52 protein-coding genes, 5 tRNA genes and 1 pseudogene (1 of these 58 running past the window's edge) are annotated in these 57,671 nt (G+C 46.4%); 32 read left to right on the forward strand and 26 right to left on the reverse strand.

The genetic code is table 11. The annotated features are described in order from the left end of the window. The 3 genes in view from ybeY to miaB are tightly spaced (at most 14 nt apart) and all read right to left on the reverse strand, a layout consistent with a single transcriptional unit that may run on beyond the window. Positions 1–515, reverse strand: partial view of an rRNA maturation RNase YbeY gene (gene ybeY, locus AC0J20_RS02570; RefSeq protein WP_473020491.1) — the 5' portion only. It extends 7 nt beyond the left edge of the window; 515 of the gene's 522 nt are visible here — the first part of the coding sequence; its start codon is at positions 513–515; its stop codon lies beyond the left edge, outside the window. Beyond that, positions 512–1,579 carry a PhoH family protein gene (locus tag AC0J20_RS02575; protein ID WP_229527700.1) on the reverse strand — a complete coding sequence of 356 codons (1,068 nt, stop codon included), beginning with the start codon at positions 1,577–1,579 and terminating at the stop codon, positions 512–514. The genes ybeY and AC0J20_RS02575 overlap by 4 nt, the downstream gene beginning before the upstream one ends. A gap of 14 nt (positions 1,580–1,593) precedes the next feature. Beyond that, entirely contained in the window at positions 1,594–3,024 is a 1,431-nt protein-coding gene (gene miaB, locus AC0J20_RS02580; protein ID WP_229527699.1) for a tRNA (N6-isopentenyl adenosine(37)-C2)-methylthiotransferase MiaB, read from the reverse strand. Between the two features lie 599 nt (positions 3,025–3,623). Here miaB and AC0J20_RS02585 point away from each other — a divergent pair. The 9 genes from AC0J20_RS02585 (at position 3,624) to AC0J20_RS02625 (ending at position 15,080) form a co-directional block, all read left to right on the forward strand. Further along, positions 3,624–6,851: a hypothetical protein gene (locus AC0J20_RS02585; RefSeq protein ID WP_473020492.1), complete on the forward strand. Its 3,228-nt coding sequence runs from the start codon at positions 3,624–3,626 to the stop codon at positions 6,849–6,851. 33 nt (positions 6,852–6,884) lie between these two features. Then, positions 6,885–7,013, forward strand: a complete 129-nt coding sequence (locus AC0J20_RS02590; protein WP_267498129.1) for a hypothetical protein — start codon at positions 6,885–6,887, stop codon at positions 7,011–7,013. Between the two features lie 204 nt (positions 7,014–7,217). Next, positions 7,218–9,212: a GAF domain-containing protein gene (locus AC0J20_RS02595; RefSeq protein WP_473020493.1), complete on the forward strand. Its 1,995-nt coding sequence runs from the start codon at positions 7,218–7,220 to the stop codon at positions 9,210–9,212. Positions 9,213–9,215: 3 nt separating this feature from the next. Next, positions 9,216–11,288, forward strand: coding sequence for a M50 family metallopeptidase (locus AC0J20_RS02600; protein ID WP_229527696.1), 2,073 nt, complete (start codon positions 9,216–9,218; stop codon positions 11,286–11,288). Further along, positions 11,279–12,046, forward strand: a complete 768-nt coding sequence (locus AC0J20_RS02605; protein WP_473020494.1) for an efflux RND transporter periplasmic adaptor subunit — start codon at positions 11,279–11,281, stop codon at positions 12,044–12,046. The genes AC0J20_RS02600 and AC0J20_RS02605 overlap by 10 nt, the downstream gene beginning before the upstream one ends. Next, positions 12,037–13,290 carry a TolC family protein gene (locus AC0J20_RS02610; protein ID WP_473020495.1) on the forward strand — a complete coding sequence of 418 codons (1,254 nt, stop codon included), beginning with the start codon at positions 12,037–12,039 and terminating at the stop codon, positions 13,288–13,290. The genes AC0J20_RS02605 and AC0J20_RS02610 overlap by 10 nt, the downstream gene beginning before the upstream one ends. 78 nt (positions 13,291–13,368) lie before the next feature. Continuing rightward, entirely contained in the window at positions 13,369–13,755 is a 387-nt protein-coding gene (locus AC0J20_RS02615) for a cupin domain-containing protein (RefSeq protein WP_473020496.1), read from the forward strand. A gap of 3 nt (positions 13,756–13,758) precedes the next feature. Then, positions 13,759–14,904, forward strand: coding sequence for an FAD-dependent monooxygenase (locus AC0J20_RS02620; protein ID WP_473020497.1), 1,146 nt, complete (start codon positions 13,759–13,761; stop codon positions 14,902–14,904). Then, on the forward strand, positions 14,904–15,080 hold the full coding sequence (locus tag AC0J20_RS02625; protein ID WP_229527691.1) for a hypothetical protein: 177 nt from the start codon (positions 14,904–14,906) through the stop codon (positions 15,078–15,080). The genes AC0J20_RS02620 and AC0J20_RS02625 overlap by 1 nt, the downstream gene beginning before the upstream one ends. Positions 15,081–15,126: 46 nt before the next feature. Here the strand turns inward: AC0J20_RS02625 and AC0J20_RS02630 are convergent, their stop codons facing one another. From AC0J20_RS02630 to AC0J20_RS02650, 5 genes are all read right to left on the reverse strand, one after another. Continuing rightward, positions 15,127–16,557 carry an alanine/glycine:cation symporter family protein gene (locus AC0J20_RS02630; protein ID WP_473020498.1) on the reverse strand — a complete coding sequence of 477 codons (1,431 nt, stop codon included), beginning with the start codon at positions 16,555–16,557 and terminating at the stop codon, positions 15,127–15,129. 128 nt (positions 16,558–16,685) lie between these two features. Further along, positions 16,686–16,760 (reverse strand) — tRNA-Gln (locus AC0J20_RS02635). A gap of 36 nt (positions 16,761–16,796) precedes the next feature. Next, positions 16,797–16,871, reverse strand: a tRNA-Gln gene (locus AC0J20_RS02640). Positions 16,872–16,879: 8 nt separating this feature from the next. Next, positions 16,880–16,964, reverse strand: a tRNA-Leu gene (locus AC0J20_RS02645). A gap of 9 nt (positions 16,965–16,973) precedes the next feature. After that, positions 16,974–17,050 (reverse strand) — tRNA-Met (locus AC0J20_RS02650). A 334-nt stretch (positions 17,051–17,384) separates the two neighbouring features. On the opposite strand from AC0J20_RS02650, the gene AC0J20_RS02655 reads away from it, so the two are divergent. Continuing rightward, positions 17,385–17,996, forward strand: coding sequence for an FMN-dependent NADH-azoreductase (locus AC0J20_RS02655; RefSeq protein ID WP_473020499.1), 612 nt, complete (start codon positions 17,385–17,387; stop codon positions 17,994–17,996). A 151-nt stretch (positions 17,997–18,147) separates the two neighbouring features. Here AC0J20_RS02655 and AC0J20_RS02660 read toward each other — a convergent pair whose 3' ends face one another. Further along, positions 18,148–18,693, reverse strand: a complete 546-nt coding sequence (locus AC0J20_RS02660; protein ID WP_229527688.1) for a glutathione peroxidase — start codon at positions 18,691–18,693, stop codon at positions 18,148–18,150. A 155-nt stretch (positions 18,694–18,848) separates the two neighbouring features. Here AC0J20_RS02660 and AC0J20_RS02665 point away from each other — a divergent pair, with 155 nt between their 5' ends. Next, a complete protein-coding gene (locus AC0J20_RS02665) occupies positions 18,849–21,347 on the forward strand; it encodes a S9 family peptidase (protein ID WP_473020500.1) in 2,499 nt (832 codons plus the stop codon). A 15-nt stretch (positions 21,348–21,362) separates the two neighbouring features. Here AC0J20_RS02665 and rrtA read toward each other — a convergent pair whose 3' ends face one another. Continuing rightward, the gene (rrtA, locus tag AC0J20_RS02670) at positions 21,363–21,998 is read right to left on the reverse strand and encodes a rhombosortase (RefSeq protein WP_473020501.1); all 636 of its coding nucleotides are present in this window, start codon (positions 21,996–21,998) and stop codon (positions 21,363–21,365) included. A 95-nt stretch (positions 21,999–22,093) separates the two neighbouring features. Here rrtA and AC0J20_RS02675 point away from each other — a divergent pair, with 95 nt between their 5' ends. Then, positions 22,094–22,858 carry an enoyl-CoA hydratase gene (locus tag AC0J20_RS02675; RefSeq protein WP_473020502.1) on the forward strand — a complete coding sequence of 255 codons (765 nt, stop codon included), beginning with the start codon at positions 22,094–22,096 and terminating at the stop codon, positions 22,856–22,858. A gap of 58 nt (positions 22,859–22,916) precedes the next feature. Further along, a complete protein-coding gene (gene ggt / locus AC0J20_RS02680) occupies positions 22,917–24,665 on the forward strand; it encodes a gamma-glutamyltransferase (protein WP_473020503.1) in 1,749 nt (582 codons plus the stop codon). 12 nt (positions 24,666–24,677) lie between these two features. Here ggt and AC0J20_RS02685 read toward each other — a convergent pair whose 3' ends face one another. Both AC0J20_RS02685 and cysK read right to left on the reverse strand, forming a co-directional pair. Next, complete coding sequence (locus AC0J20_RS02685) at positions 24,678–25,118, reverse strand: hypothetical protein (protein ID WP_229527684.1); 441 nt, start codon at positions 25,116–25,118, stop codon at positions 24,678–24,680. Positions 25,119–25,236: 118 nt separating this feature from the next. Further along, a complete protein-coding gene (gene cysK, locus AC0J20_RS02690; protein WP_229527683.1) occupies positions 25,237–26,202 on the reverse strand; it encodes a cysteine synthase A in 966 nt (321 codons plus the stop codon). A gap of 187 nt (positions 26,203–26,389) precedes the next feature. On the opposite strand from cysK, the gene AC0J20_RS02695 reads away from it, so the two are divergent. From AC0J20_RS02695 to AC0J20_RS02710, 4 genes and pseudogenes are all read left to right on the forward strand, one after another. Further along, positions 26,390–27,226, forward strand: a complete 837-nt coding sequence (locus AC0J20_RS02695; RefSeq protein ID WP_229527682.1) for an AAA family ATPase — start codon at positions 26,390–26,392, stop codon at positions 27,224–27,226. Beyond that, positions 27,226–28,398, forward strand: a complete 1,173-nt coding sequence (locus AC0J20_RS02700) for a vWA domain-containing protein (protein ID WP_473020504.1) — start codon at positions 27,226–27,228, stop codon at positions 28,396–28,398. The genes AC0J20_RS02695 and AC0J20_RS02700 overlap by 1 nt, the downstream gene beginning before the upstream one ends. Positions 28,399–28,941: 543 nt before the next feature. Then, positions 28,942–29,244 (forward strand): annotated as a pseudogene (locus tag AC0J20_RS02705) (RDD family protein); the annotation flags it as partial. A gap of 35 nt (positions 29,245–29,279) precedes the next feature. After that, the gene (locus tag AC0J20_RS02710) at positions 29,280–30,011 is read left to right on the forward strand and encodes a glucose 1-dehydrogenase (RefSeq protein WP_229527679.1); all 732 of its coding nucleotides are present in this window, start codon (positions 29,280–29,282) and stop codon (positions 30,009–30,011) included. 9 nt (positions 30,012–30,020) lie between these two features. Here AC0J20_RS02710 and AC0J20_RS02715 read toward each other — a convergent pair whose 3' ends face one another. From AC0J20_RS02715 to AC0J20_RS02735, 5 genes are read right to left on the reverse strand one after another with little or no spacing between them, the layout of a single operon-like run. Beyond that, positions 30,021–30,665, reverse strand: coding sequence for a M15 family metallopeptidase (locus AC0J20_RS02715; protein WP_229527678.1), 645 nt, complete (start codon positions 30,663–30,665; stop codon positions 30,021–30,023). A 6-nt stretch (positions 30,666–30,671) separates the two neighbouring features. Continuing rightward, a complete protein-coding gene (gene dapE, locus AC0J20_RS02720) occupies positions 30,672–31,802 on the reverse strand; it encodes a succinyl-diaminopimelate desuccinylase (protein ID WP_473020505.1) in 1,131 nt (376 codons plus the stop codon). After that, positions 31,802–32,146, reverse strand: coding sequence for an ArsC family reductase (locus AC0J20_RS02725; RefSeq protein ID WP_229527676.1), 345 nt, complete (start codon positions 32,144–32,146; stop codon positions 31,802–31,804). Before AC0J20_RS02725 ends, dapE begins: the two co-directional genes overlap by 1 nt. Positions 32,147–32,173: 27 nt before the next feature. Beyond that, positions 32,174–32,683, reverse strand: coding sequence for a PTS sugar transporter subunit IIA (locus AC0J20_RS02730; protein ID WP_473020506.1), 510 nt, complete (start codon positions 32,681–32,683; stop codon positions 32,174–32,176). Further along, positions 32,680–33,063 carry an ACT domain-containing protein gene (locus AC0J20_RS02735; RefSeq protein WP_229527674.1) on the reverse strand — a complete coding sequence of 128 codons (384 nt, stop codon included), beginning with the start codon at positions 33,061–33,063 and terminating at the stop codon, positions 32,680–32,682. Before AC0J20_RS02735 ends, AC0J20_RS02730 begins: the two co-directional genes overlap by 4 nt. A 289-nt stretch (positions 33,064–33,352) precedes the next feature. Here AC0J20_RS02735 and AC0J20_RS02740 point away from each other — a divergent pair, with 289 nt between their 5' ends. After that, positions 33,353–34,453, forward strand: a complete 1,101-nt coding sequence (locus tag AC0J20_RS02740) for a patatin-like phospholipase family protein (protein WP_473020507.1) — start codon at positions 33,353–33,355, stop codon at positions 34,451–34,453. A gap of 3 nt (positions 34,454–34,456) precedes the next feature. Here the strand turns inward: AC0J20_RS02740 and glsB are convergent, their stop codons facing one another. Continuing rightward, positions 34,457–35,386 (reverse strand): glutaminase B, encoded by a 930-nt coding sequence (gene glsB, locus AC0J20_RS02745; RefSeq protein ID WP_473020508.1) that lies wholly within the window; start codon positions 35,384–35,386, stop codon positions 34,457–34,459. Between the two features lie 227 nt (positions 35,387–35,613). Here glsB and AC0J20_RS02750 point away from each other — a divergent pair. Then, positions 35,614–35,690 (forward strand) — tRNA-Val (locus AC0J20_RS02750). A 56-nt stretch (positions 35,691–35,746) separates the two neighbouring features. On the opposite strand, the gene AC0J20_RS02755 is transcribed toward AC0J20_RS02750, so the two are convergent. Both AC0J20_RS02755 and AC0J20_RS02760 read right to left on the reverse strand, forming a co-directional pair. Then, complete coding sequence (locus AC0J20_RS02755; protein WP_473020509.1) at positions 35,747–37,066, reverse strand: hypothetical protein; 1,320 nt, start codon at positions 37,064–37,066, stop codon at positions 35,747–35,749. Positions 37,067–37,474: 408 nt separating this feature from the next. Further along, positions 37,475–38,821: a DEAD/DEAH box helicase gene (locus AC0J20_RS02760; protein ID WP_473020510.1), complete on the reverse strand. Its 1,347-nt coding sequence runs from the start codon at positions 38,819–38,821 to the stop codon at positions 37,475–37,477. A gap of 210 nt (positions 38,822–39,031) precedes the next feature. On the opposite strand from AC0J20_RS02760, the gene AC0J20_RS02765 reads away from it, so the two are divergent. The 6 genes from AC0J20_RS02765 to AC0J20_RS02790 all read left to right on the forward strand — a co-directional run bounded on the left by AC0J20_RS02765 (position 39,032) and on the right by AC0J20_RS02790 (position 46,890). Then, complete coding sequence (locus AC0J20_RS02765) at positions 39,032–39,355, forward strand: RNA recognition motif domain-containing protein (RefSeq protein ID WP_473020511.1); 324 nt, start codon at positions 39,032–39,034, stop codon at positions 39,353–39,355. Then, positions 39,348–39,638 (forward strand): VF530 family protein, encoded by a 291-nt coding sequence (locus tag AC0J20_RS02770; RefSeq protein ID WP_473020512.1) that lies wholly within the window; start codon positions 39,348–39,350, stop codon positions 39,636–39,638. The genes AC0J20_RS02765 and AC0J20_RS02770 overlap by 8 nt, the downstream gene beginning before the upstream one ends. 295 nt (positions 39,639–39,933) lie before the next feature. Continuing rightward, on the forward strand, positions 39,934–41,154 hold the full coding sequence (locus AC0J20_RS02775; protein WP_473020513.1) for an HD-GYP domain-containing protein: 1,221 nt from the start codon (positions 39,934–39,936) through the stop codon (positions 41,152–41,154). Between the two features lie 240 nt (positions 41,155–41,394). Continuing rightward, positions 41,395–41,682 carry a hypothetical protein gene (locus AC0J20_RS02780; RefSeq protein ID WP_229527666.1) on the forward strand — a complete coding sequence of 96 codons (288 nt, stop codon included), beginning with the start codon at positions 41,395–41,397 and terminating at the stop codon, positions 41,680–41,682. Positions 41,683–42,323: 641 nt separating this feature from the next. Continuing rightward, entirely contained in the window at positions 42,324–43,535 is a 1,212-nt protein-coding gene (locus tag AC0J20_RS02785) for an iron-containing alcohol dehydrogenase (RefSeq protein WP_473020514.1), read from the forward strand. 121 nt (positions 43,536–43,656) lie between these two features. Then, positions 43,657–46,890, forward strand: coding sequence for an ATP-binding protein (locus AC0J20_RS02790; RefSeq protein WP_473020515.1), 3,234 nt, complete (start codon positions 43,657–43,659; stop codon positions 46,888–46,890). A gap of 13 nt (positions 46,891–46,903) precedes the next feature. Here AC0J20_RS02790 and AC0J20_RS02795 read toward each other — a convergent pair whose 3' ends face one another. From AC0J20_RS02795 to AC0J20_RS02810, 4 genes are all read right to left on the reverse strand, one after another. Continuing rightward, positions 46,904–47,935, reverse strand: coding sequence for a DUF3080 family protein (locus AC0J20_RS02795; RefSeq protein ID WP_473020516.1), 1,032 nt, complete (start codon positions 47,933–47,935; stop codon positions 46,904–46,906). Then, on the reverse strand, positions 47,916–48,128 hold the full coding sequence (locus tag AC0J20_RS02800; RefSeq protein ID WP_229528036.1) for a CPXCG motif-containing cysteine-rich protein: 213 nt from the start codon (positions 48,126–48,128) through the stop codon (positions 47,916–47,918). The genes AC0J20_RS02795 and AC0J20_RS02800 overlap by 20 nt, the downstream gene beginning before the upstream one ends. 46 nt (positions 48,129–48,174) lie before the next feature. After that, positions 48,175–49,035 (reverse strand): fructosamine kinase family protein, encoded by an 861-nt coding sequence (locus AC0J20_RS02805; protein ID WP_473020517.1) that lies wholly within the window; start codon positions 49,033–49,035, stop codon positions 48,175–48,177. Between the two features lie 152 nt (positions 49,036–49,187). Further along, positions 49,188–49,784 (reverse strand): SRPBCC family protein, encoded by a 597-nt coding sequence (locus tag AC0J20_RS02810; protein ID WP_473020518.1) that lies wholly within the window; start codon positions 49,782–49,784, stop codon positions 49,188–49,190. Between the two features lie 272 nt (positions 49,785–50,056). Between AC0J20_RS02810 and thrS the strand changes: the two genes are divergently transcribed. The 7 genes from thrS to AC0J20_RS02845 all read left to right on the forward strand — a co-directional run bounded on the left by thrS (position 50,057) and on the right by AC0J20_RS02845 (position 55,382). After that, a complete protein-coding gene (gene thrS / locus AC0J20_RS02815; RefSeq protein WP_229527660.1) occupies positions 50,057–51,973 on the forward strand; it encodes a threonine--tRNA ligase in 1,917 nt (638 codons plus the stop codon). A gap of 20 nt (positions 51,974–51,993) precedes the next feature. After that, the gene (gene infC / locus AC0J20_RS02820) at positions 51,994–52,533 is read left to right on the forward strand and encodes a translation initiation factor IF-3 (RefSeq protein ID WP_229528035.1); all 540 of its coding nucleotides are present in this window, start codon (positions 51,994–51,996) and stop codon (positions 52,531–52,533) included. 129 nt (positions 52,534–52,662) lie between these two features. After that, positions 52,663–52,860, forward strand: coding sequence for a 50S ribosomal protein L35 (gene rpmI / locus AC0J20_RS02825; RefSeq protein WP_229527659.1), 198 nt, complete (start codon positions 52,663–52,665; stop codon positions 52,858–52,860). A gap of 16 nt (positions 52,861–52,876) precedes the next feature. Continuing rightward, a complete protein-coding gene (rplT, locus tag AC0J20_RS02830) occupies positions 52,877–53,233 on the forward strand; it encodes a 50S ribosomal protein L20 (RefSeq protein WP_229527658.1) in 357 nt (118 codons plus the stop codon). 174 nt (positions 53,234–53,407) lie between these two features. Continuing rightward, positions 53,408–54,256, forward strand: coding sequence for a substrate-binding periplasmic protein (locus AC0J20_RS02835; protein WP_473020519.1), 849 nt, complete (start codon positions 53,408–53,410; stop codon positions 54,254–54,256). A gap of 110 nt (positions 54,257–54,366) precedes the next feature. Further along, a complete protein-coding gene (locus AC0J20_RS02840) occupies positions 54,367–54,705 on the forward strand; it encodes a PadR family transcriptional regulator (protein ID WP_229527651.1) in 339 nt (112 codons plus the stop codon). Continuing rightward, on the forward strand, positions 54,702–55,382 hold the full coding sequence (locus AC0J20_RS02845; RefSeq protein ID WP_473020520.1) for a hypothetical protein: 681 nt from the start codon (positions 54,702–54,704) through the stop codon (positions 55,380–55,382). The genes AC0J20_RS02840 and AC0J20_RS02845 overlap by 4 nt, the downstream gene beginning before the upstream one ends. A 91-nt stretch (positions 55,383–55,473) precedes the next feature. On the opposite strand, the gene AC0J20_RS02850 is transcribed toward AC0J20_RS02845, so the two are convergent. Next, a complete protein-coding gene (locus AC0J20_RS02850) occupies positions 55,474–56,634 on the reverse strand; it encodes a DUF4785 domain-containing protein (RefSeq protein WP_473020521.1) in 1,161 nt (386 codons plus the stop codon). A gap of 9 nt (positions 56,635–56,643) precedes the next feature. Further along, positions 56,644–57,501 carry a hypothetical protein gene (locus tag AC0J20_RS02855; RefSeq protein ID WP_229527648.1) on the reverse strand — a complete coding sequence of 286 codons (858 nt, stop codon included), beginning with the start codon at positions 57,499–57,501 and terminating at the stop codon, positions 56,644–56,646. Between the last annotated feature and the right edge of the window lie 170 nt (positions 57,502–57,671).

The raw sequence follows: 57,671 nt of genomic DNA on the forward strand, positions 1-57,671 counted from the left end.
TCATGATCAATATAGGGGTCGTCAATACCTAAACTGTTTAAAATTTGAACTTCAAGGCTTTCCATCTGTTCCGCCTCTTCGTCGTTTATATGGTCATAGCCCAATAAATGCAAGGTGCCATGCACCAACATATGTGCCCAATGAGCGGTTAAGGTTTTATTTTGTTGTTCGGCCTCTGTTGCGACGACCGACTGACATACCACTAAATCCCCCAGAAGCGGCAAATTTAATCCCGGGGGTTGTTCAAATGGAAAGGACAATACATTGGTGGGTTTGTCTTTGCCTCTGTAAGCACTGTTTAGTTCCTGGCTTTCCGTTTCATCCACCACCCGAATGGTGATTTCCAGTGCTTCACCGGCTGGAAAGTCGGCGAGTATTTGGGCTGGCACGGCTGCAAGGGCCCGGTTAACCCAGGATTCAAATTGACTAATGATATCTTCAGACAGGGGGGTTGTGGTGGCCAGCTGAATATCAATCTCTGTGCTCAACCGGCCGTTATCCGCGTTTGCGGTCATGACTGTTCGCCTGTTTGATTATCCACCGAATTCAGGCGTTCCAGTCTGGCCAATTCTTTCTTTTCTTTTTGTATCCGCGCTTCTTCCTGCTCGAATTTGTCATAGGCCTGCACAATTCTGGCCACTACCGGGTGACGCACCACGTCGCTGGCCGTGAAGAAGTTTAGCGAAATGTCGTCGACTTCTTTAAGCACTTCGATAGCATGGCGCAAGCCGGAACGCACGCCGCGGGGCAGATCGATTTGAGTAATGTCTCCGGTAACCACGGCTTTGGAATTGAACCCGATACGGGTCAAAAACATTTTCATTTGCTCTACGGTGGTGTTTTGGCTTTCGTCCAAAATGATAAACGCATCGTTGAGCGTGCGGCCGCGCATGTAGGCCAGTGGTGCCACTTCTATGACATTGCGTTCAATTAACTTTTCGACTTTTTCAAAACCCAGCATTTCAAACAAGGCGTCGTATAAGGGGCGTAAATAGGGGTCCACTTTCTGTGACAGATCCCCGGGTAAAAATCCCAGCTTTTCTCCCGCTTCAACCGCCGGACGTGTCAGCAATATGCGGCGCACTTCTTGTCTTTCCAGGGCTTCAACTGCACAAGCCACCGCAAGATAGGTTTTACCTGTACCGGCCGGACCAATACCAAAAGTGATGTCGTGTTGAAATACGTTCATCAGGTATTGTGACTGATTGGGATTGCGCGGTTTTATAACGCCACGTTTGGTTTTAATATGAACTTCTTTACCCCAGCCGGCATCGCTTTTTTGTTCCATGATGCCGCAGGCCTGAATGGCGAGGTGCACCTGTTCAGGTTCTATCTCCGGCAACTCGCCTTTGACAGGTTGGGTTTCGACGTACAAATTTTTCAGCAGCGTCAGAGTGGCTTCTACAATGCTGTCTTTTCCAACGACTTTAAAACTGGTGTTGTTGTAGCTGATTTCCACGCCCAGGCGCTTTTCAATTTGTTTGATGTTGTCATCAAAAGGGCCACATAAACTGGACAAACGTCGGTTGTCTATGGGCTCCAGGGTAATACTTTTAGTAACTAGTAATGAACTACTCAATGGCTTATCTGTGATTAATGTGGTTGAAATTGGGTAACACCCAGATTGTCTGTCTTATCCTGTCGAGTTTCCAGGATACTTTCGGGCGTTGTGGCAATTCTCAGGTTCATTTGATTTTCAGTGCGGATAACGTTGCCGCGTAGCGAGTTTGCGAAGACGTCGGTGATATCGATATCAACAAATTTGCCCACCATATCCGGTGTTCCTTCGAAGTTAACAACCCGGTTGTTTTCGGTACGACCTGAGAGCTCCATGATATTCTTTTTAGAGGGGCCTTCGACTAATACCCGCTGTACCGTGCCCACCATATTTCTGGCGATGCGCTGTGCCTGTTGGCTGATGCGTTGTTGCAACAAGTGCAAACGCTGTTTTTTCACTTCTTCACTGACGTCATCTGGAACGTCGGCTGCCGGTGTACCCGGTCTGGCACTGTAGATAAAACTGAAACTCAAATCAAAATCAATGGCCTGAATCAGGTTCATAGTATCTTCAAAATCTTTGTCACTTTCGCCAGGAAATCCGATGATAAAATCTGATGACATACTCAGATTAGGACGGATTTTCTTAAGACGTCTGATTTTAGATTTGTATTCAATGGCCGTATGGCCGCGCTTCATCATTGCGAGGATGTGATCTGAACCGCTTTGTACCGGCAAATGCAGATGATCCACTAATTCCGGGATAGTTTCGTAAGCATCAATGATGTCGTCTGTAAACTCCACCGGATGCGACGTGGTGTAGCGGATACGGTCGATTCCATCGATAGCAGCCACTAAATGCAGTAATTCTGCAAACCGGCAAATGCTGCCATCGTAATGTTCACCGCGAAAGGCATTCACGTTTTGTCCTAACAAATTGACTTCACGTACGCCTTGCTCGGCCAGTTGCGCAATTTCAAAAATTACATCGTCGACCGGGCGTGAAACTTCTTCGCCGCGGGTATAGGGCACAACGCAGAAACTGCAATACTTTGAGCAGCCTTCCATGATGGAAACAAACGCCGTAGGGCCTTCAGCCCGGGGTTCAGGTAACCGGTCAAATTTTTCTATTTCAGGAAAGCTGATGTCAACCACGGCTTTTTCACCGGCCTGAATTTGCGAAATCATTTCCGGTAAACGGTGCAAGGTTTGTGGACCAAAGACAATGTCTACATAAGGCGCGCGTTGGCGAATGGCATCGCCTTCCTGAGAAGCTACACAGCCACCAACACCGATAACCAGTTCTGGCTTTTTGGTCTTAAGGTTTTTCCAGCGGCCCAACTGATGAAATACCTTTTCCTGCGCTTTTTCGCGAATCGAACAGGTATTCAGCAAAATGACGTCAGCGTCCTCTGCTTCTTCAGCAAGGGAATAACCATGGGTGCTATCCAGTAAGTCAGCCATTTTTTCCGAATCATATTCGTTCATTTGGCAGCCCCATGTTTTGATAAACAGCTTTTTACTCATGCACTCTTACTCAATTCTTAAACTTGTTCGAAAAATTCGCTCTTTTGGGCAAGTATACCCGAAAAAAGGGCGCGTATTTTATAGCCTATTGACGTCAGTTTCCAGATATTTAATAACAATGCTCATCCCGTTGAATATTTAATGCAATGGGTATATCGCCATTTAAGTCTACGCGAGGGTCAGCGGGTTGAGAACCTTCGATTGAATAGCCCGTCTATTTGCTGATTTGGCAACAAAATATTCAGCGATCCTGGCTTTGTATCCTGGAAGTGAAAGCCCGGGTATATTTTTACATACTCAGTTATTGATAGTGTGAAGTAATTCCCAAAACCACCAAAGAACTTTAAATGTGCAGTTGAAATGTTCGATATCTGTTCTAAATTTGGAATTATTGCAGAGCAGATAAAAGCGTGTTTTAACCTTTGCAAAAAATCTACCCCGCAAAGGTAAATATACGCCAATCAAGGTTGCGATTTAACCAGGCTGTTTGATGGCTCTGTCCCGGTGTCAAAGGAATTTTCAGCGACTGATAGCATGACCCAGTCCTTCGGGAAACTTGTGTAGTTTCGTACAGAACCCTGTCTGAGGAGCAATTAGTAATGACAGACGACAAAGGCCCCAAAAAGCAAAAAGTTGAATCAAAAATTGAAAAACTGGAAGACCGTATCGCCCCGGGTGGTATCGGTGGTTTAGTTGGTGATCTGGGTATTGAATCTAATGATGCACCACCACCTGGCGATGAAGGGGGACCCCATTCCGGTGGCGAAGAACATCCCCCAGGCGGTGAAGAAGGCGGACCGCCCCCCGGTGATGAAAGCGGTGGTAATACAGTTACTCATCCTGATGGCACCGTTGAAACCTACAATGACGATGGCTCAGGTAGCGTTGTATATCCTGATGGTGCCACTGAAACCTGGGATGGCCAGGGTGGTGGTAGCTGGGATGATGGACAAGGCAATACCAGTCAGTGGAGTGCCGATGGCTCGGGTAGTTGGTCATCTGCGGATGGTAGTAGTGGCTATCACAACGCTGATGGTTCCGGTGGCTATTCTAATTCTGATGGTAGTTATGGCGCTTACAGTGCGGATGGCTCCTTCAGCCATACCGAAGCAGACGGCACTACGTATCAGGGTAACGCCGACGGTTCAGGTTCAATTACCTATCCTGACGGCACATCAGAAGCCTGGGATGCTCAGGGTAATCCGGTAGGAGAGAGCCCCGACGGTGGTGGTGAAGAGCCGCCACATGATGGCGGTGCGGAGCAACCGCAGGAAGGCAGCGAAAGTGGTACGGTTACTCATCCGGATGGCACAGTGGAAACCTGGAATGAAGATGGTTCAGGTAGCACAGTGTATCCCGATGGTGCCACCGAAACCTGGGATGGCCAGGGGGGTGGTAGCTGGGATGATGGTCAGGGCAATACCAGTCAGTGGAGTGCCGATGGCTCGGGTAGCTGGTCATCTGCAGATGGCAGCAGTGGTTATTACAATGCCGATGGCTCAGGCGGCTACACCAATGCCGATGGCAGTTCCGGATCCTACAATGCTGATGGTTCCGGCAATCACACTGAAGCAGATGGGACAGCCTACACCTGGAACGCCGACGGTTCAGGTGGCGTAGAATACGCGGACGGCTCTTCTGAGTTCTGGGATGGTCAGGGCGGCGGTAGCTGGGACGATGGTCAGGGTAATTCATCAACCTGGGCGGCTGACGGCTCAGGCTCCTGGACTTCAGCAGATGGCAGCAGCGGTTATCACAATGCTGATGGTTCCGGTGGTTATTCTAATTCTGATGGCAGTTACGGTAATTATGGTGCCGATGGTTCATACAGCCATACTGAAGCAGATGGCACCAGTTACCAACAAAATGCCGATGGTTCTGGCAGCATTACCTATCCCGATGGTTCCGTGGATGAGTGGGATTCTCAAGGTAATCCGGTAGGTGAACCAGCAGGTGGAGAGCAACCGCAAGACGGTGGTGAGTATCCTGAAGGTGGCGGTGAAACTGGCGAATCCGGAACGGTAACGCATCCGGATGGCACAGTTGAAACCTGGAATGAAGATGGCTCAGGTAGCATGGTTTACCCCGATGGCTCCAGCGAAACCTGGGATGGTCTGGGCGGAGGTACCTGGGATGATGGCCAGGGGAATACCTGTCAGTGGAGTGCTGACGGTGCCGGAAGTTGGACGTCTTCGGATGGCAGCAGTGGTTACTACAATGCTGATGGTTCTGGTGGCTACTCAAATTCTGACGGTAGCTATGGCAACTGGAATGCGGACGGTTCCGGAAATCACGTCGAAGCCGATGGGACTTCTTACCAGTACAATGCCGATGGTTCCGGCTCAGTGACCTATCCTGATGGTACTGTTGACGCGTGGGACTCGCAGGGTAATCCGGTAGGAGAAAGCGGTGATCAAACCCAGGGTAGTGGCTCTGGAGGTGAACATGACGGCACTGCCGGAGAAGGCGGCCATGATGGTACCGCAGGTGAGCATGGTGATGATGGCTCTCACCCAAATCCTGATGTGGTAGACGAGCAGGTGCTTGACGATGGCACAACCGTATTAACTTATGCCGATGGTACTGTTGAGACTTTCAATCCTGATGGCTCCGGTAGCATGGTGTTCCCCGATGGTTCTACCGAAACCTGGGATGGTCAGGGCGGCGGAACCTGGGATGACGGACAAGGCAATTCCTATACCTGGAGTGCCGATGGCTCTGGCTCCTGGACAGCATCCGACGGTAGCAGTGGCTACTGCAACGCCGATGGCTCCGGAGGTTATACCAACAGTGACGGCAGTCATGGTAGCTATGCTTCTGATGGGTCTTATACCCATACAGAGAGTGATGGCACCGTGTACCAACAAAACGCCGATGGCTCAGGCAGTATCACCTATCCTGATGGTACAACTGAATCCTGGGGCAGTGACGGCACGACCAGCGGCGGTCATGAGCCTGGTGGACCGGAAGATGATGGTGATGACGAATGGATGGAACCCGGCAGTGAAATGGAAGACCACGGCGAAGTGGTGGATGAGCAATTCAACGAAGATGGCTCAGGAACAGTAACCTATGCCGATGGTACGGTGGAAACCTGGAATGCCGATGGCTCCGGTAGTATCAACTACGCTGATGGCGGCACGGAAACCTGGGATGGTCAGGGTGGCGGTAGCTACGATGATGGCCAGGGTAACAGTTGTCAATGGAGCGCAGATGGTTCCGGTAGCTGGACCTCAGCTGACGGAAGCAGTGGTTATTTTAATGCTGACGGGTCGGGCGGTTACAGCAATGCCGACGGTAGTTATGGTAACTGGAATGCCGATGGCTCGGGTACTCATACCGATGCTGATGGTACTGTCTGGACGATGAACAGTGATGGCTCTGGCAGTGTCATTTATCCGGATGGAACATCAGAAACCTGGGATGCCGGAGAAGCACCCTACCCGGATGAGGGCGGGGATGGTGAACCTATGGATGACGGCGGAATACACGGAACTGTACCTCCGGACCCCAATGGCTATGTCAATGAGTTTATCTTGCCATTGTTCGAAGGAGGGAGTGATCCGGCTGAGTGGGGACTTGACTACGATGCGGACGGCCCAACCAGTTGGACCCTGCCGATTGACATGGGCGATGTAGACCTTGCCAGTAGCACCTTTGTTATCTCTGGTGAGATGGTAGGTGAATGGGAAGGTGGTATTCCACCGGAAGCAACGGGTCCTGATGCGGATGGTAATTACATCATTCAAAGCTGGCCTCTAGCAGAAGTAATAGATAACGGTGATGGTACTGTCACCTTAGTTTTTGACCTTGATGAAACGCCTTAACCGGCAAATTATTAACTATCGGAGAATATAATTATGGCAACAGTAACTAAAGCTGATCGTGTAAAGCAAAGAGCCCTCGCCGCCGTTGCAGGTGCGAAAGTGCAAGGCTATAAATTGGCTGCCAAAGCGCAGACAGCAAAAGCCAGAGCACGCTCTAACTAATATTTGTTGGGTTTCGGGGCGGGCACATTGCCCGCCTTTTTTGTTTCAGCTACCGGGATGTTGGTCATTGTCTGCAATCAAAACACAGACTTTGCGTAATCTCAGCGAACAAAAGGAAACTAATACTATTTTATTAGTCTTTTTATGGTTATATCGTTCTATACTTAAACGGCGATAACAGAAGAGGTGTGACGGGAACTATTGATGGTGAACCGGACTGTAAGGCAAACTGCAAACACAGCCAGCAAAGAAGTCGGCGAATTAAAACGAAAAATTAAAATACTTTCCACGTCCCGGAAATTGACTCACGAGTTCATCGGACAGGCTCATGGGGTCAAACACCTGATGCAAATTGTGTTTGATCGCATTCTCAATGCCCTGGATGCCGAAGCCGGCTCCCTGTGGATCAAAGACGAGACCATTAAAAAAAATGTCTGTCACCTGGCTGAAGGGCCGGTTAAAGATGAAGTGATTGGCTTAAAGTTAGATTTTGGTTTGGGCATTGTCGGAACCGTTATTGAAACACAAAAATCCAAAATCATTCTCAATTGTGCCAAAAGCAAAGAGTTCACCCAAACTGTTGATCAAAAAACCGGATTTGTTACCCGCTCCATGATTTGCGTTCCCTTGATCATTGATGATGAAGCTTATGGAGCCATTCAAATCGTGAATAAAAAACACGGTGTCGACGGGCAGTTCGATACCCACGATTGTGAATTAGTTAAAGACCTTGCTATCAGTGCTGCGATTTCCATGAAAAATGCACGCCTGATGGAAATGGAAAGCAAGGTAAAAGAAATGAACGCCCTGATGAGCATTTCCAACGAAGTGGTTTCAACCCTGGATGTTGATCAGGTACTTAATCTGGTCGTGAACAGAACCAATGAGTTGGTGGATATCGCTTACGGAGCCATTGCCCTGGTGGATGACGACGGCGAATTGAGCCTGAATGTAATTTCCGGTGGTCAGAAGGTGGATCTCAAAGCGCCCAGGCAACTGGCCATGCTGGCGCTGATGAAGCAGGTACAAAACCTGCAACGTTCGGTGTATGTCGCCGAGCGGGAGCGGTACATCCACAGTCAAAAAGGCAAAATCAATGACTGGGTCAAATACCTGAATCAATATGATGTTAAAAGCCTTTGGACTGTGGCACTGCGCGATGAAGAGGGCGTATTGGGGGTGTTGTGGTTTGAAAGCAATATTGCCAATTTTGCCAATGCCGGTAAAGGCGATTTGCTGCACATTATGGCTTCGCAAGCCACTGTGGCGTTGCGCAACGCCAGTTTATTTAAAAGCATCACCAAACGAAAATCTCTGTCCGGCCTGAAAGAAAGTGGCCTTAAATGGTTTAAAAGTAAGGGCAAACGTGCCGCGATTGTAATGGGCACAGTCGTCACCCTGTTACTGAGTTTTCACTTTTTGCCCGTTTTGCGGTGGGTGGCAGCACCCACCACCGTTGAAACGCAACTGGGGCAGGGAATATTTACCCCGGTAGATGGCCGAATTAGCCGTATCCTGGTGCAGGAAGGGCAACCAGTCGCAGCCGGAGATGTTGTTGCCGAATTAGACACCACCGCTGTGAGGCTGGCATTGATTGAAGCCCAGGCGCAACTGGCTATCGCGGAGCGACAGATTGTCGAGGCCCGGGCTGAAAAAGACAGTTTTGCTTTGTCAAATGCCATGATTCAGCGCGAATCTACGCTGGCGAAAGTCACCAAACTACAACGAGATTTAACAAATACCGCGATTCTGGCCCCAATTTCTGGCGTAGTCCTCAATACCAATATTGGCGAGTTGCAGGGGCGACATTTTGCGACCGGCACAGAGATTTTTCGCATCGCCAATCCGGATAAATTTAGACTGGTAGTTCACGTTGCTGAAGAAGACATTATGGACGTCAAAATCCATCAGGAAGTTCGCGCGGTGTTGAGGGCTAGGCCGGGTGAATACGTGTACGGCAAAGTCTTACATGTGGGGCGCTCCTATGATGTGCCTACCACTATTTTGGAAGGCGAAGAAGAAGTTGATACCAGTGAGCTGAAAACTGGCTTTGTCGCTGAAATACTGATAACTGAAGCCGATTATCGGGTGTTACCCGGCATGACCGGACAGGCGTTGATTTATACACCGGATACCTCGGTTATAGAGCGTTACTGGCGTCGGGTGCGCAATTTCTTTGTGTTTACCCTGGGGTTATAAGTTTTGAGCGTGATCCCCGCACCATTGCGAGATGAAGTCAAAGTGCGACGCTTTGTGCAGCAGGGCGATGTGAGTTTTGTGGTTAAAGAACCTGATAAACAGGAGTACTACCGATTCAGCATACCTCAAATGGAGCTTATCAGGTTATTTGACGGGGTACATGATTTGACGGCCATAGTGGAGCGCTTCAATCGCGAGTCACAACGCTACGAATACGATACGGAAACGGCTGAGTCGGTGTATCACGCCTGTAAGGATTATCAAATCCTGAAACGCAGCAAACAGGAAGAAAACGTCGCCTTATTAGAGCGTATCAGGGATGAGCGCAAAAAATCATTGTTGCAGGCTAAAGGCAGTATTTTGATGATGCGTTTTCAGCTAGTTAATCCCAACAAGTGGTTTGACAGCATCATAGATTCAATTCGCTTTATGTGGTCCCCCAGAGCTTTGCAATTTCAGGCCGGATTCATTGTTCTGGCGATGTTGGTTATCCTGTTTAATGCAGAGCGATTCGCGCAGGACTTTACCCAGGTTTACCTGCAAACCCAGATCAGTGGCGTGTTTTACATCTGGATTATCGCCTTGTGTGCGATTGCATTGCACGAATGCGGCCATGGCCTCACCTGCAAGTATTACGGCGGAGATGTGCATGAGATGGGATTCTTATTACTGTGTTTTCAGCCCTGCTTATACTGCAATGTCAATGACGCCTGGCTGTTTGAAAATAAAACCCACAAAATCCAGGTGGCCCTGGCCGGTGTATGGGTCGAGCTACTGTTAGCCGCGACCGCCACCCTTATCTGGTTGCTGGTGGATATCTATAATCCGGTTGGGTACATCGCTTTTGTGCTGATGACGATAGGCACCGCCAGCTCACTACTGATCAATCTCAATCCATTGCTGAAATTTGACGGTTACTACATTCTGACCGATTGGCTGGAAATGCAAAATTTGCGACAGAATGCATTGGCCTGGTTTTCATGGAATCTGAAAACTAAACTATTCAGGAGCGATGAAGAAAAACCCTTTAATCCAACACCAAGAGAAAAGCGCGTTTATTGGATTTATGGCACGTCAGTGGTGTTTTACATGACGCTGATGTTGTCATTTATTGGTTGGTTGGGTTATCAGTTTGTGTATGCTCAGTTTGGCTTCATTGCCATACTGGGATTTCTTTATCTGGTCTTTCGACTCTTAAAATCCATCACAGGAAACTGGATGATGACACTGGTGCAGTGGTGTAAACACTATGTATGGCAAGACAAAAAAAGCAAAGTAAGAACACTGCTGTTCATGTTCGTCTTTGTTGTGATAAGTGTGTGGTGGCAGCCGCGTTTAACCCTGTATTCGGAGGGCATCGTAGAGGCGCCCACTCATATTGTATACAGTCCGGCCAATGCCCTGGTAGAGCAGATAAATTATACCGAGCAGCGCCAGTTAACCCAGGCTGTGGGTGAACCCTTGCTGGTGATGACCTCACCAGAACTGTTAATTCAAAAACAAGATCTGGTAGCGCGTCGCGCAGAATTAGAGGGGCAAAAAGTCGCAGCAATGCTGGAAAATGAATCCTCAACACAGGCGCGATTGGCAATTGAACTTACCCTTATTACGGAAAAGCTGCAATCTGTTGACCAAAAGCTGCGTGATCTGACTATCGCAATTCCACAGGGGCAATGGCAGGTTGAAGGTCTGTCTCCGGAGTTATTGCAGGGCCGGTATTTTACTGAACAACAAGAAGTACTGAAGCTGCTGTCAGAAAACAGCCGCTATTTCGACGCGATAGTCGATCAGCGGGATGTCTCCTATCTGTCACCGGGACACAAGGCGAAAGTACGTCTGAATGCGCAACTGAGTCGCGTGTTTAACGCCGAAGTTCAGGTGATTTCAGCACTGGCAAAATCCGCAGGGGTGGAGCAAAAAGTACTGGTCAGAATGCGGATCACCGATTGGCAATCTGAGGATTATTTGCCGGTCGGTGTTAGCGGCGAAGCAAAAATTTATGGTGAAAACCTGCCCCTTTGGCAACACTTCATGTTTAAAATCAGGAAATTTTTTAGGGCGGATTTATGGCTGTAATCAGGCGTGTTTTTATATTTATTGGGTTGTTCACTGCACTGTCAGCGTGGGCGGAAAATCTGGCATCTGTGCATTTGCGCGGGGTGGTTGTGCCAGCGCAACAGGCGAAATTATCCGTAGCGCAACAGGGGCAGGTAACCTGGATTGCGCCTGATGGCAGTTATGTTGAAGCCGGGGCAATACTGGCGCAAATTAACGACATCAAACTCAAGGCGGAGTTAAGTCAGGCCCGCGCAATGTTTCATTCTGCCGAGGCGGAACTGGCCGCCGCACAGCATGCTTTGGAAAAAAGCCGCCGCCTGGTGAATGAGGACATTCTGTCGGATATCGCATTAACGGAAGCCGAGTTTTCTGTGCGAACCGCCGATGCGAAAGTCGCGGTAAATCGGTCCAAACTGGAATTGGCGGAACTGGCGGTGCAACAGGCAGTTTTGCTGGCCCCCTACGACGGTGTGGTAGCCAATAGTAAAATATCGGCAGGTGAATGGGCGCAGCCTGGGGATCCAATTATTGAATTCGCCTCGTTGCTGCAATTAACAATGTCTCTGGATGTGCCGCCCGAATATACCGAACTGTTACAAGAGGGAGACTCGACAGAAGTGTTGTTTAAAGGGCAGGTGATAGGTAAAGCCACCGTGAAACGTCTCTTTCCACTTTTGCAGCCCTCCAGTGGCCTCAGAAGAGTGGTGTGGGATATTCATACCACGGAAACTATGTTGATCTCTGGACGTTATGTGGAGCTAAAAGCGTGGTTTTAAAGGGCGTTAAAAATAGTGTCCTGCTGTTGGGCTTAACAGTTGGTATTGCCAATGCGGAAACGCTGGAGGTGATATTAGAGAAAGCCTTCAAACAAAACCTCGATTATCAGATTGCGCTGGAGCAGTTACAAAAAGCTCAAAACGATGAAAGCACAGCCTATGGTCAACTGTTTCCCGAACTGAGTTTAAGTGCCGCCAGAAATGAGGCGTTGTTTGACAATCAGAACGACACACTGCCAATCGATTATTCTGCCCGCCTGGAACTCAATCAGGTGTTATACGACCCGGCCGTCTGGCAGGCCTGGAAAATTAGTCAGTTAAGGACACTGAATGCCGAATTGGGGTATGTGCGGCAAAAACAGCAACTGGTTTTTACTGTAAAACAGCTATGGTTCCAACTTATCACTAATAAGGCGTTGGCTCAGGAAGCAAAAGCCTCCCTGACGCGGTTACAGCAACACCGGGAAAATGCTCAGCACCTGTATGCCAACGGCAAGATTTGGCGCAACGACTTGCTGCAGGCGGATGTTCGCGTAGCACGGGGGGAGCAAAGCGTATTGGTGGCCGCAAACACGGCCCGGCGCACAATGACTAACTTAAATATCCTGTTAAACCAAAACATACTGGTAGAAATTGAACCGGAATCGTCGGACCCTGATATTGCGTTTATGCCGGAATTAGGTGCTAGCTTACAAATAGCGATACGCAGTCGCCCCGACCTGAAACAGTTAGATTTGGCAGTTCATATTGCCAGGCGCAATAAAAACAGTGTGGCCTCGGGATATTGGCCGAAACTAACGGCCAGAGTGACGCAAAGTAACTTGTCAGATCAGTTTGATTTTGCTGGCGCAGCCCGCGACACTCAACTCAGCATCAATATGAACTGGACCCTGTGGGACAACTTTTCCACCCGCAATCAAAACCGTAATGCGTTGCATGATGTTCAAATCGCCCGCAAAAACTACATGCGTACTAAAGAGTTGGTGCAACAGGAAACTCACAATGCCTGGCTGGCCGTGCAGGAAGCGCGACAAAACATTACTGTATTGCAAAAGGCTGTTAGTCAGGCAGAAGAAAACTTCCGGGTGACGGGGATTCGATACAAAGAGCAGCTAAGTACAGCAAATGATGTCCTGGATGCGCAGGATCTGCTCACCAGTACCCGTAGTGATTTACTGGCGGCCAGGGGGGATTTCTTTATTGCTAAGGCGCAACTCAGCTTCGCTATAGGCGCAGATAACTAATCGAAATGCCGTTAAATTTGCACAAGAATTACTGCGCTTTGCTATAGTAGGGCCTCTTTATCTGTCATCGAAATTCGTATGTCCCTGAAAAAAATTAACATTGCTGAGAAGTTTTCCCTGTTTGATGATCTTTGGTCACCCAAAGTGTTAGGAGAGGCCAACCAGCAGCTCATCAAAGTCGCTAAAGGGCAGGGGCGTCTGGTTTGGCACGCTCATGAACAGGAAGACGAACTGTTTATTGTTTTTAAAGGTGAGTTGAAGCTACATTTACAACCCGAAAATGCTGAACCACAGATTATCAGCCTGCTTCCAGGCGAAATGTTTGTTGTACCTAAAGGAATGCAGCATTGTCCAGAAGCCGATGTGGAAACCCATTTTATGATGCTGGAACCAAAGTCTACTCAGCATACCGGCAGCCATCAAACCAGCCAAACCGTTGCGATAACCGAACAAAAATGGATTTAAAATATGGGTGAAAAGCAGTTTGATCTGATAGTTTTTGGCGGTGGCATGGTCGGTGCGTCTGCGGCTCTGGGGTTTGTTCGTCGCGGTTTAAAGGTCGCTATTGTTGAACCAGATAAACCTGTCTGGTCAGCATTGAAAGAAGAACCTGAAATTCGGGTTTCTGCTATCAGTCTGGGCTCTGAACAGTTGCTCACAGAATTAGGCGCCTGGTCGCATTTGCGGGCCGGGCGATTGCAACCCTATAGCAAACTGTCAGTCTGGGAAACGCCGGGTTGTGAAACCCATTTTTCAGCCTCTGATTTAGGGTTCAGTCATCTGGGTTATTTATTAGAAAACCGACATTTACAATTGGCAATCCATCAGGGCCTGAGCAGCTTTGAATCACAAATAAGCTGGTTTTCATCCGGGCGAATACTGGATGCTGAGGCGGGGCAATGTCAACTGGACTCAGCGGTATGTACAGGAACCCTGGTGGTTGGTGCTGATGGCGGTAACTCTGCTGTCAGAAGAGATCTGCAGGTAGGCGAAACCGGTTGGCAATACCAACAACAGGTATTTGCCCTCAATATCAAAACCCGCTCCCCCAGTTTGCAGCATACCTTTCAACAGTTTAGTACCGATGGTCCCATGGCCTACCTGCCACTTTTCGATCATTATGCGGCACTGGTGTGGTATCTCCCGGCTGATAAGGTACAAGTGCTGGCCCAGACCGACAAGCCTCAGCTAAAAAATCGAATCTTGCAAGAGTTCCCGGCGTTGCACAGTGATTTTGAGATACTTAATGTTGGCAGTTTTCCAATCCGCCGTAATCACGCTAATCACTATTTCAAAGGACGGGTGGTCTTGTGTGGAGACGCTGCTCACAGTATTAATCCGCTGGCTGGTCAGGGGGTTAACCTGGGATTTCAGGATGTCGCAGCGCTACTGGAAATTAATTTGAATGCCGACATCTCAGTGCAGTTGCAGCAATATGAAACAACACGGCGCAGGGAAAACAGTGTCATGATGACGGCAATGGATGGGTTTAATATTGCTTTTTGTAATCCCAATCCAATATTAAAGTTAATGCGTAATACCGGGTTGTTTTTGGCACAACGAAGCGGCCCTTTGAAAAAATACGCGCTCAAAAGAGCGTTGGGAGTGAAATAGTGACAGTTTTTATCATTTTGGGCTTGTTGTTTCTGGCATTATTTGTAGTGGTGCCGCTGGTGGAAAAACATGGCAAGCGTCACAGCCCTGAAGAATTACAAAAGATCACCCGCTGGATCTGGCCATTGGTGGGTATCATGCTGGTGTTGCAGTTAATTCGGATGGCATTTTTCTGAGGCAGGGTAGCCTGCCTCATGCCTAATATCTGTTAAACCTGATTGATCACCAGATCCCTTTTTCCGTTTCGCCCTGAATTTCGCAATCGCCATTCTTGTACTCTGGTTTTTCACCGGCATCCCGCCTGGCGAAATAATGTTGGCTGATTGCTACAATCGTGGGGGTTAACATGATGATGGCGGTAATGTTGATTACTGTCATCATACCCAGCGCCATATCGGCCATCGCCCATACTTCAGGTAATGCCGCACTGGAACCCCATAAAATCATGGCCAGATAACCTGTGGTATAAACTGTACGACCAACTTTGTGATCCAGTTTGAACATGTGCAGGTTACTCTCGCCGTAGGCGTAATTGGCAACTACTGAGGTAAATGCAAACAAACTGATGGCGGCTGCGACAAAATCTGCTCCCATTCCCCCTAGGTGTGTTTCCATTGCAGACTGAGTAAGACGGATACCTTCCATCTGATCACTTTGCGAGCCACCGGCCAGCAATATAATGACTGCAGTGCAGGTACACAGCACCATAGTATCGATAAAAACGCCCAGCATTTGCACATATCCCTGCGACACCGGGTGATTGGGATTCGGCGTGGCGCCAGCTGCGGCATGAGGCACACTACCTGAGCCGGCTTCGTTAGAATATAAACCGCGTTGAATACCATTTTTAATGGCCGCGCCTAATGCACCGGCACCGGCTTCCTGCAAACCAAAAGCGGAACTGATAATATCCCAAAGTACCGCCGGGACTTGTTGAATATTGAGTAAGGTAATAGTAAGGGCAATAACCACATAACTAATGGCCATGAAAGGCACAATGTATTCGGCAAACGAAGCGATGCGTTTCAGCCCTCCCACCACGATGGCACCGGCAACCAATATGATCACCAGGCCACTATAGAAGGTCGGAATACCGTAAGCATTATTCAGTGCATCGGTTATGGTATTGGCCTGAACGGCACTGAAAATAAAACCATAACCCAGAAACAAACACAGCGAAAAAGCAATGGCTAACCAGCGTTTGTTCAGCCCCTGCTGGATATAATAGGCGGGACCACCACGGAATTCACCGTTGTCATCTTTTACTTTGTAAAGCTGTCCCAATACACTTTCAGCAAAACCGGTGGCCATGCCCAACAGCGCAATCATCCACATCCAAAATACAGAGCCAGCACCGCCCAGAGAAATGGCAACAGCGACCCCGGCCAGATTACCGGTGCCTACCCGCGCGGACAGGCTGGTACACAACGCCTGAAAAGATGAAATGCCGTTTTCACCGCCTTTTGTGCTGCCCTTCATAACAGAGAACATGTGACCAAAATGACGGAATTGCAAAAAGCCTAATTTTGCTGAAAACCAGAAACCCGCAAACACTAACATGGGAATAAGGATGGGAACGCCGCCAATGCCTGGCAAGGATATCGTATTGCCCCAGAGTACGCCGTTAATGGCGGAAACGATGTCGTTGACCAAAATATAAAGACCTTATAGTTTTTTTGGCAACAATACTGACTATTGTAGCGTCATAAGTCCAGATGAAATCGTTATTCTGCAGAAATGCGGGCATAAAAAACGCCAGACAATGGTCTGGCGTTTTTGTATGGCTGGGGTAGCTGGATTTGAACCAACGAATGGCGGGATCAAAACCCGCTGCCTTACCGCTTGGCTATACCCCAATATTCACAAGCAAACGGCTTTGTGAATAAAAAAGGTGGCTGGGGTAGCTGGATTTGAACCAACGAATGGCGGGATCAAAACCCGCTGCCTTACCGCTTGGCTATACCCCAACAATCTATGGTGCGGAAGGAGAGACTCGAACTCTCACGCCGTGAAGCACTGGAACCTAAATCCAGCGTGTCTACCAATTTCACCACTTCCGCTAAAAAAGTTGGTGGCTAAGGCGGGACTCGAACCTGCGACCCCATCATTATGAGTGATGTGCTCTAACCAGCTGAGCTACTTAGCCGTTTACCCGACTGCTTGTCGAGTGGCGCGTATTATGCTGATCTGGATAGGGTAGGTCAACCCCTTTTTATGACAAATTTATTAACTGCTGGCGAAGTAAACAATTCGGTTAAAAAGTGAGAATTCACTGGCTAATTGTTAACCCCGTAGTCAGGTTTTTATGAACATGGCCGTTGTTTTCACGGCTATTCAGCCAGGTTTAAAAGGTTAAAATAGGCTAATTTACTTATAGTTCTAAAAAATAGGATTTAAGTGCCGAATTTATGCGATTTAAAATCGAAAAAATATAATTATCATAGTTGTCACTGGTTTAATTCTTTCAGTGAGAGCAAACAATGAAAAATGTCTTAGTAGTAAACAGCAGTATTAATGGTGAGCAAGGTAACTCTAATAAGTTAGTTCAGGACTTTTTACGTCAGCTCGGTGATGAACAACAGGTTGAGATTGAAACACTGGATTTGAGTAAGCGCAATATAGGCCATCTCAGTGCAGAGGAAATGCAATCCTGGATGACGGCCCCGGAAGAGCGCAGTGATGTGCAAAAAGCGCTGGCGAGTTTGTCTGATGATTTTGTTTATCAGGTGCAACAGGCTGATGTGATTGTGCTTGGCGTACCTATGTATAACTTTGGTGTTCCATCTACATTGAAAGCCTGGATTGACCGCATTGCGCGGGCCGGGATCACTTTTCGCTACACTGAAAATGGTCCGCAGGGTTTGCTGGAAAATAAAAAAGTTTATGTGATGGCGGCAAGAGGTGGCATGTACGCGGGGACTGCTAAAGACTCACAGACCACCTATTTAAATGACTTTTTTGCCTTCGTGGGGATCACGGACGTAGAGTTTGTTTATGCTGAAGGCTTGGCAATGGGGGCTGAAACCGCCAACAGTGCGTTTGAACAGGCAAATGAAAAAATTATTGAACTAATCAATAAAACCGCTGCCTAAACTATTGCAGTTAGCAAAGCTGACATTGTTATCTCCCCGATAACAAGTCTGTTAGCTAAAGTGTGTTCCAAGTTGAGTGTGCTTATTGCCCCGTTAATTTAACGGGGCTTTTTTTATGCCGTATCCGGGCTGGGAGATTAGTATTAAAAGGTTACCGGGGCAAAGCGCTTTCTATATCCGCAATAAAGTCGCTATCTGTGGGTTTCGTATACGACGAATAACTTGTTATTTTTTCACCGGTACTGGTGATCAGATATTTATAAAAATTCCATTTCGGTTCAGTGCCCGTGGCTTTAGACAACTGACGGTAAAGCGGGTCCGCATCGTCGCCTTTAACATGCAGTGGCTCAAACATCGGGAATTTTACGCCGTAAGTCAGTTCACATAACTCCGCTGTTTTCGCCTCGTCTTTGTCTTCCTGGTTAAAGTCATGGCTGGGAAATCCCAGTACCACAAAACCCTTGTCTTTATATTGGCTGTACAGTGCTTCTAATCCTTCAAACTGTGGGGTAAAACCACAATAACTGGCGGTGTTGACAATCAAAACGGCTTTGCCACCATATTCGTTACATAAATTTACAGTTTCCTGGCTGTTTAATTTGCGTTTCAGATGCTTGAGTTCAGAAGGGCATTCAGATGCCCATGACGCAGGAATGGAACACAAGGAAAGTATTGCTAACAGAAGGATTCTTTTCATAATTTACTCTTCAACATTGGGATTGTAGCTGTTACTAAAATGACACAGCGAAGGATCAATCGCTATTAACTATTGTCCTGGCCGTGTTTGCAACCTCTACACAATGACGCTTTAATGATTTATTGTCCAGAAACAAAAATAACGATGGAAAAAATATGGTTCCCCGGAAAATTAAGGTCTCTCTGTTAAGTGCCGGGCTGGTCATGCTGACCGCCTGCGCAGCTACCGCGCAAAGTACTGCAACATCCTCTGCAATGGCAATGCAACCGGTAGATGTCCCGCCGGTTATTGCGCAACTGGCAAATCAGGCTACGCCTAAAGGTATTACCCTGGAAAAAATCATGTCAGATCCCGATTGGCTGGGACGTCAACCCGGTCACTATTACTGGGCGGATGACTCACAATCAGTATTTTATTACCGCAAACGAGAAGGTTCAGTAGTGGATGAGTTGTGGCGACTGGACAGCGGTCAGCCTGACAGTGGCAATGGTGAACTGGTTGGGTTAGCGGAACAGCACCTGGCACCGGATGATGCGGTTTTGTCTCCCGACGGAACCACATTAGCCTGGGTCTACGAAAATAGCGTTTTCAGTAAAAACTTGCAAAGCGGTGAGGTTAAACAGCATACAAGGCAGATGGGACAGCCTTACAACCCAAAATTCACTCGTCAGGGCAATTTGATTTATGCCGACGCGGGTTCGGTTTATCAGGTGGATCTGAAACAAGGTGGTATTTCACAACTCTTAGCCTGGCATTTTGACGATGCACCTGAAGCCCTGGAAGAACCGGAAGATTACATTGCTGAAGAACAAATTAAGTTGATCAGTTACGTGGCCTCTCAACGAGAAAAACGTCAGCAGCAATTTGACTATAAACAACAATTAAAAGCAGAAAACCCGGTTTACAATAATAATGTCTTCTATTTTGACAGTGCCACAGAGCTTGTTGAAGTCAGTGTTTCCCCCGACCTGAGCAAAGCGATTCTGGTGACCAGAGAAGATGTGGAGACACGCTCTGATACCGACATTATGCCAAACTACATCAAAGAAAACGGTCGCATTAAAGCGGAAAGTGTCAGAGCGCGGGTGGCTGATGCTGAGCCGGTTGAGCATGAAATCTGGCTTCTGGATCTAACGACTCAGGAAAAGCATCTGCTGAGCTTTGAAACGTTGGCAGGTTTTGATGAGGATGTTCTGGCCGAAGTTAAAGCAGAAAATGCACAGCGAGATGGCGAAGAATACGAGTCCGAAGCCGTGCCAAGAGCCATCAGTTTAATGCAGGATTGGTACTGGAATCAAAGTGCGATTCAATGGAATGAAACAGGTTCTCAGGTGGCGGTCATGTTAGAAGCCTGGGACAATAAAGACCGTTGGATAGCGACAGTAGATTGGGAAGAACAACAATTCAGGCAGCAACATCGCCTGCACGATGAAGCCTGGGTTAATTATAAGTTCAACAGCTTCGGTTGGTTAAACAACAGCGATACCTTGTTTTATCTGTCAGAAGAAACCGGGTTTGCCAATCTGTACGTCAAACCGCTACAGGGATCGGCAACCAATCTGACACCTGGCGCTTATGAAGTCGATGAGCTTACGTTGACCCGAAACGATGAATATATTTATTTTCAGGCCAATAAAAAACACCCTGGCATTTACGAAATCTATCGGGTTAATCTCAGTTCAGGGGAAATAGCAGCAATAACCGATTTAAATGGGGAGACTTACTATCAACTAAGCCCGGATGAGTCACGTCTGGTTATTCAACACTCCAAATTAACCTTGCCACCGGAATTATATGTGCTGCCTGCTCAGCCTAATGCAGAGGTTAAACGCCTGACACATACTGTCAGTGAAGAATTTCTGAGTTTTGATTGGGTCGCACCTCAAATTGTTCCGGTGCAATCTGATCACAGCGACAGACCCATTTATTCAAGAGTGTATATGCCCAGTCAGTTGTCATCTGAGCAACAGTATCCGGCGGTTATCTTTAACCACGGTGCCGGATATCTGCAAAACTCTCATCTTGGTTGGTCGGGCTACTTCCGTGAATTTATGTTCCACAGTTTCCTTGTCCAACAAGGGTATATTGTAATGGACATGGATTACCGGGCATCTAAAGGCTATGGCAGAGACTGGCGTACTGCTATTTATCGACAAATGGGGACACCGGAGATTCAGGATTTACAAGATGGTGTCGACTGGCTGGTAGCAAACGCCAGAGTCGATCGTGACCGGGTTGGCACTTATGGTGGTTCTTACGGTGGGTTTATGACCTTTATGGCGTTGTTTACACAACCCGATTTGTTTCAGGCTGGTGCAGCTTTGCGTCCGGTTACAGACTGGGCTCATTACAACACGCCATACACCTCAAATATCTTAAACACACCGGAGGTTGATCCCATCGCATTTGAGCGCAGTTCACCGATATACTTTGCAGAGGGCCTTAAAAAGCCGTTGCTAATCAATGCGCCTATGGTGGATAACAATGTGTTCTTCGTGGATGTGGTACGACTGGTGCAGCGCTTAATTGAGCTGGAAAAAGAGAATTTTGAAACCGCAATTTACCCCGTAGAGCCTCATGGCTTTAAAGAGCCAAGCTCATGGCTGGATGAATATCGTCGGATCTATAAGTTAATGGAAACCCACGTAAAATAACGCTAGCGAACTTACTCAGGTGTCTTCGGACACCTGAGTGTCTTTTGTTTTTTGTTGTTTGTACGCTGGTATTACAATGGCGGCAAGAAAGCCTGATAGCGCCCCATAGAGATGGGCATCAACGGCAACATTAGCCTGAATCAGCGACGCAGTGGCAACACTGCCACCATATATTTGCTCCTGCAACAGCTTTATCAGCAAACCCGCCAATAGCAACCATCCGGTCGTATAGCCGCGTTTAATATCCTGTACAACGCCCCAGGCAAACAACCCATGCAGCATGCCTGACAGCCCGACATAATGACTGAGATCGGAAAACCCAAACAAACCTGCAGCTGTTCCAAGCGTACAGAGAAACAGTAAGCTCAGACTGTTTGTGTACTGGTAATATTCGCCGTGCAATGCCCACAACAACAGTAACCCGGCGAGATTCAACAGCAAGTGATACAGATTGGTGTGTAAAAAATGGGCACTGAACAAACGCCACCAGGCGCCATCTTTTATGGCATTCAGATCATAATTCAGGCGTGCGTGAAGCACCCCGTCAAAACCATATAAGCAAACTGCCAGTACGCCGCAGCACGCCAATACTAACCAGTGAATGGTTTTAATTGGTAGATGATTGGGTAACAATGACTTTATTAATGACATTATGCTGAAAAAACTCAGTTTGGGATTGCATCGCTGCTATGCAACGTTTATGTTGAAATGAATATGCCACAAAAACAACAGAATTAATATTTGCTATGTCGCTGATTTTGAAAGAAATAAATGAAAAGTGTTTGACCTTAACCTTAAACCGCCCGGAAAAACGCAATGCCCTTAGCGCTGACATGTATAAAGAGTTAGCCGACGAACTCAAAAAACAACAGCAAAATCCGGCAATTAAGTCGGTACTGATAAAAGGTGCGGGAGAGCATTTTACCGCAGGAAATGACCTGGCACAGTTCGCTAAGGTTGAAAGCAAAGCTGAACTGCAATCAACGCTGGAATTTATGCAGGCCCTGATGCAGTTTCCCATGCCTGTGGTGGCCCAGGTATCGGGGATGGCTGTGGGGATAGGGACCACCATGTTATTGCATTGTGATTTAGTATACTGTGATACCAGCTGTGTGTTTTCCCTGCCATTTATTAATCTGGCATTAGTGCCTGAATATGCATCCAGTTTGTTATTGCCACAGCTGGCGGGTCATCGTAAAGCCAGTGAATGGTTGCTGTTAGGTGAATCGTTTGGCGCCGAGCAGGCCAGGGAATTTGGGCTGGTAAATGATGTACTGGAACCGGAGCAATTAGCCGCTCATTGCCAAAAAGTGGTCAGCCAGTTAGCTGTAAAACCTTATGCCGCACTCAGGCATACTAAAGCCTTAATGAAATCTGCTTCAGATAGCGTAAACTTGCACATCGACAAAGAAATTGAGGTTTTTGTTGAACAACTGAAGTCGGAAGCGGCAAAAGAAGCGTTTAGTGCCTTCCTGGAAAAGCGCAAGCCAGATCCGAAAAAGTATTGTTAGCGCCAGCTCGATTTTATCTGTGTTTTTACTTCTCACGCCAAACCAAGGAATTTGAAAATTGTTAAAACGTATCTTCGCACTCTGTTTTTTGTTTGTTTTCACCAGCAGCGCATTGGCCCAGACGAAAAAAGTAAGAGAAGACGGGGAGCCTGAAGCGGCGACAGGATTCAAAGCAAAGTCCGCCGTTGTTGCTGATAATTACATGGTGGTAGCGGCACATCCTTATGCTTCCTGGGTGGGGAAAAAGATCATCAACGAAGGTGGCAGTGCCATTGATGCCGCGATAGCCATACAGGCAATGCTGACTCTGGTAGAACCGCAATCGTCAGGCTTGGGTGGTGGTGCATTTATTCTGTACTGGGACAACGAAAATAAACAATTACACACCTTTGATGGACGAGAAACGGCACCCGCAGCAGTAAGCCCCATCATGTTTATGCGAGACAACAAACCTATCCCCTGGAAAGAAGCCGTTGTCGGTGGCAGTTCTGTAGGGGTACCCGGGGTTCTGAAAGCACTGGAGACGGCCCATAAAGAATTTGGTGTACTGGAATGGCAACGGTTGTTTTTAGATGCTGCGGCAATCGCGGAAGAGGGGTTTACTGTTACACCGCGGCTGGAAAAACTGGTGGGCCTGAATTTACATCCCGGATTACAGGCATTTACCAATACCAAACTTTACTTCTATCCAGGCGGCTCTGCGATTAAATCAGGCTACAAGCGAACCAACAAAAAACTGGCGCGTACGCTACACGGCATCGCTTTGGAAGGGGCTGACTATTTTTATCAGGGGGAATTGGCAGAACGCATTGCCAAAACGGTACAAACCGCCTCTATACGTCCCGGCCTGCTTACTAAAGAAGATATCGGCAACTACAAGGCTTTAAAGCGTGATGCCATTTGCGGTCATTATAAAAAGTATAAAGTCTGTGGTATGGCACCGCCTGCATCAGGTGGTATCAGCGTATTGCAAATCCTCAAAATGTTGGAGGGTTTCAAAATGGAACAATTTCAGCCTAATAGTGCCGAAGCCATTCACCTCTTTACTCAGGCCTCAAAGCTGGCCTTTGCTGACCGCAACATGTATATCGCCGATACTGCGTTTAGCCGGTTACCCTTTGCTGCTCTGATTAATCAGAGTTATTTAAAACGCCGGGCAGAGCAAATTTCTCCGGATAAAAACATTCGATATGCCCGTGCCGGAACGGCTTATTCTGAGGCATTTTTGAAAATGGGTAATGCCTATGAACTACCCAATACCAGTCATATTTCTATCGTAGATAAGAAAGGCAATGCTGTTTCGATGACCACCAGTATCGAGTTTGCCTTTGGCTCCGGGTTAATGGTCGAAGGATTTTTGCTCAACAACCAATTAACCGATTTTAATTTTGAGCCTTCGAAAGGGGCTTACCGGGTATTAAACCGGGTTGAGCCAGGAAAGCGTCCCAGAAGTTCAATGTCGCCCACTATGGTATTTGATGAAAACGATCAGTTGGTGTTAGCTATCGGATCACCAGGTGGTAGCCGTATTATTAATTATGTGGCGCAAACTTTGATTGCGGTACTGGATTGGGAAATGGATGTACAGCAGGCTATTAATTTACCTAAATTCACTAATCGCAATGATTATACAGCGATAGAAAAAGGCACTGATCTGGAACCGTTGGCAGAAACGCTCAAAGCAAAAGGCCACAGCAAATTAAAAATCATTGATCTGAATAGTGGTTTGCATGGCGTTCAGATTAAGGATGGCAAATTAATCGGTGGTGCCGATCCCAGAAGAGAAGGTATCGCGGTGGGGGGCTAAGCGGCTTATCGCTTAGCGAAACTTATCCGCCATGATTGAATCCACCACCCATTTTCCATCTTCTTTGACCATTTTGACCGTGCGCAGCTCGTCGATAACATTGCCCTGATAGTTGCCGGTGAAAAAGATGGAAACATTCTGTTTGGTAGCATATTCCAAACGACCTACCGAGTCGCCGGCATCAATTTCCATGTACACCTCACCATCGTAGCGAAGATTAATGATGTGACGCGCTACATTGGTGGAGGTATGGTAAGACTTCATCAGTCTTTGCATTCGCGGCGATGCGTGATTCAGCGCTGTCCTGAAATCATTTTTGTTATAGATGCTGTCGAAGAAAATCAGGGCTGACATGTCGGCCGTATTGTTAACTTGCTCACCAGAAGATTTGATCTTTTCGCAGGCGGTCAGGACAAAGATCAGGAATGGAATGAGAACCGCTAGTTTTTTCATATAATGCTTAAATCAACGTAGCTAAATTTAGTCCTCTAGTCTGATTTTTTTTTCGCAAAAAGTAAAGGGAGGTCAACCCTCCCTTTACTAAAACCGTATTAATTCACTGGAATTTAACTTATTGTTCCAGCTCATTTTCTGAAAACAGCCCTGCGAACAGTGGGCTGGACAGATAACGCTCAGAAGAGCTTGGCATGATGACGACGATATTTTTACCTTCGTTTTCTGGTCTGGCAGCAATGCGCTGTGCAGCGACAACCGCAGCACCGGAAGAAATACCCGCTAAGATACCTTCTTCTTTCATCAGGCGGTGAGCCATGGCGATAGCGTCATCGTTACTGACCTGCTCAACTTCATCAACCAAATCTAAATCCAGGTTGCCCGGAATAAAGCCCGCACCGATACCCTGAATTTTGTGAGGTCCAGGCGTCAGGTCCTGGCCAGCTTTGGCCTGAGTTATCACCGGAGAATCAGTGGGTTCTACCGCAACGCTGGTGATAGCTTTGCCTTTAGTCTTTTTAATGTAGCGACTTACACCTGTGATGGTGCCACCAGTACCCACACCGGCGATAAAGATATCGATATTGCCATCAGTATCTTCCCAAATTTCCGGACCTGTGGTTTTTTCGTGGATTTCCGGGTTGGCCGGGTTATCGAATTGTTGCAGCATGACAAACTTGTCAGGATCTGAGTCAACGATTTCCTGGGCCTTAGCAACGGCGCCTTTCATGCCTTTGGGTGGCTCAGTTAATACGACATTGGCACCAAGTGCTTTTAACAGCTTGCGACGTTCCAGACTCATACTGGCAGGCATAGTCAGGGTAAGCTTATAACCTCTGGATGCGGCAACAAACGCCAACGCAATACCGGTGTTACCGGAAGTAGGTTCAACCAACTCTTTACCTGCTGTCAGTAAACCGCGCTTTTCGGCATCCCAAATCATGTTAGCGCCGATACGGCATTTAACACTGAAGCTGGGGTTTCTGGATTCCATTTTGGCGTACACATTACCTTGCGTAACCCGGTTGAGTTTTACCAGTGGGGTACCACCGATGGATTGGGAATTATCTTCAAAAAACTTCATAATATGTCCTTGAAATACTGGCATTTATATTCTGTCGGTGATTAGGGTTTAAATGACCACCTAATCACAATTAAACACTAGATTAGGCCGATTTACCTAAAACGAAAGTGTATTTTGCTATAACTTATTGTTAAATTTTTTGAAACAAATCCAGATTCATCGAATCACAGTCTATTTTGGAGAAATGATGTCCTTTCAGGGTTCCGATAAATACCTCGCAACAAAAGACCTTCAACTGGCGGTAAACGCCGCTATTACATTGCAAAAACCGCTGCTGATCAAAGGTGAGCCGGGCACAGGTAAAACCGTATTGGCGCAGGAGTTAGCGGATAGCCTGGGCGTTCCCTTATTACAGTGGCATATTAAATCCACCACCAAAGCGCAACAGGGATTGTATGAGTATGATGCGGTGTCGCGATTACGGGACTCTCAGTTGGGAGATGACAAAGTACACAACGTTGCTAACTATATCGTTAAAGGGAAGCTGTGGCAGGCATTTGAACATGAGCAACGCCCGGTACTGCTGATTGACGAGATCGATAAAGCCGATATTGAATTTCCCAATGACCTGCTGCTGGAATTAGACCGAATGGAGTTTCATGTTTATGAAACTCAGCAAACCATCAAAGCCACTCAACGCCCGATCGTAATTATTACCTCTAACAATGAAAAAGAACTGCCGGATGCTTTTTTGCGCCGTTGTTTTTTCCACTACATTAGTTTTCCGTCAGAGGATGAAATGCGACAGATTGTGCAACTGCATTATCCGGATCTGAAGAAAAGCTTGCTGAATAGGGCTTTGGAGTCGTTTTTCAGTTTACGTGAAATACCGGGCCTTAAGAAAAAACCATCGACTTCGGAGTTGCTGGATTGGTTAAAACTGTTAGTGGCAGAAGACATTCCTGAGGACGTATTGCATGAAGCAAATAATAAAAATGCCATTCCACCTCTGTACGGTGCATTGCTGAAGAACGAGCAGGACATTCATTTGTTTGAGAAACTGGCGTTTATGGCGCGACGCTGATGTTAATTCCTTTCTTTTTTAAACTGCGTGAGTATCAGATCCCGGTTTCGCTAAGGGAATTACTGGACCTGCTCAATGCCTTAGATCAAAACCTGGCGTTTGCGGACCTGGAGGATTTTTATCATTTGTCACGACTGTGTATGGTCAAAGATGAATCCCATTTTGACAAATACGACAGGGCCTTTGCTGATTATTTCAAAGGCATCCAGTCCGTCGATTTATTAGGCGACACGATCCCTGAAGAGTGGTTGCGCAAGGAATTTGAACGACTTTTCAGCGAAGAAGAAAAAGCCAAAATTAAAAGTCTGGGCGGCCTGGAAAAATTAATGGAAACGCTGAAGCAGCGATTGCAGGAACAACAAAAACGCCATCAGGGAGGGAACAAATGGATAGGCACGGGAGGAACGTCACCTTTTGGCTCAGGTGGGTACAACCCGGAAGGTGTGCGTATCGGGCAAGATGGCAATGGCCAGTTTTCCGCAGTTAAAGTCTGGGATAAACGCGAGTTTAAAGACCTGGCCAGCGATGTAGAGTTGGGCACCCGAAATGTCAAAGTGGCTTTGCGCAAACTGCGCCAATTTGCCCGAAGCGGCGCCAGAGACGAACTGGACTTAGCCGGTACTATTGGGGCAACGGCAAAAAACGCTGGCTACCTGGATATCAAAATGATGCCGGAACGGCATAATGCTATTAAAGTCCTGTTATTTTTTGATGTGGGTGGTTCCATGGATGCTCATATCCAGGCTTGCGAAGAATTATTTTCAGCCGCACACGCCGAATTCAAACACCTGGAATTCTTCTATTTTCATAATTGTGTTTACGAAGGGGTTTGGAAGGACAACAGCCGTCGACGCAAAGAGACCATTTCTGTTTGGGATATTATTCATAAATACAGCAGCGAATATAAGGTGATCTTTGTTGGTGATGCCACCATGGGGCCGTATGAAATCACCTATCCTGGCGGTAGCGTAGAACACTGGAATGAAGAGGCCGGGGCGGTATGGATGAACCGTTTATTACAGCACTTTAAACACGCCATCTGGCTGAATCCGCAACCGGAACAATACTGGTCTTATTATGCGTCGGTGAAGATTATGCATGAAATTATGGAACAGAGGATGTATCCGTTAACCCTGACAGGTATCACTGAGGGGATTAAGGAATTATTGTAAATGAACTCGCCTTCACCAGACAATCATGAGCAACCAGTGGTAGAGGCTCCGGGCCATGAACTCCCGTCTGTTGCAAAAGACAATAAGAACTATATCACCCCATACGCCTTTGCGGTTAGCGCTGAATTATATGGAAAACCGTTGGCCGGGCCGGGTAGGCGAGGATTGGCGATGTTGATTGATGCCGCACTGGTACTGTTGTTAACCCATCTCAGCGATTTTATGCTGTTTGGCTTTATAGGTTGGACGCTGCTGGGGGCAGGGCGGCAATTGGCCAGTAAACCGGGTTACCGTGTTTCCCGAAACGCCCTTAAAGTAATTGGTGGCTTTTGTATGTTTATCTTTGTTGTCGGTTGTTGGGAATATATCGATGATAAACATTTCACGAAAGGACCAGAATATGAGGTTACCCATGTTCCCGGGGATGAGGTTAACCCTGCTGAAATCTCAGAAACAACTCTACCGGCAGAGCCGGAAGATACCGACTTGAGCAGCGCCGAGTCACGGGATTTGTGGCAGCAAATCGAAGATGAACTGGCGTCAATGGGGATCAACTTTGGTTGGGCTGCGTTTTATTTTAGTGTATTTACCGGATGGTTTTCTGGTCAGACTATTGGTAAAAAACTATGTGGCATCAAGGTGATAAAGCTGGATGGCTCGGACCTGAACTTGTGGGAAGCATTCGGCCGCTACGGTGGCTATACCGCAGGTTTTGCCACCGGGCTTATGGGATTTATTCAGGTGTATTGGGATCCTAACCGACAAGCGATACAGGATAAAATTTCAGGTACACTGGTGGTGGTAAAAGATGCGCCAAAAGTGTGTATCGAAACCAAATTACCCTAAGCTGGCCACAGGGTAATATCTCAGGAGGCAGAAGATTGCATAAAACCGTAGTGATAACAGGAGCTGGTCGGGGGATTGGCGCCGCAACAGCCAAAAAACTGGCCAGTCAGGGTTATGCCGTTGTTGTCAATTATCGTCGCGATGCTAAGAGCGCTGACAAGGTTGCAAAGGATATTGTGGCCGCTGGCGGCAGAGCCATTGCTATTCAGGCGGATGTGTCCCTTGAATCAGACGTTCAGCGCTTGTTCCACCAGGTCAATGCTGAATGGGGGCCAGTCCGTTGCCTGGTAAATAATGCCGGTATGCTGCAAACGCAAATGCCATTACAGGATATGAGTTTCGATCGTTTTCAGGCAACGATGAATACAAATGTATTAAGCGGTTTTTTGTGTTGCAGGGCCTTTATCCGACAGGCTGAAGGCGCAGGTGCAATTGTTAATGTTACTTCGGTTGCCGCCCGTACCGGTGCACCTTTTGAATATGTCGATTACGCCGCATCAAAAGCCGCGATGGATGCCATTACCAAAGGACTGTCAATAGAACTGGCCGCCAGGAATATCAGGGTAAATAGTGTCAGACCTGCTTTTATTTATACCGATATGCACGCAGATGGCGGTGAACCTGAACGGGTCGAACGGTTGATCCCGCAAATTCCATTGCAACGCGGTGGTACACCCGAAGAAGTTGCACATGCCATTGCCTGGTTGTTGTCAGACGAAGCGTCTTATATTACCGGTACGTTTCTGGATTTGGCTGGCGGTAAATAATATTGTCGATTATTTGATAAACTGGCGATGTATTACCTCCAGGTTTTCCAGGATGGTACTTTTTCCCAGAATATCCAGTTGACTGATGGTGGTTGCCAGTGCTTCGGGAGTCAGTAAACGTTCAAATTTCGCGCTCTGCGCCAGATGACTGATATGCCAGGGTTCGTAAGCAACCCCGCCATTATCTGTCGCGTAGGGGCAATAAAATCCCATAGCTTCAAGGTTGTCATTCATCCAGCGTTTGAGCTGACCACAGGGGCCACCAGGCAGATATTCGTCTGGCACTAATTGCAAAGTTTTACCAGATTCAGCAATACGCGGGGCATCGTAAACATCAATGTCGGTGCCCCAGTGATGTCGGCTGGTGCCCGGCAATGCTGACCAGATTAAAATGGTATCCAGCTTTTCTTTATCCGTCAGTGCACTGGCATCGCAGGGGGTACCGACGCGGTTCAACAATGGTCGTTTACCGGACCACTTTTCGTTCCAGATCAACAATTGCCGTTCTACAGGACGGTAGCTGCTGGCGATATCCAGATTTACCCCGGCATTGTTGGCAGCCTGGCGTAGTTTCAGAAAGTCACTGACAATAGCTTCATGCAAGTAATGCCTGTCGTCTATTTTCACCAGCGGAAGAGATTGCAATATTTCCATCGGGCCTTATTCCACTAATAATTCGGCCAGAATATTCTCATACACCAGTGCTAACTGATCTAAATCAGACATACTGACGCATTCATTCACTTTGTGAATGGTGGCATTGACTGGGCCCAGTTCCACCACTTGTGCGCCTGTGGGAGCGATAAAACGACCATCTGATGTACCACCTGCGGTCGACAACTGAGTTTCCCTGCCGGTTACAGATGCAATCGCCTTTTGAGTTGCGGCTACCAAATCACCTGCTGCGGTTAAGAAAGGCTGTCCGTTAAAGGTCCAATGAATGTCGTAATCCAACTGGTGTTTATCGAATATTTCCCGGGTGCGGGTAATCAGTTTTTGATCGGTAACTTCGGTAGAAAAACGAAAGTTAAAGCACACATCAAGATGACCGGGAATCACATTGCCGGCTCCTGTTCCACCGTGAATATTGGAAATTTGAAAACTGGTAGGAGGGAAGAACTCATTGCCTTCATCCCAAACCGTCGTGCTCAGTTCTGCCAGTGCCGGTGCTGCGAGATGTACCGGATTTTTCGCCAGGTGAGGGTAGGCAACATGACCCTGAACACCTTTTACCGTGAGGTCACCGGTGAGTGATCCTCGACGCCCATTTTTGACTACATCACCGACTTTTTCAGTGCTGGAAGGCTCACCCACCAGACACCAGGTGATCTTTTCGTTTCGCGCTTCCAGAGTATCAATCACTTTTGTGGTGCCGTTAATAAACGGGCCTTCTTCATCGCTGGTAATTAAAAAAGCAATAGAGCCTTTGTGATCAGGGTGTTTTTGTACAAACCGCTCAGTGGCGATCAGCATCGCCGCTAAACTGCCTTTCATGTCGGCTGCGCCACGACCATAAAGTAAATCCCCATCTTCGGTTGCGCTAAAAGGGGGATACTTCCAGTTTTCTTCAGGGCCGGAAGGCACGACATCGGTATGTCCTGCAAAACAAAAAACCGGGCCTTCACTGCCTTTGCGGGCCCACATATTGGTTGTGTCGTGAAACACCATCGATTCTACATCAAACCCCAAAGGCGCTAAGCGCTCTGCCATCATTTTCTGACAATCAGCATCTTCAGGTGTTACAGAGCGACGATTTATCAGGTCTTTGGTTAATTCAACTACCGCTGACATCAGGCAAAAACCTCATCCAGTTGCTTTGCAGAAAAGCCTAAAATAAATTCCCCCTGGTGTTCGATAATGGGGCGTTTAATCATGGCCGGGTGCTGCACCAATACCTCGGTGACCGTATCGCGGGTTATGGCCGTTTTCGCATCATCACTTAGCTGGCGGTACGTGGTGCCTCTTTTATTGAGTACTTTCTCCCAATCAAGATGCGCTAATACCTTTTCAAGCCAGACAGCATCGATACCGTCAACACGGTAATCGTGAAACCGGAAATCTATTTGTTTTGTCTCCAGATACTTTTTGGTTTTCTTGATGGTGTCGCAATTCTTAATACCGAATACTGTTGTCATTGTTGGTCCTGTGAGTGTCAGGTATGGTTAAATATAGAGATCGAGTAGCACATCTTCATTCGCGATAACCTGGCGGTAATGTGCTCTTATGCCGCTTAGCCTGTTGCTGTTTAAGATAGTCACAGCAGCAAGTGAAGATTTAAGGTTATCTTTCATTTTTCGTAAATTAAAATCCAGCAAGGCTTCGCCACGTCGCAATTTTTGCCCCGGCCTGGCATACAAACGAAAGCCATTGCCCATAAGCACTTCGGTTTGCAGTCCCAATTGAATTTGCATCCTGATACCTTGTGCCGACTTAAGGCGTAGCATTTCAGCGGTAGGCGGCAGCTGTTCTACGGTGCAGTCAAAGGGCGCCACAACCTGATAGCCGCTGAGTTCGATGGCAACACCTTCGCCAAACAGACGCTGCGTGTAGAGCAGGGATGGGAAGTTGTCTAATGTACAGACTTTGCCATTCACCGGAGCAGCAATGGCGATATGCTTTTTGAATTCTACGCTGTCTTCAGAGTCAATTAGTCTTCCCAGAAAAGGCTTCATAAAATAACTTTGTAGCCATCCTTTTCCAGAGCTTCTGCGGCATTATGCAAATCCCGCTCTTTCACCAAAAAATAATCAGTTTCAAAGGTGGATACCACGAAAATACTGATGCGGGCTTTTGCCAGCACATTGCCAATTTGCGCCATAATACCCACCATGGATAATTCTAAAGGGCCTAACACTTCCAGTGCTCGCCAGTCGCCATCAGATTCTTCTGAATCCAGGGAAACCGTTTCGGGTACCACGATAGACAGTTCATCGTTGGTTTTGCCAATAAAAAAAACCGATGCGTTGAATACCTGACGCGGTACTTCTGCATCAGCGGCAAGGCTATGTACAATGAATGTTTGTGGTAGAGTGGCTAGTGTTTGTTTTGGCATAACATGTCCTTTGCGAATCTATCGGAATTGTGCGCAACCTTGCCCCAGAGTTCAAGTAAAGTTTCAGTTGTGCATAACTTAACCACTTTTACTTAGTTATTCACAAAGTCTGTGGGTAACTTTGGGGGCAACCATTGTTTAACTTGTTATGTTGTTGATATTTAATGTTTTTATTGGTTGGTGTGATTTTAAACAATCCACAGGGGCTTTGTTTTATTAGTGAGCAAAGTGCTGATTTTTTGATTCCCAGCAAATGATTTAAGAAAAAAATAGTAGGAATTTTGGTGTAATGAATCGCGTGTTAAATGTTTTTGCCGGGCCCAGAGCGCTCCAGCTACTTAAGGTATATGGCCTGAAACCTGAGCTTTTTCATACTGTACTTGGTGCATCAGGAGGTCCAAAGTGGTTTGTTCTGGCGGGCATTGATCGAGTATTGATATCCGAATTTTTCAATCGCAGAACGCAGCCTCTGAATATGGTGGGCTCTTCTGCGGGGGCGTTTCGGTTTGCCTGCCTGACCCAGCCAGATCCGGTAGCGGCCATTAACCGACTGGCAAAAGACTATTCTGAAACGGTTTACAGTGAAAGGCCTGATATTACTGAGATATCTGACAAAGCGTCGGCATTACTGACGCGAATGTTACCCGCAGAGAATCGCCATTTCGTAGCAAATAACCCGGTTTTCGTGGCTCATTTTATTGCAGCCCGGTGTCGTGGGTTGCTGGCGCCGGAACGCAAGGCTATCCAATACCCCGGACTTTTGTTAAGTGCATTGGCCAATGGTATCAGTCGACGCCAGTTGGGTCGGTTTTATGAACGCTTTGTATTTTCAGGAGCCAGACAAGCTTTAAATTTTGAAGACCCCGCCAGATTGAAAACCAGGCAGGTTGCCCTGACTGAAACCAATGTCATAGACGCACTTCTGGCTTCAGGGGCGATACCCGGCATTTTAAGGGGGATCCCCAACATCGAAGGCGCGGGAAAAGGCATGTATCGCGACGGCGGGGTGACAGATTATCATTTCGATTTACGCTTTGACGCCGATGCGGCGTTGACCGATAAAGTCGAAAATAACCTGGTGCTATTCCCACACTTTTATTCTGTGCCAAAACCCGGATGGTTTGATAAATCGCTACCCTGGCGACATCCTCACAAAATGTGCTACGACAATGTGGTTATGGTGGTACCTTCTCCCGAATTTGTGGCGTCTTTACCTTATGGCAAAATTCCCGACAGGCACGATTTCAGCAAGATCCCGGTGACCGAACGCCTGGCATACTGGAAAACCGTACTGTCTGAGACAGACCGGCTGGGCGAAGCTTTTCTAAATCTGCAGGATGTAGCCTGTCTCAATGAGGTGCTTAAACCCTTGCCCTTTAAAACGATTTAAGCTTCAGAAAATAGAGCGACCTAAAGCACTGGTAAATAACGCCAGTGCTTCACTACCCGCCAATGAATTGCCAAAGCTGTTGAGCTCCGGCGACCAGACACAAACACTGCATTCGCCGGGAATAATCGCGACGATACCGCCACCAACACCACTTTTGCCCGGTAGTCCTACGCGGTAAGCAAAGTCTCCTGCCTGATCGTAGAGGCCACAAACCGCCAACAGGGCGTTTAATTGTTTGCTCTGGCGATGCGTGACCACTTGTTGCTGTGTCACCGCCGATTTGCCCTGATTGGCCAGAAAAGAGAATGCTCGGGCCAGTTCAATGCAGGACATCTCAATAGCACAGGCATGAAAATAGATATCCAGTACTTTTTGTACATCATTGTCGAAGTTATTAAATGCTTTCATCAGGTGCGCCATGGCGGCATTGCGATCACTGAATTGCTTTTCAGAACGGGCCACAACTTTGTTGGAGGTAATACGGGTATTACCGCACAAGTCCCAGAGCAGTTCTTTGAGTCGTTGTTTAGGTGCTGACAATCGCGTAGCCAACAGATCACATACCTTTATTGCACCGGCATTAATAAAGGGATTACGGGGAATACCTTGCTCTAACTCCAACTGGATCAGTGAATTAAAGGCGTGTCCGGAAGGCTCACGTCCGACTTTTTGCCACAGGCTTTCACCATACAGATTAAACGCCATGGTGAGGCTCAGGACTTTTGAGATACTTTGAATGGAAAATCGTTCGGTGGCATCACCGGCGGAATAGACTTTACCATTGATGTCGCAAATCGCTATGCCCAGCTTTTGACCACTGATTTTTGCCAGTGCCGGAATATAATCCGCCACTTTCCCCTGGCCGAGCAGGGGTTTTACTTCATCTAAAATGCCCTGAAGATCGACTTCATGGCAATCGGAACACTGGCTCATCTGGTCAATATCTCTGAAATAATCAAAAGAATGCGAGTTATAAACGCGTAGCCTGCGACTTGCAAGTCAGCAACGCCATGAAAGTGCCGCCGGTTATCAGCAATTGATTAAAAACTCGGCTTTCAAACGTCAATTCAAAATTAGTGCTTGCACCGGCGGTTTCCTGGCGATAATATACGCGCCGCTTCGAAAGACAGCGCATCAGGCGTTAACCCTTTCAAATCAGTGCGTCCGTAGCTCAGTTGGTTAGAGCACCACCTTGACATGGTGGGGGTCGGTAGTTCGAGTCTACTCGGACGCACCATTTTTTATATTCACCAAAAAATTTATGTTCCAACGTAATTTTGCAATTTTAGGGTGCTATTGATTTATAGATACCTTGCTGCAACTGCATTCACTGGCGTTTATCACGTCCAGCAAAGCTTTATGCAATCTTTCCAGTGACCCGGTTAAATTTTCCAGATCTTCCGTTGCTGTTAGTATTTCCTCAATTTCTACATCATTTTCTAATAAATTAATGATTTTTGGCAGACGTTGATTTTCGTCTAATTTAGCGTATGTTCCCATAACCGCCTCCGCCGATTTAAGCAGGGTAAAAATCTCAGTCATGAACTGAGTGTGTTGTATTCCCTGAGTAAGGTAATCAGCAATTTTTTCGTCGTTCTTTTTGCAACGTTCGCCCTCTGCACTACTCTGTAAAACATCAACACAATATTCCATGTAGTCTTGAATGGAATTGTCTTGATTCAGCTGTGATGCACGGGTGGCAATATTTTTAATGTTTTCACTGCTGGTGATATATTGTTTTAATAATTTGCGAGCTTTCACTCTGGTGGCAAAACTTAAAGTCGGCACATTGGTCGATTCGGATATTTGGTTATTTTTATCTGAATGTTCTACAGGTTCAGGATGGCTTAAGTGATTTTGTTGCAATCGAGCCTTGCCCTTAACAGTGAGTGTATTGGCAACAATTGACTCAGGCAATATCTGAAGTGGAGTATCATCTAGCATTGTCACCCTACCTTGTTCAGTCACTGAAAACGTTACCTTGAATAGTTGCCTGGCATAAAGCATAAAAGCGGACACTTTCCAGCTTTCGGTGTTTGTTCTGATGGCATTGATTGACGTGATGCCATACTTTCGATAAAGGTCATCAGACATTTCCAAATGTGAATTGGGATCTAAAACATAAAAAATGCCTTTGTCAGTGCCATGTAAAGAGCCGTAGAACTTCACGTAGTTAATAACATCAACTGAGTTGTTAAGAGACAGTCTATAATCTTTGTTGATTGATGGTAATACGTCGGAAATATTTTCACCCAGTTGATAGAAGCGCTCATTTGTCATATTTCTTAAAAATAAATAGCGCTGATTGGGTTTTGTGTTTTCGTGTATCGAATACAAAACAGCATTTTGTTTTTGTTTTGTGTAAAAAGGAATTTCAATCACTTTTACCTGAAGCGATGACACTTTTTCTATCGTAGCGATGCGTTTGCTATAAATATCAATAGCCCAGGATTTTTGCTCTGGATCCGCATTTTTCCAATCTCCTTCTATTGGGGGATTAATCGGAAGTCTGATTTGTGCAATTGCGTAAGAGGAGAAACACATGACAAATAAAAAGAGTATTAGATATCTTTTGCAAATAGACCAGGCATTGTTTTTTCCACTTTTTGTCATATGAGAAATCACTCTTTATCGTTTTAGTTTAATTTATCACAAGGCGTTGTATTCTATGTGAAAATTTCGCGAATATTATTTTAATTTGTGTCTTTTCATAAAACGAGTCTATAGCGACTAAAATCGGAATGATATTGACAAGTTAAGGGGAAATTTCGCCGGGCACGTTAATCAGAGACAACGAAGAGTGACTGGCGCTGAGGGACATCGAAAAGGCTAGAATGCGCATTTATGTTTGCTCTTAAACAAAGCAAGCCATCTTCATTATACTAATTAGACGGAACGGCCTCTTGTTCAGACTTGGAACACCAAAGCTCAATCTGCAGAGAATGAGTTAAAGCGTCATCAGACAAAATTTAATAACGATGAAACAAGGAACTATCAGTACAAATAGCTCCTCGTTGCTGCTTACTGATTATTGGTCACCGAAGATCTGTTGGCGGATTTAGGCTTCTTGCTTTGCCATGGGTTGCTTTTACCCGGTTGCGCGTCGTTTCCGCTGGTTTTTCTTGCCTTAGCTGGTCTGCGGCGCTTTTGGCCCGCATTTGCAGGTTTACCGCTGCTGTTGCGCTTGGGAGCACCTGATTTAACCGGCTTGCTGGGTTCTGCGGGTAACGCCTGACCTGGCTCAAAACCTTCCACAATTTGCTTGGGAATTCTCAGTTTAATAAAGCGCTCTATCGCGTGGAGTTGTTCGTTTTCAGCGTGACAGACAAAAGAGATAGCCCGGCCATTTTTACCGGCTCGCCCGGTTCGACCAATGCGATGCACGTAATCTTCACACACATTAGGTAAATCATAGTTAACGACATGTGGCAGTTCTGCGATATCAATCCCCCGCGCTGCGATATCAGTAGCCACTAAAACCTGTATTTTATTGTCTTTAAACTGCGCCAGTGCTTTGGTACGCGCCCCCTGGCTTTTGTTACCGTGAATTGCAGCCGCCGGGATGCCTTTTTTCACCAAGTCGGTGGTGAGTCGGTTGGCTCCGTGTTTGGTGCGGCAAAATACTAACACCTGGAACCAGTTTTCACTTTTGACCAAATGAACTAACAGGCGCGTTTTCTTGTTTTTATCTACCGGATGCACGCATTGTTCGATGCGATCTACGGTAGAGTTTTCTGCCGCTACAGAAACTTCAATGGGGTCGTTAACCAGACGCTTCGCCAGATCTCTGATTTCTTTTGAAAAGGTGGCAGAAAACAACAGGTTTTGTCGTTTTTTGGGCAACAAGGCAAGAATCTTTTTAATATCGTGAATAAAGCCCATATCCAGCATTCGGTCGGCTTCGTCCAAAACGAGAGTCTCAAGCTGTTGAAACTTAACGGCATTTTGCTGGTATAAGTCCAACAGGCGTCCCGGTGTAGCAATAAGTACATCGGTGCCTTTGCGCAGTTTCATCATTTGCGGATTAATTTTAACACCGCCAAAAACCACGTTGTAATTCAGATTCAACTCTTTACCGTATTTCATAACATTATCGGCAACCTGCGCAGCCAATTCTCGGGTAGGTGTCAACACCAGAGCACGCACCTGATTGTGACTGGCGCGACGACGACTGTTTGCCAAATTATGCAGTAGTGGCAGAGTAAATGCCGCGGTTTTGCCTGTACCTGTTTGCGCCGCCGCCATAACATCCTTGCCAGCCAATACGGCAGGGATCGCCTGTTGCTGGATATCAGTAGGAGACGTGTATCCCTGAGTTTTTAAAGCGTTTAAAATGGGAGTACAAAGGGAAAGAGAGTCAAATGTCATATAATAAAATCTTGAACCGGAACGAAAAATTGAAAATGAAGCTTCACCCGATGTGAAGGGCCGGGGAGCATACAGGATAAATTGGTGTTTGACTATTTTTTGTTTAATATTTGTTCATATCCACCATAATTATATGGCGTAAGAGTGCCAGTACCGGGACTTTCAATTAACTGTGGTATCATTGGCACACTAACCTAAGTGGGGAATCCGTTGAGTATATTAGTCCGCAATCTGCCCAGGTCGTTATCTGAAGCAGATTTAAAAACAATGTTTACGCCATATGGCGAGATTGAATCTTGTCAGCTGGTAATGGATCAACAAACCGGTCTGTCAAAGGGGTTCGGCTTTGTTGAGTTTACCGAGCAAGAAAGTATCGACAAGGCCATCGACGCGCTCAATGGCAAAGTACTGGAAGGGAATAAGATCAGGGTAAAATGGTCAAACCAGGAAAAAAGACAGGCGCCAGTCAGCAGCAAGCCCGATCTGGATTACAGTAATGCCTGGAATCATGTGAAAAAGGACAGTGATGAATAGTACGGACCCGCTACATGGTGTTACCCTGAAAATAATGTTGACAGAGTTGCAACAAGCGCTGGGCTGGGAAGGGCTCAGCGCCCGCGTTAACATCAACTGTTTTAAAAGTAATCCCAGTGTGAAATCCAGTCTGACATTTTTGCGCCGCACGCCGTGGGCCAGAGAAAAAGTAGAAAATTTATATCGCAAACACAAAGGTATCAAACCCGTATACACTCAGCCCAAACGGCAACCTGACGTGAACAACCCCTGGGCAACTGCGACACCCAAAAAATCCAGGTAATCTGCCGGTCTTCTATGAAGAAACATGAAGGTTCCTGATAAAGCCCGATAAGTAATTGCGAAAGGCCGTTCTCCCTGAATGGCTGAAAATCTTCAAAAATTGCCATAAATTTATTCAACCAACTGATATTTAAGGAATTTCAGCAATATAAATGTGTAGTAAAAAATACACATTATTCTTTGTTTTGATGATTTTCGGATCATCCTTTTTCATAGTTTATGGGCGTTTCTGCCCCCCATTGACAGCCCCATACCCCAGCTCATAATGGCGTGAAATTAGTCTGGGGAACAGGGCCATGTCGCACTTCCAAAAAGTCAGTATTGATGATCTGCAAACAGGAATGTTTGTGGAGGCTGTGGTGAAACAAACCGGAAACCTCAAGATCACCAGTCAGGGCACGATCAAAAGCAAGAGCGTCATTAGTTGGCTGAAGGATAAGGGAATTCTGGAAGTTGTAGTCGATGTCAGTAAATGTGTGCGACTCAAAGCAGATAGTTTCATAAATTCCGCAAACTCGGGTTCCAGGCTTTGCGAGTCAGTGCCGGATACCAAAGCGCCCGCTGGCAATGTTGATTTTAAAATCGAAATAAAACGTGCCTCGGCACTATACAAAAACGCTAAAAATATCCAGAAGCGCCTGTTTAATGCAATTGATAAAGGTCTGGATTATGACCTCAATGCCACAAGCAAAATAGTGGCTGCAGTAGGTGCCTCCCTGGATCGCAACGCGAATGCCCTGTTGTGTATAACTCAAATGCGCGAAAAGGGCGGGTATCACTACGAACATTCGGTAAATTGCGGTGTTTTGATGGCAGCATTTGCCAGAGCTATGGGTTTTGAAGAAGCCATTGTTAATGAACTGACACTTGCCGGTTTACTGCACGATATCGGAATGGTGAAGATACCGGCAAAGATAATAAATAAACCCGGAAAGCTCACCACCGCCGAAAATAAGGTGATGCAGCAACATGTTAAAGTATCGGTGGCATTACTGGCTCCGTTTCAGGAGGTAAACGAAACGGTTTTAAATACGATTCGTAGTCACCACGAGCGATCAGATGGTACCGGTTACCCATTAGGTATTAGCGGGGATAAAATCAGTCTGTATAGTCGCATGTTAGCTATCGTTGACACCTACGATGCGATGATTTCAGAGCGGCCTTACAAAAAACCCATTTTGGCCGCCAATGCACTAAAATTATTGCTCAAATATTCAGAATCAAAATACGACAGAGAGCTGGTGTGTAAGTTTATCAAGTGTATTGGTGTTTATCCTATTGGCTCTTTGGTTAAACTGAAAAGTGAAAAAATCGCCGTGATTACGGATCTGAATAATGACATGGTGTTTCGTCCTAAAGTGACTGCATTTTATTCCACCCGCTCCAATCACTTTTTGGCTAAAAGAACCATCGATTTGGGGCTACATCACAGTGAAGAAATATCTGAACCTACCTCAGCCAGATGCTACCGCATTGATTATGTACGTTTTTTCGAAGAACAGTTACAAGCGGTGTAACCTGACTTAAATCAGAACCTTATTCAGAAAGTGCTTTCTCATTGCAAAATTGTTAATTGAAGTCCGTTGGTACTTTAAATATGCAAAAAAGTGTGTCTTAATTACAATTTAATTATCCTTAAAAATCAGACCTGTGGCGCGAGCTTCTAGTTAAAAAGTACAGGTTTGCAAAATGAATAGTGCAAAGACTGGCGAACAGAGCTAGTATGAACTTTCACATAATAGAAAGGTGGAGTAGTTATGGCGTCCACGGATGACAATAACAATGATGAATTCGTATACCACGAATATCTCAGAAAATTGCCATTAAAATCTGCATTGGCAAATTACTGTCGGGCACTGTTTTTTGAGCCCCTTAACTTGCTGCACGTGGGGCTGATACTGTTGTTGAAAACCCCCATGATGCTGGCTGTACCTGGTAAAGTTGCTTTTTCATGGCAGCTGTACTGCATGGGTATCAAAGCGCTGCCCACCAGTTACGCAGTAGCCAGAAAAGAACTTCTGTTAAAACTCTTCCATCGCTATTAATTCTAAAATCCATCGATACCGCTAATCACTGACAAGTACCTGGCAGGTATTTGTCTGCTGAGTCCTTGTCTGGCTGAAGTAATGCTACCTTTTAATTCGCAATGCCAATGCCTGGCCCTTGTTTTCAGGGTCGTATAAACTGCCGGTGAGGCCTTAATTGTGGCAAGTAATTACTCATTCCTATTGAGAAATTGATTGCGCATTTGTGCAGGAAAAAACAAATTTATACCGATGATGATGTTTATTTTTCCATTGTTCACTGACAATAAAATTATACAGGGTAGGAGTGCCAACGATTTTTTCGCGGTATGCGGACACATACTGACCTTGCTAAAGCTTTAAACTAATCAGTCTGCCTTCATCCTCAAAATACGAGGCTTAGGTGCCGGGTATTATGCCCGAAAAAAGCACATTTGCGCTCTCAATCCTTTGAATTATACCCCTAGTACTAATGATCTTATGCCCGGTTTGATAGTCAACATGAAAGGTTTTGCTTCACGGTTTTTGCCCAGGGTTTCGCGCTATACGTTTGATCATACAGTGGTTTTAAACGCTAGTTTAAAAAATATTCATCAAGGCATTGTGGCCTTTCAGCTTTGTTGCTAACTTAGACATAATTTTGGTTTTATAGAACATTCGTTATGCCTTTCGCCGTTCGGGTTTTGTTATACAAATTTGTTATGGTTATGCTGAAGTTGGTGACCGTGTTTATACCTGCTCCCAAACCCACAATCTATTCTGGTGCGGGTTCTTCACTCAAACTTTGTGAATCTCTGAATTACATGGGGGTTAACCGGTTACTGATTGTTACCGATGAAATGTTGGTCAAATTGGGGCTTTTGGAACCCATTGAACAGCGGTTAAAGACCTTGAATATCGAATTCGTGGTGTTTGATAAGGTGGTACCTGATCCGGGCTACCAGATAGTTGAGGCGGGTGTAGATTTAGGGGTGACTCACAAATGTGATGCGGTTCTGGGATTTGGTGGAGGCTCATCACTGGATGCGGCAAAAATCATTGCAGCGAGACTGACTAATCCGGTCCCCATCAAAAAATTAGTGGGTGTTTTGAAAGTCAAAGTAGCACCCGTGCCCATTTTTACCATTCCAACTACCGCTGGTACGGGGTCAGAAACAACTATAGCTGCCGTGGTGTCGGATCCCGATACTAACCAGAAGACACCGGTTATCGATCCCAAATTAGTGCCTGTAGCCGCAGCCTTAGATCCGGTATTAATGACGGGGTTGCCACCACAGATAACGGCAGCAACCGGTATGGACGCCTTAACACATGCCGTCGAATCTTACATTTCCAGACATGCCGCTCCTGATACTGATGTGTATGCGCTCAGCGCCGTTAAGATGATAATGAAGTATTTACCCGTCGCATACAAAGACGGTAATAACCTGGAAGCCAGAGAAGCCATGGCATTGGCGTCGTTTTACGCCGGTGCGGCATTTACTAAAGCAAATCTGGGTTATGTACATGCTATCGCTCACCAGTTTGGCGCCTTTTACCACACCCCTCATGGCCTGGCTAATGCCATTGTACTACCGAAAGTATTGGATTATTCGTTGCCGGCCGCCACTGAACGTCTGGCGCAATTAGCTGTTGCCACCGGGCTGGGTGATCACAGTGAAGCCGAACCGGTTTTAGCGCAAAAGTTTGTTGATTCGGTCAAAGCTCTGAATCAGCAAATCGGTATACCGTCGACGCTGGATAAACTAAAGCAAGAAGATATCCCGGCGATAGCTAAAGGTGCATTAAAAGAGGCTCACTATTTATATCCGGTTCCCAGGTATATGAATAACAAACAATGTCAGGCAATGGTGAGCGCCATGCTGGCTTCGTAAAACCTGTCTGCATATTTTCTGGGTTACTTTATACGCCTAAAGTATTAGTCAATTGTGATTATCTAAGCGTTTACATTGTGCTACTTTGGCCTCTTTAATTCTTTGACGGGGCCTGGTTACCTTGACGCGTGAATCTTTGCAGTCCCACGATATATTATTGTTTGCCGTAGCCACTTTGCTGGCTTGCACTGCAAATTATTTTCCAATCGATTTTTTTACCGGTTCACAACTGATTCTGGGAAATGTGATTGCGGTGGCGGTCACTTTGTTGCTGGGGGCCCGGTATGGCATTGCCTGTTGCCTGATTTCCGGATTAGTGACCTGGTTTAACTGGCAACACCTCTATGTGTTACTGCCGTTTGCGGGAGAAATTGCGGTAATCGCTTATGCCAGAGTCAGACAAAAAAGTGCTTTTTTGTTTGGTATCCGATACTGGTTTACTGCGGGATGGATCGTAGTCGCCATTCAGTATTTTAGTTTCAGTGATTATTTTGTTATTACAAAATTTGCCATAACTGTTAAATACATCGTCAATGGTATTGTTAATGTGATGTTCGGCTATGTCTTAGCCTATTTGTTACGTCCATATATCAAATCTTCCTGGCGAGAATCCCTTCATTTTAGCCGCATTATTGCGGTAGCCATCTTTATAGCGCTAACAACCGGACTATTACTCAACACCTTTTACTGGTTAAAACGCTACCAGTCAGAAGCGCTGGATTATCTGCAGGAGGAGTTGCGTCTGGAAAGTGAAGTGGTGGCGTTAAAACTCCAGGGTTACTTGCAGGAACATCTCCAGGTACTGGAGCTGGCTGCCGATTTAAATCAAACACAAACAGACAACTGGTCGGTGACAATTCAACAACTCGCGACCAATTATCCGGACATTTTAACGTTGTTGGTAACCGACAAAGCGGGGATGATCACTGCAACGCACCCAGCCGAAATGTTGGCCGCGATCACGTCTCAGTCTACAGCGTCTGTCAGTGTGGCCGATCGGCCTTATTTTTATCAGGTAAAAGCCAATAAACAGCCCTTTGTATCCGATGTATTTCAGGGACGCGGATTTGGCAATGATCCCATTGTTGCGCTGTCGGTGCCCAAAAACCGGGCAGGGTCGTTTACCGGTATTTTGGAAGCGTCTTTAAATTTAAAACGACTCGCCAATCTGGATCGTAAGAAAATACATCACTCACAACAATTGCTGATTCTGGATAGCGAGTCGCGGATCATTTTTTCTTCTGAGGAACTGGGGTTTGATTTTTTACAGGATATGAGTGAAGAACCCGTGCTCAGACACCTCAAAGACCGTGGCAATTATTATTTCGTGACTGCCAATGGCGAGTATTGTATGGCAGAACGGAGTTTTATTGAGGGCAGCAACTGGCAGGTAATTAGTTTACTACCGCGCACAATTTATGAGCAGAATGTTGCCTCCAATCTGGTCTGGTCCTTGTCGATATTAGCGTTGATATTGATGGTGTGTTTTTGGGCAGTAGAAAAGTTAGCCAGAAAGATTAGCGAACCCATTGTCAGTTTTAGTCGGGAGTTATCCGCTATCAGCGACTCCGGAGACTTTCAACGACTGAAGTCCATTCGATTTAGCTCTGAAGTAAAGGAGTTTCAACGTATCGTGCCGGTCATAAGGCGCTTTGCAGAAAAGCTCAGCACCAGTATCAAAGAATTGGAAACAGCCAGCCGCAAAGCGGTAACGGCAAACAAGGAACTTGAGCAGTTAAATCGCAACCTGGAAGATGTCGTCTATGAACAAACCAGTGAACTTAAACACGCGCTGGAAGAGGCCCAACAAGCAAACAAAACTAAGTCGGAATTTCTGGCCACGATGAGCCATGAAATACGAACGCCCATGAATGGCGTATTGGGAATGCTGGAGTTGATCGAGTTAACACCTTTGACGGCAGAACAGAAAGCTCGGCTGCGGGTGGCACGCTCCAGTGCTGAATCGCTGTTAAGTCTGATCAATGACATTTTAGATTTTTCTAAAGTGGATGCCGGAAAAATTGAATTCGAAGCGATCGAATTCGATATGATTAAATTGCTAAGCGATGTTACCGAAGCAATGGCGTTAGAGGCGGTGAATAAAGGCAATCAACTGGTGATGTCGGCCCATCAGTTACGGCACGCATATGTGATTGGCGATCCGGGGCGGATACGTCAGGTGCTGACTAATATTCTGGGCAATGCCAACAAGTTTACAGACTTCGGCGACGTTGCCGTTATTGCTCACAGTAGTGAGCAGCAGGACAGGGTGTTGTTTACAATTAGCGTCAAAGACACCGGAATCGGAATTCCGGATGACAAACTCGCCACGTTGTTTAATCCATTTACACAGGCTGATGCCAGCACCACCAGAAAGTTTGGTGGTACTGGATTGGGGCTGTCGATATCTCAGCGATTATGTCAAATGATGGGCGGCGATATCAGTGTTGCCAGCCAGGCAGGTGAAGGCAGTGAATTTACCATTACGTTGCCATTGTTACCGGGCAAAAAGCAACCCGAAATAGTGGATTTGGCGTTACTTTATGAACGCGTAATTTATATATACGAGCAGCACAAATTACCGTTTTTCAGCGAATACCTGCGTGCTTTAAATGCGCGACTTTTGTTGGTTAAACCGGCGATGTTGTGCACTGCCCTGGAAAAGGTAAAGAGTCTGGCAAAAAGCCCATTGCCTGTACTTATTTTGATTGATGAAATGCCCTGCTCAGAGGAACTGGTAAACGCACTGAAACAAGCGCAATCTGAAGGCGGGCAACTGGTGCTACTGAACTCTGTTAAATCAACGCAACACCCTTTACAGTCAGAACTCAACAATGTGGCTACCTGTGTAAAACCTGTTACCCCAGTTAATTTCAGAAATGCCATTTTAGGGGTTGATAACGATGGCCAACAAGTTGGCGGCACTAACGAGGCGGTGAACACCGAGGTGGCAGGCAAAAGGGCACTGTTGGTGGAAGATAATCCCATCAATCAGGAGATTGCCTTGCATATGCTCAATGAACTAAAACAAAGAGTGGAAGTAGCGGCTAATGGGGCTGATGCCATTGAGCAATTGCTGAAATCTTCTGAAGGTTTTGATTACATTTTAATGGATTGTCAAATGCCGGTAATGGATGGCTTTGAAGCAACGCAGCACATTCGTTCAGGCGCGGCAGGCGGTCGATATCGGGGAATACCGATTGTTGCATTAACTGCCAATGCTATGAAAGGCGACAAAGAGCGCTGCCTGGCGGCTGGCATGAATGACTATCTGTCTAAACCGATTTCAATTGAATCTCTGAGAGGAAAAATCCGCTCAGTGACAAAATCCGTGGAAACCTGGCAAGAGTTTTAAGCAAAGAAGCCCATCAGCTGGTACGCACCGCAACATCGCAACGTTTAAACAGGTTTTGCCAAACGGTTACGTGCTCTTTGATTTGCTGTAAGAATGTCAGGTGTTCTTCCGGAGCAAGCCAATTCCCTCTGCTTTCGGCAAGTGGCAATTGGGCAAGTATTGGCGTTATTTGGTAGTACCAGGCGTTGATTTTGCCAACATGAGGCTGAATCTTCTGGATGAAAAATAAATTAAAAACATTGCTCAGGTATTGCGCTTTTTGTTTGTGTCCCGGGTGAGACTCGCAGTCGAGGTACGCCGTCTCAATGGCAATAAAATCAGTTAAACGTGGCAATATTTGGTTAATTATACGGATCTCATTTTTGATTTTTGCCGGGGTTTTGGCGTTGGCTATGTTGTTCAGACTGTCTTCCAGACGCCAGGTTTCGACGGTTTTACCCGATTCAGCGGATTCCGGTGAGTGCTGGCTGAGTTGCTTCCAGCTTTGAATGGCAAAGCGGTGATCCTCTTCGGCGCTGAAATAGGCCTGACGGCTCCATAGGGCAACGCTGATCTCGGGGCTGGTGTTTATCAGGTTCAGCCAGTTTTGTTGCACATCACGTTGCTTTTGTTCGAGTAGCGGCAACAGACTGGCCTGCACTTCGTCGGAAGTACGAGCCAGACAATCTTTGAGCGCCTGATATAAGCGAAAATCGTACAAATAGCGTTGTGAAGGAGCCTGCAGCTTACCCAGCGTGGTGTTACGCTCAGCAATAATGGGTTTGATACCACAATCAGGTAACTGGTAAAACTCATTGAGCTTAATTTGCCTGGTTGCTGTTACCGGTTGCGCTTTTTTTTGGGGGGCGATGCTATCAGCGGCAGCGATGGCCGTGACCTGCCAGTCTGCCTCCAGGATGTAGGCTATGCGTTGGCCGTATTCGTCCAATGTTGATTGCAGGAAGGGTTTTTGTGAACACGCACTGACCCCCAACCACAAAAAAACGGTTATCACCCAGCGGGAGGTTAGTCTGTAAAAAAGCGATTTAGTATATCTGTTCGTCATCCGAGCTGACACTGAGCTCTACGGTTCGGCTAACTTCATTCAAATGTAAGTTTAAATGGATTGGGTTACAACAATTGGCACAGTCTTCTATGTAATCCTGGTCGCCATTACTACAGTCTAAATCCAGATGAACCGGATGCCCGCAATGTGGGCAGTTAATGTCAGTATGTTTTAAAGTATGATCATTGAACATGGTTTGCCTCGCTATTCTGGTAATCATGACCTCGTGTTTAATTTCGCTAGTGTTTTTGCAGTTGTTTTAACGTTTCCTGTGCCGTTGTAACATACGCACCTCCAAACATTAGCGCATGATTTAATAAATGGTATAACTGATAAACAGGGCGCCGTTGCTGGTAGCAATCAGAAAGCGGCCAGACTTCCCGGTATCCTACGTAAAAGGCTGCGGGGAAGGGACCAAACAGCTCGGTCATTGCCATATCCGTTTCCCGGTCACCATAATAACAGGCCGGGTCGAACAGCACCGGCGTGTGTTTGAAGAATGCCACATTGCCGCGCCACAAATCGCCATGCAGCAGCGACGCTTCCGGTTGGTACCCTTTGAGTAAGTTGTATATTTGCTGTGTTGCTGAGTCTATGTTCACAAACCGAATACCGTTTGTTGCCATCATGCGCAACATAGTGCCAATTCGGTGCTCACTATAGAAAGACGCCCAATCCGTATCCCATTGGTTTATCTGGCGGGTGCGTCCGATAAAGTTATTAAAATGACAACCGTATTGGTTTTCGGTGTGAAGGTGCAATTTGGCTAACTGACGTCCCATTTCCCGCCAGTCCGTTGATTCCCCGTCACCTAGCGTCAGGTGTTCCAGTACAATATAGGCGTGTTCCTGAGTAGACCCGGTGCAGATAACTTTGGGAATTCTTACGTGCGCCGCTTCATGCAACAGTGATAGTCCATGCGCTTCTGCATCGAAGCTTTCTTTTTGTGGAGCCACATCGACTTTGACAAAGAAGCGCCTCCGACCATCGGATATTTTATAAGCCCGATGACTATCGCCACCAGACACTTCTCTGATGTCATCACAGATGAAGTCCTGCTGTATTGCATGACTTATGTTGTCACTGATGAAATGCCACATGTTCGTTAACCTACCCAAGATCAGTTTTCACTGCTAATAACTGACCAACCTGTTTGCCTGATGCCATGTTGATAACAGGAGAGTGCGCTCTGGCAGCAAGTCTGTTAATTATGGTGAATAACTGGCTAAATTTAAGGGGCAATCACGGATTTTTATGGAACTTCAGGGTAAGCCAATGGTTTCTCTTGATATTTTTTTTTCGCAAGTTGGGTTTTAAGCGCCTGAAAGGTATTCATTGTTGATTGTTTCATGGTTGTGCGCACTAACCAGTCAGGAAGAATACCACCTGGTTTAGCCGTTCCGGCCCAGGTAATCAGCGTGTGTGTCGAAGATGTTTGTGTTGCTGACCAGCAGCCTTCAATGTCTTGCATAGCGACTAAATGATTGGCGTCATTAAAATCAGGATGTTGCGCAACCTGAATGTGCATTTTTTGGTGGCCAGGAAAAAAACGCAGGGTCGATTGAGTGCTCATTTTACGATCACTGAAAGGCCAGGGGGCATGAAACTCGGTATAAACCAGATCGGTATATTTATCGGTACCGGGTAGTGATACGACCTGAATAACATCATCTATCCATTGTGGTGCGTTAGCTGTATCTCTCAGTAAATTCAGCAGGCTCCAGTAGGGTGTTTCTGCCTGGGTTTGCGCTTTTATCCATGTGCGCTGTTGGCTGTCTTCGGCGCGCCAAATCGTAACACCGGCTTGTTCCTGCTCAGCTTGCCAGTCTAACGCGGGTTCGCACGCCAATGACCTTACTGGCAGCAAAAGCAAAAATAAAACAGCGGCGACGGATAAACCCGCTGGTTGTGAAAAATGTCTCAAAAACGGTTTTAACCGCATATTGTGCCAACTCCAGGGTGGAAAATTCACGAGTCAGTTGTTAGACTCGCGACGCGATTTGCGCAAGTTTTGATGGATCTCGTTATTTCATAGACAAAGCCAGATTGCAAAGCATACTTTTTTATACTGAATTTAGCATGTGGCGTTTGGTAGGCGTCACCACTGTAAAAGGAAAACTCATGCCAGTTATTACTCTCCCTGACGGAAGTCAGCGTCAATACGACAATCCTCTTTCCATTTTAGATGTTGCCAACGATATAGGCCCAGGTTTAGCCAAAGCAACGATAGCCGGTGCTATCAATGGTGAACTGGCCGACGCCAGCGATATTATCACCGAGGACGCTGCGCTTCGAATTATCACCGCTAAAGATGACGAGGGACTGGAAATTTTGCGCCACTCCTGTGCGCACCTGTTAGGTCATGCGATCAAACAACTATGGCCGGATACCAAAATGGCCATCGGCCCGGTAATTGACAACGGTTTTTACTATGATGTCGACATGGAGCATTCGCTAAGCCAGGAAGACCTGGATAAATTGGAAAAGCGAATGCTGGAATTGGCCAAAACCAATTACGACGTTGTTAAGAAAAAAGTAGACTGGCAAACCGCAAGAGATACCTTTGAAGGTCGTGGTGAAAGTTACAAAACCACTATTCTTGATGAAAACATAGAAAAAGATGACAAGCCGGGCTTGTACCATCACGAAGAATACATTGATATGTGTCGTGGTCCGCATGTACCCAATATGCGCTTTTGCCATCACTTTAAAATCATGAAGGTTGCAGGCGCCTATTGGCGTGGCGACAGCAACAACAAAATGTTGCAACGTATTTATGGCACGGCCTGGGCGGATAAAAAACAGCTGAAAGGCTACCTTAAACGTCTGGAAGAAGCTGAAAAACGCGATCACCGTAAAATTGGTAAAGCCCTGGATCTGTGGCACTGGCAGGAAGAAGCGCCAGGCATGGTGTTCTGGCACAACGATGGCTGGTCGATATACAAAGAACTGGAAAAGTACGTTCGTGAAATGTTAGTGGATTACACTTACGATGAAGTGAAAGGCCCATTGATGATGGACCGCTCCTTGTGGGAGAAGTCAGGTCACTGGGATAAGTACGCAGAGAACATGTTTACTACCCAGTCTGAAAATCGTGAATATGCCGTAAAACCCATGAATTGCCCGGGTCACGTGCAGATCTTTAACCAGGGTTTAAAATCTTATCGTGATTTACCGTTGCGCATGGCCGAGTTCGGCAGCTGTCACCGCAATGAGCCATCAGGCGCGCTGCACGGTCTGATGCGGGTGCGTGGTTTCACCCAGGATGATGCCCACATCTTCTGTACTGAAGAGCAGATCCTGGACGAAGTTAGCGGCTGTATCAAAATGGTCTATGAGGCATACAAGACCTTTGGCTTTGAAAACATTGTCGTTAAATTATCTACTCGTCCGGAAAAGCGAGTGGGTGACGATGAAATGTGGGACAAAGCAGAAAAAGGCCTGGCCGATGCCCTTACTGCAAATGACATTGAGTTTGAAGTATTGCCGGGTGAAGGTGCGTTTTACGGACCTAAGATCGAATTTACACTTTACGATTGCCTTGAAAGGGCATGGCAGTGCGGCACCATCCAGCTGGATTTCTCTATGCCTGGCCGACTGGGTTCAACCTATGTCGCAGAAGATGGCGAGCGCAAAGTGCCGGTAATGATTCACCGGGCAATCTTGGGATCACTGGAGCGTTTCATCGGTATTTTAACTGAAGAATACGCGGGGCAATTCCCGACCTGGTTATCTCCAACCCAGGCTGTGGTGCTCAATATTACCGATAATCAGGCGGATTACGTTAAAAAAGTCACGGAAAAACTACAAAAACACGGAATTAGAGCAAAGTCGGACTTGAGAAATGAGAAGATTGGCTTTAAAATCCGCGAGCACACTATCAGGCGTGTTCCATACATGCTGGTAATCGGAGATCAAGAGGTGGAAGCTGGAGAAGTAGCTGTCCGCACTCGAAAAGGTGAAGATTTAGGAAAATTTGCTGTAGATGATTTTATCAGCAAAATCACTGAAGAAATTCACCAGAAAAAGATTTGCTAATTTTCTCGGAGGAATAACCTATTAAAAGAGGTAACAATAGAGCGGACAGCGGTAATAAAGAACGTATTAATAACGAAATTACTGCCAATGAAGTTCGTCTGATTGGAGCTGACGGAAGTCAGGCGGGGATAGTATCCCTGAATGAAGCCCTGGATAAGGCCACTGAAGCTAATATGGATTTGGTTGAGATCAGCCCGAATGCTGAGCCACCTGTCTGTAAAGTTATGGACTATGGGAAATTCCTCTTCGAGAAAAGTAAAGCTCAGAAAGAGCAGAAGAAAAAGCAGAAACAAATTCAGGTCAAGGAGATTAAATTTCGCCCTGGCACTGATATAGGCGACTACCAGGTAAAACTGCGCAACCTGCGTCGCTTTTTAGAAGGTGGTGACAAAGCCAAAGTAACAATCCGTTTTCGCGGACGTGAAATGGCACACCAGGACATCGGTATCGATCTTTTAAACCGGGTTAAAACCGATTTGGAAGACATCGCTACTTGTGAGGCTTTCCCCAATAGGGTTGAAGGTCGCCAGATGATCATGGTGTTGGCACCCAAAAAGTAGAGGTTGTAAGGCCTGCAAGTAATCCATTGAGCTTGCTCGAAGGGTTCGCCTTGCGACTATGTAGCAATTGCTATGCACGCCTTTAATGTTTTAGCGTGTTTAGCCTTAAAAAATGCGGAGTATGTAATCATGCCCAAAATTAAAACTAATCGCGGTGCCGCGAAGCGTTTTAGAAAAACCGCTTCAGGCCGCTTTAAAAGCAAACAGTCTCACCTGCGTCACATTCTGACTAAGAAGAGTTCTAAGCGTAAACGTCACTTGCGTGGCAAAAAGCTAGCTCATGATGCAGATACTGCGTTGATCCAACGCATGTTACCTTACGTGTAAGAGAGGAGACTGAATAATGGCAAGAGTAAAACGCGGTACTATCGCACGTGCTCGTCACAAAAAAGTATTAAAAGCTGCAAAAGGTTATTACGGTGCGCGTTCACGTGTATATCGCGTAGCCTTCCAGGCGGTTACTAAAGCAGGTCAATATGCTTATCGTGACCGTCGTCAGCGCAAGCGTCAATTCCGTCAATTGTGGATTGCACGTATCAACGCTGCAGCACGTTCTAACGGTATGTCGTACAGCCGTTTTATTAATGGTCTGAAAAAAGCTTCTGTAGAAATCGATCGCAAAATTTTGGCGGATATTGCGGTACACGATAAAGCAGCTTTCACAGCATTAGTAAACGCCGCTAAAGGCGCATTAGCTTAATTTTTTAACAAATTTAGCTTAAGTTCTTATATGGGAAACGGGATGCAGGATGCATCCCGTTTTTCTTTTTGGGGCTGATAAAATGTTAAGCAAACTCTCCTGACTTGAGTTTTTCCTTGCTCTCGTTAACACTTTGGTTATTCCCTGAGCAATTTTCGATGTTTTCTGTTGATCATGCGTGTCCACACTTTAAGCTTTTTTAACGCCATTTTATTGATTGCTATTGCGCCTATTTCCCTTGTGTTGGCAGATGAGGCACCTGAGCCGTTAGGGCTTAAAATCGGTGTGATTGATATTAGCTTTGCCCCTTACCACATCATCGAAAACAACCAGGCAAAAGGGCCGGATATTGATGTCATACGCGCAGTTGTGAGTCGCATAGACAGTGACTTTAAAGTCCTGCTGTTACCGCAAAAAAGAGCGACGGATTACCTCATCAAAGGCCGAATCGATCTGGGTGTGCTGTTTAAAATGGACCGCTACCGAAAGCATGTGGTGTTTGGAGCGCAGCCTTTGCACAAGTCTACCTATCGGTTGGCAATACTCAACGACACACCTTTTAGCTATGAACGCCTGGAAGATTTATACAGTCACGGTGATATCGGTGTGGTTTTTGGTAATTCGATTGGCGTAGAGTTTGATGAGGCGGTGGCACTGGGCAACATTAAGCCAATCCAGGTGAATACAATGGCTAAGCTCCCTGAGCTGCTGTTTTTAAAACGGGTAAAAGCCGTGGCAGTCAACGAACGAATTTTTACCTGGTATCTGGAGCAACGAGGCGAGATTCACAATGTCAGATTCTTAGATAAACCCATAGGTGAAGAACGGGTTTTTCAGCTGGGTATCTCCCGAAAAGTTAAAAACATACAACCCGAAGATTTGCGAGATAAAGTTGACTATTTCCTTGAACGGATGCTGGAAACTGGTGAACTTCAGGAAATCTATGCTTCTTACGGTTTATCAATGCAATATTACGATCCTCATTGGTCCAATACTCAATCCACATCCACAGAGTCTCAGTAAGTGGAATACTGAGCAGACCGTCATTTAATTTACTCCACAAAATAAAATAAATATTGCACTCTTACAAATATCCTCTACATTATAGAGTAAATAGTGCAGATATTTTCATTATGAGTGAGCAAAAATACTTAGGTGAGTTTGAACAGGTAATCTTACTGGCAGTGATGCGCCTTGGCTCCGATGCCTATGGCAAAACCGTGCGAGAGTTACTGGCAGAGCAGCTTAATCGAGATGTAACCGTTGGAGCGCTGTATGCAACCCTGGAACGTTTAGAAGTCAAAGGTATGGTGACATCCAGTATGGGAGAGCCTACTAAAGAGCGGGGCGGTCGGGCGAAAAAGTATTTTAAAGTTACAGCCAAAGGACAACAGGCGCTGAAACGCAGTAAAGATGCGTTGACTCAAATGTGGCAGGGCCTGACTTTACGTGGCCGCGGAGTGCAATTGTGAGGTATAAAAATCAACCAATGGTATCTCAACCGCCACAGATTACAGAGCGCTTTTTAACCTGGTGTTTGCCGGCGGAATTAAAAGAGCCTGTGGTCGGAGACCTGGCAGAAGAATACTCGCAGAAACTGCAATCTCAAGATTATTTAACCGCTTTGGCATGGTATCAGCGTCAGGCTGTCAGAACGGCCGTACGTTATTTATGGCAAAACAAAAGGGGATTACTGATGTTTATTTTAGGCTTGTTGACCTTTCTGGCTACTTTGCTCATGGCAATCATGTTTAGTGGTGAAGTAGACATATTTATAGATGTACCGTCTATTCTGGTGGTTTATCCGCCTGCCATCTTATTAACCTTTGGCATCTGCTCAGCGCAAACCTGCAAAACGGCATTGCGGCTATTGTTTGATAATGAACTGATAATGGATATTACAGAATTAAAAGCCGCCAAACACGTTTACACAATACTCGGCAACAGCAGTTTGTGGCTGGGGGGGATGGGAGTGCTTATTGGCGCAGTCGCGATTGGGGTTAACATGGAAGTGGATGTTATGGACAAAGTGCTGGGGCCTGCCATCGCTGTATGTTTGTTAACCGCACTGTATGGCGTAATATTGAAAGTTTTCTGTTACATCGGTGAGCAAAAGATTCAGCACCTGATTATTCAAAAAGAGGCTTAAATAACTAGTCGCTGATTTAACTTGCCGCTGATTTACGGTGCAAAAAAATGCCGGACTCTGAAATGAGCCCGGCCTTTTTAATCAGCATTGACTATTTAAGTTGCGGTAATACCTGCAACGTCATTAGTCGGCTTTGATCGGTGAGTTTTACATTCACCAGCTCAAAGCGGTCATACTGGGAAAAGTTCTGAAGCTCAAATGGCAATGCCATGGCTCGGCTCTGCTCAAAATACTCTGCGACGTCGGCAGTTTGCAATGAGTGGGCTTTGCCGTTTTTATCGATACCTTGCAAGGTCGCAGTCAGGTTGTAACGACCTGACTCCAACACATCCAGAGATACCCAGAGCTTATCGCTAACCGTAACCTTTTCAATGGCGGCAGTTTTAGCGGTAAGGGCAAAGGGCAGTTTTGCTGAACGCTTGATCAGCTTACCATTCACGTTTCCAAGCGTATGGATTTGCACCTGATAGAGACCCTGACGGGCGCCGTATTCAGACAACTGTTGATCAAAAGTTACTTTGTTGTGCTGCAGTTGTGCTGCAATGTGCTCGCCTGCAGGTGTGATGATGCTGACCTGGGTCGTCATTGGAATGATAGCCTTAGCGCCCAGATTAGCATTGATAGTAATTGCCTGCTGCTGGCTGTCCAGCTGAGAGGGCATCGCAAACTGGAGTAAACCGGTGCTGCTTTTTTCCTTCACATGCAACAGGTATTCAGCATCACCAGGTATTTGTGATTCACTGCGCATAGTTAATGGCTTATCAGAGTGATTAGCTACTTTTACGGCGACACTGCCATCATCAAATCCGGCTGTTTGCATGGCTTCTTGGTCAGCCAACAGACTCACCGTGGGCTGAGAACCGGCGGAAGCAGACAGACTGATTGAATCCATATTTACAGCCGGAGATATCTGACGAGCACCGGACTGATAACTGGCCATGGGAGCCAGTCTGACTAAAGCGTCAGACCCTACATACAAAGGAAAACCTTTGTTTAGCTCAGCACCAGTCACTGTCTGCCAGTATTCGTCGCTTTGTACCTGCTGACTTTGTGAAATATGACTGCTGGTCGAATCAACGGTGGCCCAAATGTAGGTAACCCGCTGTTGCTCAACATCGTCCTGCATCGGGAGAGATACTGCAGCAGGCTCACTGCTCTGATAAGACTGCTGTGTCGCAGCTATCGCCTGACTGCTAAGCGCCAGTGCCAGTACCAGGAGGGTTTTGTTTTTAATGTTTTTTATAGGTTTCATCTTTGGCTCCTAGATACGGTCACGAACTAATTTGTCCAGGTTAAAACAGTCACGGCGACTTTGCTGGTGACTCAGAGGTTCACTGCCTTTGGTTTTTTGCTTGTCTTTAAACCAGGTGGTTCCGGCCGCCTGTTGTGAAGAACAATTCAGGAAACCATCTGAGCAGGAGTCTAACCAGTTTTGTGTTACTTCAAGAGCAACCTGATTCTGATAACCTGCGCAATAGCTGTCACCGTCCCATATCGCAGAATCAACATCACTGCCCACTACTGCTTCAAAAATCGTTGGTAAAGCCGGACGACCAGAAGTACCGGACAAATAGTTGCTGTTGTAATAGACCATCCAACTTTCCTGCTGCTGTCTTACGGCGTCAGATTTATAGCCTAATAACCATCCCAGAGTAGATTCAAAAACATTGCCGTTCATTACCGCGTCAGCTAACGGAGTACCGCCACTGGAAGGAGCCAGTGCAATGACGCGGCTGGTCTTGTTTATGATATTCGGATAGCGGCTGTCCCAGGTAGGATTACTCAATATCCAGCGCATCACATTGCCGCCATTGGAATGAGTTACTACCTTCAGATTGGTTATCTGGTTTTGACTGATAAACTGGCTAAGGGCTCCTGCCAGGCAGCCGGCCGCGGCGTTATCCCACATGTATTTATCGAAATTACAGTTAATTACCAATACCAGTGATGGGTTGGGCAACCCCTGACGTACTGAGTTCACGAAATCGCCGGTCCAGTAATCGTTGTAGGCATCCGATGGGTTCCCTGTTCCATGCACTAAGGCCAGGCCAGTATTAGCGGAAACCGGGGACGAGAGGTAGAGGAGTAGGGTCAATATAGTAAATGTTATTTTTCTCATTTTTTGTTCCTGATTTTTTATAAAAAGATCTGAAGCCCCAAACCCGAATTATTGGTTTATGGTCTGGTATGACTTCCGACCAGTGCAGGTTATAGTGATTAAAAAATAATCTCGCAAGGGATTTACTGCTCTTATGGGAAATCAATATAAGGGTAATTAAACTGACCGGT

The sequence above is a fragment of the Planctobacterium sp. R6 genome (genome assembly GCF_055755215.1).

Excerpts from the sequence above, each read along its gene's own strand:
- AC0J20_RS02850 (WP_473020521.1), bottom strand. The coding sequence starts at position 56,634 with ATGAAACCTATAAAAAACATTAAAAACAAAACCCTCCTGGTACTGGCA.
- AC0J20_RS02730 (WP_473020506.1), bottom strand. The coding sequence starts at position 32,683 with ATGAAGCCTTTTCTGGGAAGACTAATTGACTCTGAAGACAGCGTAGAA.
- AC0J20_RS02685 (WP_229527684.1), bottom strand. The coding sequence starts at position 25,118 with ATGAAAAAACTAGCGGTTCTCATTCCATTCCTGATCTTTGTCCTGACC.
- AC0J20_RS02770 (WP_473020512.1), top strand. The coding sequence starts at position 39,348 with ATGAATAGTACGGACCCGCTACATGGTGTTACCCTGAAAATAATGTTG.
- AC0J20_RS02700 (WP_473020504.1), top strand. The coding sequence starts at position 27,226 with ATGTTAATTCCTTTCTTTTTTAAACTGCGTGAGTATCAGATCCCGGTT.
- AC0J20_RS02675 (WP_473020502.1), top strand. The coding sequence starts at position 22,094 with ATGTCGCTGATTTTGAAAGAAATAAATGAAAAGTGTTTGACCTTAACC.
- miaB (WP_229527699.1), bottom strand. The coding sequence starts at position 3,024 with ATGAGTAAAAAGCTGTTTATCAAAACATGGGGCTGCCAAATGAACGAA.
- AC0J20_RS02740 (WP_473020507.1), top strand. The coding sequence starts at position 33,353 with ATGAATCGCGTGTTAAATGTTTTTGCCGGGCCCAGAGCGCTCCAGCTA.
- AC0J20_RS02665 (WP_473020500.1), top strand. The coding sequence starts at position 18,849 with ATGGTTCCCCGGAAAATTAAGGTCTCTCTGTTAAGTGCCGGGCTGGTC.
- AC0J20_RS02620 (WP_473020497.1), top strand. The coding sequence starts at position 13,759 with ATGGGTGAAAAGCAGTTTGATCTGATAGTTTTTGGCGGTGGCATGGTC.
- dapE (WP_473020505.1), bottom strand. The coding sequence starts at position 31,802 with ATGTCAGCGGTAGTTGAATTAACCAAAGACCTGATAAATCGTCGCTCT.
- AC0J20_RS02835 (WP_473020519.1), top strand. The coding sequence starts at position 53,408 with ATGCGTGTCCACACTTTAAGCTTTTTTAACGCCATTTTATTGATTGCT.
- AC0J20_RS02775 (WP_473020513.1), top strand. The coding sequence starts at position 39,934 with ATGTCGCACTTCCAAAAAGTCAGTATTGATGATCTGCAAACAGGAATG.
- AC0J20_RS02805 (WP_473020517.1), bottom strand. The coding sequence starts at position 49,035 with ATGTGGCATTTCATCAGTGACAACATAAGTCATGCAATACAGCAGGAC.
- AC0J20_RS02695 (WP_229527682.1), top strand. The coding sequence starts at position 26,390 with ATGTCCTTTCAGGGTTCCGATAAATACCTCGCAACAAAAGACCTTCAA.
- AC0J20_RS02585 (WP_473020492.1), top strand. The coding sequence starts at position 3,624 with ATGACAGACGACAAAGGCCCCAAAAAGCAAAAAGTTGAATCAAAAATT.
- rpmI (WP_229527659.1), top strand. The coding sequence starts at position 52,663 with ATGCCCAAAATTAAAACTAATCGCGGTGCCGCGAAGCGTTTTAGAAAA.
- AC0J20_RS02800 (WP_229528036.1), bottom strand. The coding sequence starts at position 48,128 with ATGTTCAATGATCATACTTTAAAACATACTGACATTAACTGCCCACAT.
- rplT (WP_229527658.1), top strand. The coding sequence starts at position 52,877 with ATGGCAAGAGTAAAACGCGGTACTATCGCACGTGCTCGTCACAAAAAA.
- AC0J20_RS02785 (WP_473020514.1), top strand. The coding sequence starts at position 42,324 with ATGCCTTTCGCCGTTCGGGTTTTGTTATACAAATTTGTTATGGTTATG.
- AC0J20_RS02725 (WP_229527676.1), bottom strand. The coding sequence starts at position 32,146 with ATGACAACAGTATTCGGTATTAAGAATTGCGACACCATCAAGAAAACC.
- AC0J20_RS02605 (WP_473020494.1), top strand. The coding sequence starts at position 11,279 with ATGGCTGTAATCAGGCGTGTTTTTATATTTATTGGGTTGTTCACTGCA.
- cysK (WP_229527683.1), bottom strand. The coding sequence starts at position 26,202 with ATGAAGTTTTTTGAAGATAATTCCCAATCCATCGGTGGTACCCCACTG.
- AC0J20_RS02760 (WP_473020510.1), bottom strand. The coding sequence starts at position 38,821 with ATGACATTTGACTCTCTTTCCCTTTGTACTCCCATTTTAAACGCTTTA.
- AC0J20_RS02795 (WP_473020516.1), bottom strand. The coding sequence starts at position 47,935 with ATGACGAACAGATATACTAAATCGCTTTTTTACAGACTAACCTCCCGC.
- AC0J20_RS02780 (WP_229527666.1), top strand. The coding sequence starts at position 41,395 with ATGGCGTCCACGGATGACAATAACAATGATGAATTCGTATACCACGAA.
- AC0J20_RS02660 (WP_229527688.1), bottom strand. The coding sequence starts at position 18,693 with ATGAAAAGAATCCTTCTGTTAGCAATACTTTCCTTGTGTTCCATTCCT.
- AC0J20_RS02855 (WP_229527648.1), bottom strand. The coding sequence starts at position 57,501 with ATGAGAAAAATAACATTTACTATATTGACCCTACTCCTCTACCTCTCG.
- AC0J20_RS02755 (WP_473020509.1), bottom strand. The coding sequence starts at position 37,066 with ATGACAAAAAGTGGAAAAAACAATGCCTGGTCTATTTGCAAAAGATAT.
- AC0J20_RS02615 (WP_473020496.1), top strand. The coding sequence starts at position 13,369 with ATGTCCCTGAAAAAAATTAACATTGCTGAGAAGTTTTCCCTGTTTGAT.
- AC0J20_RS02655 (WP_473020499.1), top strand. The coding sequence starts at position 17,385 with ATGAAAAATGTCTTAGTAGTAAACAGCAGTATTAATGGTGAGCAAGGT.
- thrS (WP_229527660.1), top strand. The coding sequence starts at position 50,057 with ATGCCAGTTATTACTCTCCCTGACGGAAGTCAGCGTCAATACGACAAT.
- AC0J20_RS02735 (WP_229527674.1), bottom strand. The coding sequence starts at position 33,063 with ATGCCAAAACAAACACTAGCCACTCTACCACAAACATTCATTGTACAT.
- AC0J20_RS02715 (WP_229527678.1), bottom strand. The coding sequence starts at position 30,665 with ATGGAAATATTGCAATCTCTTCCGCTGGTGAAAATAGACGACAGGCAT.
- rrtA (WP_473020501.1), bottom strand. The coding sequence starts at position 21,998 with ATGTCATTAATAAAGTCATTGTTACCCAATCATCTACCAATTAAAACC.
- glsB (WP_473020508.1), bottom strand. The coding sequence starts at position 35,386 with ATGAGCCAGTGTTCCGATTGCCATGAAGTCGATCTTCAGGGCATTTTA.
- AC0J20_RS02590 (WP_267498129.1), top strand. The coding sequence starts at position 6,885 with ATGGCAACAGTAACTAAAGCTGATCGTGTAAAGCAAAGAGCCCTCGCC.
- AC0J20_RS02595 (WP_473020493.1), top strand. The coding sequence starts at position 7,218 with ATGGTGAACCGGACTGTAAGGCAAACTGCAAACACAGCCAGCAAAGAA.
- AC0J20_RS02840 (WP_229527651.1), top strand. The coding sequence starts at position 54,367 with ATGAGTGAGCAAAAATACTTAGGTGAGTTTGAACAGGTAATCTTACTG.